Source organism: Achromobacter sp. SD115, from assembly GCF_017355315.1.
Lineage (GTDB): Bacteria > Pseudomonadota > Gammaproteobacteria > Burkholderiales > Burkholderiaceae_B > Achromobacter > Achromobacter xylosoxidans_B.
The window spans coordinates 1-56688 of the sequence record NZ_JADIJM010000026.1; the positions used below are offsets into that span (position 1 = coordinate 1).

The following is a 56688-nucleotide window of genomic DNA, read 5'->3' on the forward strand; positions in this document are numbered from 1 at the left end:
GGCACCCCGATCGCATCCAGCTGTATTCGCTGCCCACGCCCAATGGCGTGAAGGTGTCGATCCTGCTGGAGGAGACCGGGCTGCCCTACGAGGTCCACCGGGTCAGCTTCGACGCCCGGGACCAGTTTTCACCCGAGTTCCTGTCGCTCAGCCCGAACAACAAGATTCCGGCCATCCTCGATCCCAACGGCCCCGAAGGCAAGCCGCTGGGCCTGTTCGAGTCCGGCGCCATCCTGATCTACCTGGCCAGCAAGGCGGGCAAGTTCCTGCCGGCGGACACGGCGGGGCGCTACGAGACGCTGCAGTGGATCATGTTCCAGATGGGTGGCATCGGCCCGATGTTCGGCCAGTTGGGTTTCTTCCACAAATTCGCCGGCAAGGACTACGAGGACAAGCGTCCGCGCGACCGGTATGCGGAGGAGTCCAAGCGCCTGTTGAACGTGCTGGACCAACGGCTGGCGGGGCGCGACTGGGTAATGGGCGATGAATACACCATTGCCGATATCGCCATCCTGCCCTGGGTGCGCAACCTGGTGGGCTTCTATGGCGCGGGCGAGCTGGTGGAGTTCTCGCGCTTCAAGAATGTTGCCCGGGTGCTGGAGGCTTTCGTGGCCCGCCCGGCGGTGGCCCGGGGCCTGACGATACCCGCCTGAGTCGGGGGAGGCTGCGCGGCCGCTGCCTGAGCGGCCGCGTGCTTCCGGTTTCCCGTCGTCCGCTGCGGGCTTGCGGCAAATCAAACAAGCCCGCAAGTTATATGTTTTTCGGTCATTAACTTATTACTGAAAGGCGTAAGCTTCCTCCATAAGCTGGACAGACCGTACGAACACCCCGACGTGCACGCTGGCCAGCGTGCAACGGAGGGCAGTAATGAAGAGGATCGGGATCAAGGTCGCGGTGGGCCTGCTGGCGGCTGCGGGCCTGGCTATCGGCGGCGCGCAGCTGCTGACCGCGAATCGCAAGGCCGACGCGCCGGCGTCCGTCGACATCAACGACAGGCGGCTGGCCGAGGCCGGCGCCTACATCGCGCGCACGGGCGACTGCGTGGCCTGTCACAGCGTACCCAATGGCAAGCCCTTCGCGGGCGGCCTGGCGATGCAGACACCGGTCGGCACCATCTATTCGTCGAACATCACGCCCGACAAGCAGACGGGCATCGGCGGCTACAGCTACGCGGATTTCAAGAATGCGGTGCAGTACGGCATCCGCAAGGACGGCACGCCCCTGTATCCGGCCATGCCGTACCCGTCGTACGCCATCATGCCGGACGCGGACATCCAGGCGCTGTACGCCTACTTCATGTCGCAGGTCGAGCCCGTCAGCCAGCCCAGCGCGGATTCCACCATACCGTGGCCGCTGAACATGCGCTGGCCCATGGCCTGGTGGCAACTGCTGTTCGCGGGCAAGCGCGAGTTCGCGGCCCCGGCCGGCGCCGATGAAAAACTGGTGCGCGGCGCTTATCTGGTCGAAGGTCCTGGCCACTGCGGCGCTTGCCACACGCCGCGCGGCCTGGCTTATCAGGAGCAAGCGCTGTCCCTGGCGGACGGCGACGCCTTCCTGTCCGGCGCCGTGATCGACGGCTGGCGCGCCAAGAGTCTGCGCGGCGAGGCCCAGGGCCTGCAATCCTGGAGCGCGCAGGATATCGAACTGTTCCTGAAGACGGGCCGCACCGACAAGGTGGCGGCATTCGGCGCGATGGCCGACGTGGTCGAGCACAGCACGCGCTATTTCACCGATGGCGACCTTGCCAGCATCGCGGCCTACCTGAAGCAATTGCCTGCGGCCGGCGGCAAGCTCGCCGCCTTCCCGCCCAAGGCCGACGGCACCACCGCGTCCCTGCGTGACGGTCGCTACGACTCGCGCGGTGCGGTTATCTACGCGGAGCAATGCGTGGTGTGCCACCGTGCCGACGGGCAGGGCATGCCGCGCATTTTCCCGGCGCTGGCGGGCAACTCGGCGGTGTTTGCGCAGAACCCGCAGTCCATCATCCAGATCACGCTGGAAGGCGGCAGGATGCCGTCCAACGACACGGATGCCATGACGTTCGCGATGCCGGGCTTCAAGCACCTGAGCGATCGCGATATCACAGACGTGATCAATTTCATCCGCAAGGGATGGACCAACCAGGCGCCCGCGATCGGCGAGAAGGACGTCGCGCATATCCGCGAGTTCCTGGCCAGCAAGAAGCCGAACATCGGCGGAGGCAAGCATGAGTAAGCACATCAGGATCGCCGCGCTGCTGGCGGCTGCTGCGGTCGCCGTGGGCGGCTGGACGGCTGCCACGGCCGAACCCGAGGCCGCGGCGCCAGGCGCGCGCAGCACCTTCCCGGTGCTGGACAAGGACGGCAAGCGCCTGCCGGACTACACCATTCCATCGGACACCCAGATCGCCGCGCAGCCCAACGCCGAGCAGATCAACTACGGCAAGCGTCTCCTGACCGAGACGCGCCGCCTGCTGCCGCAGAACACGGGCGCCAGCCTGAACTGCAATAGCTGCCACGTGCAGGGCGGCAAGAAGCCGCTGGGTGCGCCCTACATCAACACGGTCAATTCGTTCCCGCAGTTCAATCCCCGCGCCAACCGGGTGGTGACGCTGGAGGATCGCATCAACGGCTGCTTCATGCGCTCGATGAACGGCAAACCGCTGGAGAAGGACTCGGCGGAAATGCAGGCCATGATCGCCTACATGAAGTGGCTGGCCCAGGACGTGCCGCACGGTGCCAAGGTGCAGATCGAGAACGCTTGGCCGATAGACACCAAGCTGGTGCCCGACGCGGTGCGCGGCAAGAGCCTGTATGCGGCCCAATGCGCGTCCTGCCACGGCGCCAATGGCGAGGGCAAGAAGGACCATTCGGGCGACATCGCCTTTCCGCCCTTGTGGGGCGACGAGTCCTTCAATATCGGCGCGGGCCTGGCGCGCACCTACAAGGCGGCAGCCTTCATCCGCAACAGCATGCCGATGGGCGTGAACACGCACGGCAGCTGGGGCGAGGGCGGCGTGCTGTCCGACCAGGACGCGGTGGACGTGGCTGAATACTTCACCCACATGCCGCGCCCGGATTTCGCGGGCAAGGACAAGGACTGGCCGCAGGGCAAGAAGCCGAAGGACGCGCGCTACTGAGGCGCCGCGGCCCAGCCTCTACAATCGGCCCTGTCATCCCTTATGGAAAGCCGGGGCCGCCCATGGAACTGCGCCAACTGCGTTACTTCGTCCGCGTCGTGGAGGCGGGCAGCATCGGCCGCGCCGCGCAGTCCATCGGCATGGTGACCTCGGCGCTCAGCCAGCAGATCAGCCGGCTGGAGGGCGAGTTGTCCACCCGGCTGCTGCGGCGCAGCGCCAGCGGCGTGGAGCCCACCGACGCGGGGCTGGCGTTCTTCCGCCAGGCGCAGCTGGCGCTGCGCCACGCCGACGATGCGGTGCACGCGGCGCAGCAGGCCAGGCTGGCGGGCCACGTCAGCGTGGGCCTGCCTTCCACCACCGCCGCCATCCTCGGCGCGCCCTTCGTGCAAGCCATGAATGAGCGCTATCCCGACATCCGCCTGCATCTGGTGGAAGCGCTGTCGGGACATCTCAGCGACATGCTCAACGGCCGCCTGCTGGACCTGGCCATCGTGTTCCAGGCCGAATCCGCGCGCCGCTGGAGCATTACGCCTTTGCTGGACGAGCCGCTGTTCCTGCTGGCCCATCCCGGCATGCCAGGTTTGCCGGCAGGCGACACCACCCGCATCGAAGCCATTGCGCATCTGCCGCTGGTCCTGCCCAGCGGACGCCACGGGCTGCGCGCGCTGGTCAACCACGCGTACCAGCAGTCGGGCCGCGCGCCCCTGGTGGCGGTGGAGGTGGATGGCCTGCCGGTACTGATGGACGTGGTGCAGCTGGGCCACGTCGCCACCATCCAGCCCAGTTCCGCCATGGCGCGGATCGCGCCGGGTCAGTTGCACATGGCGCGCATCGACGACGCCCACCTGTACCGTCCCAATCTGCTGGCCAGCCTGTCCGAGGACGAGCTGTCGCCCGCGGCCCTGGCTGCCCGCCTGGTGCTGGCCGACGTCTCGCGCACGCTGGCGCGCGCGGGCAAATGGCCGGTGGTGACTCTTCACGATTCATGAAGACCTGTTGACGCCTGGCTGATATCGGCGGGTGCGCTTGCTCGCTACAGTCCGTTCCTTGGAAGAGGAACGATGGCATGGTCGATGTCTTGGTGGTGGGAGGGGGCAACGCGGCGCTGTGCGCGGCCCTGATGGCGCGCGAGGCCGGTGCCAGCGTGCTGCTGCTGGAAGCGGCGCCGCGCGAGTGGCGCGGCGGCAACTCGCAGCACACGCGCAATCTGCGCTGCATGCACGATGCGCCGCAGGACGTGCTGATCGAGGCCTACCCCGAGGAAGAATACTGGCAGGACCTGCTCAAGGTGACGGGCGGGCTGACCAACGAACATCTGGCGCGCCTGGTCATCCGCGAATCCTCCACCTGTAGGGACTGGATGCGCCACCACGGCGTGAACTTCCAGCCGCCGCTGTCGGGCGCGCTGCACGTGGCGCGCACCAACGCTTTCTTCATGGGCGGCGGCAAGGCCCTGGTCAACGCCTACTACCGCAGCGCCGAGGCGCTGGGCGTGCAGATCCGCTACGACGCCCCGGTCGACTCGCTGGAGCTGGACGGCGGGCGCTTCGTGGCGGCGCGCATCGGCGATGAACGCATCGAGGCGCGCGCCTGTGTGCTGGCGGCCGGCGGTTTCGAGTCCAACCGCGAGTGGCTGCGCGAGGCCTGGGGCCAGAACGAGCGCGGCGAATGGCCGGCCGACAATTTCCTGATCCGCGGCACCCGCTACAACATGGGCGTGCTGTTGAAGTTCATGCTGGACGCGGGCGCGGACCGCATCGGCGATCCGTCGCAGTCGCATTGTGTGGCCATCGACGCGCGCGCGCCGCTGTACGACGGCGGCATCTGCACGCGCATCGACTGCGTGTCGCTGGGCGTTGTGGTCAACCGGGAGGCGCGCCGCTTCTATGACGAGGGCGAGGACTTCTGGCCCAAGCGCTACGCCATCTGGGGCCGCCTGACGGCCATGCAGCCGGGGCAGATCGCCTATTCCATCATCGACGCCAAGGCCGTCGGCCGCTTCATGCCGCCGGTATTCCCCGGCGTGCAGGCCGACACCTTGCCGGAACTGGCCGTGAAGCTGGGGCTGGATCCTGCCGTCTTCGAGCAGACCCTGCGCGACTACAACGCGGCCTGCCGCGTCGGCAAGTTCGACCACACCGCGTTGGACGATTGCCATACCGAGGGCCTGGCGCCGGCCAAGACGCACTGGGCGCGGCCCATCGATACCGCGCCGTTCTATGGCTATGCCTTGCGGCCCGGCATCACCTTCACCTACCTGGGCCTGAAGGTGGACGACACCGCCGCGGTCCGGTTCAACGACGTGCCCAGCGACAACCTGTTCGTCGCGGGCGAAATGATGGCCGGCAATGTGCTGGGCAAGGGCTATACGGCCGGGGTGGGCATGTCCATCGGCACGGCCTTTGGCCGCATCGCCGGCACCCGGGCCGCGGCAGCCGCGCGCGGCCGGCACCACGCGGAAGCACGACATGACGCAGCTTGAAGCCCTGGCGCGCGAGGCGCAGTCCTTTTCCACGCCGCATGCTGAGGCGGCGCCCGTCATGGTCGAGCAGCCGGTGCGCTGGCTAGGCAAACAGGCCAAGCCCCAGGCGGAGCTTCTGACCGGCGATGAAGCCGAAGTCGCCCGCGTCATGCAGATCTGCAACGCCTGCCGTTACTGCGAAGGATTCTGCGCGGTGTTTCCCGCCATGACCCGGCGCCTGGAATTCGGCAAAGCCGATCTGAACTACCTGGCCAACCTGTGTCACAACTGCGGCGCCTGTTTGCACGCTTGCCAGTACGCGCCGCCGCACGAGTTCGCGGTGAACGTGCCGCAGGCCATGGCCCGGGTCCGGGTGCAGACCTACACCGATTACGCCTGGCCCGCGGCGCTGGGCGCGCTGTACAAGCGCAATGGCCTGGTGGTGTCGCTGGCAACTGCCGCCGGGCTGGCGCTGTTCCTGACGCTGGCCGTGCTGATGGCGGGCGGCCTGTTCCACGAGCCGATGGCCGGCAACTTCTATGCCGTGTTCCCGCACAACACGCTGGCGCTGATGTTCGGCGTGGTGTTCGGATTCTCGATGCTGGCCTTGGGCGTGGGCGTCGCGCGCTTCTGGCGCAATGTCAGCCCGGGGGCGGCCACGGGCGCCGCGGTGGCGGAGGCGGCGCACGACGCGCTGCGGCTGCGCTATCTGGATGGGGGGCATGGCAAGGGCTGCAACAACGCGGACGACGCCTTCACCTTGTGGCGCCGCCGGTTCCATCACTTCACGTTCTATGGGTTCATGCTGTGCTTCGCCGCTACCTGTGTGGCGACGCTGTACCACTATCTGCTGGACCTGCAGGCGCCGTATCCGTTCTGGAGCGCGCCGGTGCTGCTGGGCACGGCGGGCGGAATCGGCCTGCTGATCGGGCCGGCGGGGCTGCTGTGGCTGAACTTCAAGCGCCATCCGCAGCAGGGCGACGCGGCGCAAAAGCCCATGGACCGCGGCTTCATCGCGCTGTTGTTCCTGACCAGCGCCACCGGCCTGGCCTTGCTGGCCGGCCGCGACGGCGGCGCGATGGCGCTGCTGCTGGCGATTCATCTGGGCGTGGTGATGGCGCTGTTCCTGACCCTGCCCTACGGCAAGTTCGCCCATGGCATCTACCGTTCTGCCGCGCTGCTGAAGTGGGCCATCGAGAAACGCCAGCCCAACAAGCTGCAGCTGGGCTCGGACTGAAGGGCCGCGTAGTCGCGGGAATTTGACGGCGCCCGCCGACGGCGCCGCGACCGATAACAAACCAGGAGATTTCAATGTTCCGTACTTCCTTGCTGGCGCGCACCGCGCTGGCCGTCTGTCTGCTGCCGGCCTTGCCGGCGGCGCAAGCCCAGTCCTTCCCCACGAAGCCGATTACGCTGGTGGTGCCGCATTCCGCGGGCGGCACCTCGGACATCCTGGCGCGAACCGTCGCGGCCGAGGCCGCCAAGACGCTTGGGCAGACCATCGTCATCGACAACAAGGGCGGCGCCAACGGCACCATCGCCGCCAAGCAGGTGGCGACATCCGCGCCCGACGGCTACACCCTGTTGCTGGCCACCGCCAGCACGCATGGCATCAACCCGTCCTTGTATTCGCGCATTTCCTACGACGCGGTGAAAGACTTCACGCCCGTCACGCTGCTGGCCACGGTGCCCAACGTGCTGGTGGTGGGCAAGCAGGTGCAGGCGGCGAATGTGCAGGAGCTGGTCGCCTATATCCGGTCGCAGGGTGACAAGATCAACATGGGCTCGGCCGGCGCGGGCACGCCCGGCCATCTGGCTGGCGAGATGTTCAAGAGCGCCGCCAAACTCCAGTTCACGCACATCCCCTACAAGGGCGGCAGCCCCGCCATCACCGACCTGATCGGCGGCCAGATCGACTTCATGTTCACCACCATCCCTGGCGTGCTGCCGCACGTGAAGGCGGGTACGCTGCGCGCGCTGGCGGTCACGTCGCCGCAGCGCTCGCCCGCCATGCCGGATATTCCTACCATGGCGGAATCGGGCCTGCCCGGTTTTCAGGCCGTGTCGTGGCACGGCATCGTCGCGCCGGCCGGCACGCCGGACGCGGTGGTTGCGACGCTGAACCAGGCCCTGAGCGACGCGCTGGCCGCGCCGGCCGTCAAGCAGCGTCTGATGGAAGAGGGCGCGCAGGCTTCCAGCCTGAACACCGCGGCGTTTGGCGCCTTCATCCAGAGCGAGATCGCGGCCTGGGCCAAGGCGGTCAAGGACTCGGGCGCGACCGCGAACTAGAACTTGTAGCGCAACTGCGCCAGCACGTTGCGCGGCGCGCCGTAGTAGACGGAGTTGTAGTTGCCGATGCCGGAGTAGTAGGTCTTGTCCAGCACATTGTTCAGGTTCACGGTCAAGCGCAGGTCCTTGTTGAAGTCATAGGCGGCCATCAGGCCGAGCACGCCATAGCTGTCTTGCGTGAAGCGGCGGCTTGCGCCGTTGACGGTCTGCGCGAAGTAGGTGCCTCCTTGCCAATGCACGTTGCCGCCCACCGTCAGGCGGTGCCAGTCTCCGGGCAGGCGATAGGTGGTGGCCAGCTTGAACAGCTGCTCCGGCTGGGTCGTGCTGACGCGCTCGCCGGCGCGGTCGCGCGAACGGCTGTAGGTATAACCAGCATGCAGTTGCCAGCCGGGCAGCAATTCTCCGGATACCTCCAGTTCGATTCCCCGGGTAGTCACGCCGGGCACGGCGATGTAGGCGACGCCGCCAGTGGGCAGCATGGCGCCGCTGGGATCCAGTTCGGCGACGTTGTCCTGCTTGAGCTGGAACAGCGCGATGCTGGTGTTCAGCCGGCCGTCCAGGTATTCGCCTTTGGCGCCCACTTCCACGCTCTTGCCCGTCATGGGATCCAGCTGGCGATTGGAGGCGTCGAAGTTGAAGGCCTGCGGCTTGAACACGTCGGTGTAGCTGGCATAGACGGTGTGATAGGCGTCTACATCGAATGTGACGCCGGCATACGGAATGAACTTGTTCTTGACGTCGGTGCCGTAGTTGCCCCGGAAGCCGCTGCTGAAAACGGAATTTTGTTCCCAGCGGTAATCGGTCAGCCGTCCGCCCAGGATGAGCGCGAACCGGTCAGTAGGGTGCAGGACAGTGGCGCCGTACAGGATCTTCTGGGATACCTCGATATCGTGGTCGAGCAGGCGTTTGTAGACCGTGGGCTTGAAGCTATTGTTGTCCCAGTTGAAGGCGTCCTTGATGATGGTGTCGCTCAGGCCGTCGTCGCGCCGCGATGTCGAGTGCGTACGTGCGGCGTTGTAGCCGAACACCAGGTCGTGGCGGCGACCCAGCAGGGAGTATGTGCCCGAGGCCTGCAGGTCGACGCTGTTCTCGCGCGAATCCGTATCGAACAGGCTGGCCTGGCCGAGGCTGTGGCTGATGCTGTGCGTTCTGGCGTCGATGAATGAACTGCCCATCCCCGCGATCAACTCGCTGGAGGAATAATTCCGATGCCCCGCGGCCAGCTTCAGTTGCCAGTCGTTGTCGAAGGTATGCGTGACGTCGGCGAAGTAGCGCGTGGTCTCGTGATTGCGCCAGGTCCATCTATCGGCGGGATTGGTCGAGCGTGAGAAGCTCGCCTGCCGGCCGTCCGAATAGAACGCGGGCAGGTGGATGTTGGACGAGGCGTCGTTCTTGTTTTTTTGATACTCGATGCCCAGCGTTGCCGTGGTGCGCGACGTGATGTCGGCCTCGACGATGCCATACAGCACGTCTTCGCGGGTTTTTGTGTACTCGATGAAGCTGGCGCTGTCGTTCACCGCGGCGATCATCCGGCCGCGGATCCTGCCGTTCTCGGCCAGCGAGCCGCCCAGGTCCAGTTCGCCCCGGTACTGGTCCCAGGACCCGGCGCCGGCGGTGACGCTGCCCTGGAACTCGCGGGTGGGCCGCTTGCGGATCAGGTTGATGACGCCCGAAGGATAGCCGGCGCCATTGACCAGGCCCGTGGCGCCCTTGAGGATCTCGACGCGGTCATAGATGACCGAGCTGCTGATGCTGTAGTTGTCGCGTACGTTGCCGCCGTCGCTGGACAGGCTGGGCAGTCCGTCGAACTGGAAATTCTGCAGCTGGAAACCGCGGGAATAGAAGCTGTAGCCTTCGGAGTTGCTGCGGCTGACGACCACGCCGGGCGCTTGCTCCAGTGCGTCGGCGATGGTGACGATGCCCTGGTCTTCCATCTGCTGGCGCGTGATGACCGTGACGGACTGTGGCGTTTCGCGCAATGACAGGCGCATACGCGTCGCCGAGCTGGATTCGGGCACCGTATACGAACCCGTACCCTCGCTGGGCGGGATGATGCTGCTGGCCGTGACCATGACTGGCTCCAGCGATGTCACCGCGCCGGCATGGGGCTGGAGGCGCACGCTCAGCACCTCCGCGGGGGTGACGACGAGTTCCAGACCCGTGCCTGCCAGGGCCTGCCGTGCCGCGGCTTCGGCGCTCAGCGCGCCGCGCACGGGCGCGGCTTGCCTGCCCGCGACGAGTTCGGCATTCGCGGATATGGTGCGGCCGCTATGCAGCGAGATCCGGCTCAGCGTGTCCGCCAAGGGGGCGGCGGGCAGGTCGTAGGACTGCGCGGCCTGGTGCGTGGGGGCGGCGTCCTGTGCGGTCGCGGACGGCGTCAACGCGCAGGCGCAGAGGGCGCCGGCGACGAGCGCTGCGCTGCGGCTCAAGGGAAAATTCATGATTCGGGATGTCCGGCAAGAAAGGGATTTCGGTTGCGTCACAGGTAATGACGGATAACCGACCTCAATCCCCTCATCGCCGCGCGGGGGCGTGCGTTTTTTTGTTATGCCGAGTCCACCAGCGTCAGCCAGGGACCGTAGCGACGGACTTGTATCGGCAGGGTTTCGCCCAGGGCCAGCAGGGTCTGGCGCGGGTCGTCCAGCGGGAACACGCCGAAAACGCGTAGCGCGCCAGCCTCTGGCGACAGGCGGATCACGCCGGCCTGATAGGCGCGCAACTGCTCGATGACCTCGGCCAGGCGGGCATCGCGCACGCTGAGGATGCCGCTGCGCCAGCTGGCTTGCGCGGCGTCTTCCCGTTGCCAGGCGCGGTCGCGGTCGAAGGCGGCCGTGCCGGCTTGCGCCAGTATCAGAGGACTGCCGCGTTCCGGCCGCAAGGTCAGCGTGCTTTCGAGAGCGCTGGCCACGGCATAGGTATCGAACTGGCTGACCGCCAGATGCGATGCGCCGCCATGCACGGCGCCGTACCGGGTCTGCACCACGAAGGGCCGGCTGTCGGCGCGGGCCTCGGCATAGAGCCCGCCCTGGCGCAGCTGGACAAGGCGCCGCGTATCGTCATAGCGCACATCGGCGGCCGAACGCGCGTTGAGCGTCAGCATGGAGCCGTCCTCCAGCGTGTAGGTCTGGCGTTCCCCGGTATGCGTGGAGTAGGTCGCGGACAGTCCGGCAAGCGGAATGTAGCGGTCTGCGATCAGGGCGCCGGCGGATACGCCGGACAGCAGCATGGTCAGTTTCAGCAGGCGACGCCGGTCCAGTCCGCTGTTTTGCAATAGGGCGGCGCGCGCGGCGCGGACGGGTCCGGGGGCGGTGTCCGCCGCGCCTCGCAGCCTGGCCAGCGGCTGCTGCATGATGCCGTCCACCTCGGCCCAGGCGCGAGCATGGTCCGGGTTGCTGTTCAGCCATTGGTCGAAGCGCCGGCGGTCGCCCTCGGTAGCCTGGCCTGACGTCAGCAGCACGATCCAGTCGACCGCCTGTTCCATCAGCGCGTCGCAGGCGGCGCGCGGCAAGGAGGCGCCGCTCATGCCGCTTGCGCGGCCCGACGCGCGGCGAGGCAGTGCAGGAAGGCGCGCTTCACGTGGCGCTCCACCGTTGCCAGCGACAGGCCCAGGGTTTGCGCAATGGCGGGATGGGTCATGCCATCCAGCCGGTTCAGCAGGAAGGCGTGCTTGACCGGCACCGGCAGTCCATCCAGCAGGTGGTCTATTTCCATGACCGCCTGCTTCAGCATGATCAGCGTCTCGGGCGATGCCGCTATAGGCTCCTGCTCCAGCGCAAGCGCTTGCAGATAGCGCGCCTCGACATCGCGCGCGCGCCACAGGTCGATGGTGAGCCGGCGAGCCAGTGTCAGGAGATAAGCCCGGGGTTCGGACAGGGCGGTGGCGTTGGCGGAGGTGAGGACGCGGACAAACGTGTCCTGCGTGAGGTCGGCGGCGTCGGCGCGGTTGTTGACGCGCCGGTTCAGCCAGCCGAGCAGCCAGTCATGGTGTTCCGCGTAAAGCCGGTGGACGTTCTTGTACGCGGGGGAATCCATGAAGGGCCGGGCCACAAATCAGTGCCAATAAGAATAACACTCATTTATAACTTGAATCGCCCGCCGGGACAATCTGCTGCTAGCCGGCCAGCAGCTTGCCCAGCGTCACCATGCCCTGTTCCATCTCCGGATTCCAGGGATGCCCGCCGTTCAACCGCAGGAAGTTGCCGAAGCCGCCGGACGCCGAAAACAGCGGACCCGGGGCGATGCTGATGCCGTGCCCGAGCGCCGCACGGTGCACCTTGAGCGTGTCGATGTGGGCCGGCAGCTCCACCCACACGAAATAGCCCCCCAGCGGCCGCGTGGCGCGCGTGCCCTTGGGAAAGTAGCGAGCGATGGCTTGCAGTAGTTCCCCTTGCTGCTGGGCCAGCGCCTGGCGGAATTGGCGCAGGTGGCGGTCGAAGCCGCCCTTTTCCAGATAGGCGGCGATGGCGGCCTGGGTGGGCGCCGCCGTCGCCAGGCTGGTGGTGAGCTTGTTGCGCATGATGCGCCGCGTGTAGCGGCCGGCGGCCACCCAGCCCACGCGGTAGCCCGGCGCCAGGGTCTTGGAGAACGAAGAGCAGTGCATCACGATGCCATCGCGATCGAAGGCCTTGGCCGGGCGCGGGCGGCTTTCGCCGAAGTACAGCTCGCCGTAGACGTCGTCCTCGATCAGCGCCACGTCGTGGCTGGCCAAGAGCCGCACCAGCGCTTCCTTCTTGTCATCGGGCATCAGGCTGCCCAGTGGATTCTGGAAGTTGGTCATGAGCCAGCAGGCCTTGGGGCGATGGCGCAGGATGGCTTGCTCCAGCGCTTGCAGGTCTATGCCTTCGCGCGGATGCGTGGCCACTTCGATGGCGTGCAGGTGATTGCGTTCCAGCGATTGCAGCGCGGCGTAGAAGGTGGGGGACTCGACGATGACCGCGTCGCCGGGGCTGGTGACCGCCGCCAGGCTCAGGTTCAGCGCGTCCAGCGCGCCGTTGGTGATGATGATGTCGTCCACCGGCACCGACATGCCGTCGGCCAGGTAGCGCAGCGCAATGGCGCGGCGCAGCGCGGCGTCGCCCGGGCTGAGGTCGTCGATCGAGCCCCAGGGATCCAGGCGCTGGACCGTGGACGCCATGAACTTCGCCAGGCGTCCGTAGGGCAGCAGCGACGGGTTGGGAAAGGCCGAGCCGAAAGGCAGCATGTCGCGGCGCAAGGTGGCGTTGAGCACCTGCAACACGTTGTCGCTGACGTCCACCGGATGGCGCCCGGCGTTGGCGCTGGACAGGCCGTCGAGTTCCGGCAGCGTGGCGTGCGGCGCGCGCAGCACGTAATAGCCGGAGCGGTCGCGGGCGCGGATCAGGCCGCGCGCCTCCAGCAGGTAATAGGCCTTGAACACCGTCGAGGGGCTGACCCCGCGGCTGGCGCTGGTCTGCCGCACCGAGGGCAGGCGGTCGCCCGCCTGTAGCAGGCCCGATCGGATCGATGCGGTGATTTCTTCTGTCAGCCGTTCATAGCGCTTCATGGGCAGGTCCGTTTGCGTGCTGCGGGTTCAGGTTGACATGCCGATGGTTCTCATCACCAGGCGCAGCGCATAGGCGGCCACGCCCAGCGCCGCGACGCTGCATGCCCAGATCATCGCCAGCCAGAGCAGGCGGCTGCGCCACGAGGGCAGGGAGGGTTGGGAGTGGTTCATCAGTGGAACTCCTCGCCGAGACGCACCTTGCCCCGGAACACGTAGTACGACCAGGCGGTGTACATGAGGATAATCGGAATGATCGCCAGCGCTCCCACCAGCGCGAAGCCCTGGCTTTGCGGCGGCGCGGATGCGGTCCAGATGGACACGTCGGGCGGGATGATGGCGGGCCAGATGCTGATGCCCAGGCCGCTGTAGCCCAGGAACAGCAGCGCCAGCGACAGCATGAACGGACCGGCGTTGGGCATGCCCTTGACGCGGCGGATGAGATCAAAGCCGGCCGCCGCGACCAGCAGTGGCACCGGCAGGAACCAGAACATGTTCGGCAGGCTGAACCAGCGCTGCGCGATCTGCGGCTGCGCCAGCGGCGTCCAGATGCTGAGCGCCGCGATCACGGCCAGCAGCGCCAGCGTCAGCGGCCGGGCGATGTCGCACATGTGGCGGTGCAGGCGGCCTTCGGTCTTCATGATGAGCCAGGTGCAGCCGAGCAGCGCGTAGGCCACCACCAGCCCGGCGCCGGTGAACAGCGAGAACGGGCTGATCCAGTCCCAGGCGCCGCCCTGGTAGGCGCGGTCCACCACCGGGATGCCTTCGATGTAGGCGCCCAGCGTTACGCCCTGGAAGAAGGTGGCGCACACGGAGCCGAGCACGAAGGCGCGGTCCCACAGCGGCCGGTGGTGTTCGTCCGCCTTGAAGCGGAATTCGAACGCCACGCCGCGGAAGATCAGGCCCAGCAGCATGAACACCAGCGGCAGGTGCAGCGCGCTCAGGATCACCGAGTAGGCCAGCGGGAACGCCGCCATCAGGCCGGCGCCGCCCAGCACCAGCCAGGTTTCGTTGCCGTCCCACACGGGCGCCACGGTGTTGACCATGACGTCGCGTTCCTCGCGATCATTGATCAGCGGAAAGAGGATGCCGATGCCCAGATCGAAGCCATCCATGATCACGTACATCATCACGCCGAACAGGATGATGACGGCCCATACCAGTGCAAGGTCGATGCCCATGGCCTCAGACTCCCGAATGCTTGCGTTGCGCGGGCTCGATGCCCGCCAGGGTGGAGGCGGCCGACAGCGGCCGCGACGGCTGGCGCGGTTCGCCCGGGCCGCCCGACAGCGGCGCGTGGCCGGGAGCGGGGCTGGGACCCATGCGGATCAGGCGCAGCATGTACGACACGCCGGCGCCAAACACCAGCAGGTACACCACCACGAACAGCGCCAGCGTCAGCGTCAGTTCGCCCAGCCCGTGCGGCGTGGCCGCGTCGGCGGTGCGCATGACGCCATACACCACCCAGGGCTGGCGGCCAATCTCCGTGACATACCAGCCCGCCAGGATGGCGATCAGTCCGGACGGCCCCATCCACAGCGCAAAGCGGTGCAGCCAGCGCGATTCGTACAGCTTGCCGCGCCAGCGCGACCACAACGCCCAGGCTGCCAAAGCAATCATCAGCATGCCCAGGCCCGCCATCACGCGGAACGACCAGAACACGGCCGTGGCGTTGGGGCGGTCTTCTGGCGGATACGACTTCAGGCCGGGGAACTGGCCGTCCCAGCTATGCGTGAGGATCAGGCTGCCCAGGCGCGGGATGTTCACCGCGTAGCGCGTTTCCTCGCGCTCCATGTCGGGGATGCCGAACAGCGTCAACGGCACGCCGGCGCCGGGCTCGTTTTCCCAATGGCCTTCGATGGCGGCGATCTTGGCGGGCTGGTGCTTCAGCGTGTTCAGGCCATGGAAGTCGCCGACCACGGCTTGCAGCGGCGCCACCAGCAGCAGCATGCCCATCGCCATCGCGAACATCTTCTTCACGGCGGGGCTGCGGTCGCCGCGCAGCAGGTGCCAGGCGCCGGAAGCGCCCACCATCAGCGCGGTCGCCAGGAACGCGGCGATGCCCATGTGAGCCAGGCGGTAGGGGAAGGACGGGTTGAAGATGACCGCCAGCCAGTCCGTGGGCACCACGCGGCCGTCCAGGATCTCGTAGCCGGCCGGCGTCTGCATCCAGCTGTTGGACGCCAGGATCCAGGTGGCCGACACCAGCGTGCCCAGGGCCACCATCACGGTCGAAAAGAAGTGCAGGCCCGGCCCCACGCGCGACCAGCCGAACAGCATCACGCCGAGGAAGCCGGCTTCCAGGAAGAAGGCGGTCAGCACTTCATAGGCCAACAGGGGCCCGGTCACGCTGCCGGCGAAATCGGAGAAGAAACTCCAGTTGGTGCCGAACTGATACGCCATCACCAGGCCGGACACCACGCCCATGCCGAAGTTGACGGCGAAGATCTTGGTCCAGAAATGGTAGAGGTCGCGGTAGACGGTGTTGCGCGTGCGCAGCCACAGTCCTTCCAGCACGGCGAGGTAGCTGGCCAGGCCGATGGTGATGGCGGGGAAGATGATGTGAAACGAGATGGTGAAGCCGAACTGTATTCGGGCAAGCAATAGCGCGTCGCTATCCATGGCGGTATTCCTGACTTCTACGCCAGCGCGCCTCAACCGCCACAAGACGGCGTGCACTGACGGGTGTTTGAACTACACCTTGAAGTTAGAGCCGCGGCCCTTATCAGTACAGATTCAGAGAAAGAAGAAAAAAGCGGATCAGTTTGGATGGATTCTGGGATCTGCATCCATTGTTCATAGGGAAAACATCTGTGCTGCGGTTGTTTTCCGGTTTGCGAAGTTACAAAAAAAGCAGCACAGAAAAGGCGGGTGCGTCCCCTGATACGCTGGTTTGGAGGCGTAGCCCGCCCGATCGGCGCATGGCCTCTACGAGCCGCAGGCGCGTGCCGCTTCGTCGATCAGGCCGGCCACCTCACCGGCGCGGGACGCGAGCGATGCATGGCTCGCGTCCAGGGTGATGGTTTTGCGCGGATTCATGCGCGCGGCCATGCGCGTCTGGTTCTCCGGGGCGATCATCCGGTCCTGGCTGGAGATCTGATACCAGGATGGTTTGCTGCGCCAGGCGGGGACGGATACCGTTTCGCCGAAGGCGCTGGCCAGTGGCGCCTTTTGCGTGACGGCCATGACCAGCCCTTCGTCGGCGGGCAGGTCCTGGCAGAAGCTCTCGTGGAACTTGTCGGCGCGCAGCCACAGGTAGCCGTCGCTGTCGGGCGCAAGATTGGGCGCGGCCGCCGGCAGGAGTTCCTGCGTGATGCCGCCGGGGCTTTCTCCCGCGTCCGGCGCGAAAGCGGCGATGTACACCAGGCCGGCCACGTTGGGCTGGTTGCCGGCCTCGGTGATGACCGCGCCGCCATACGAATGGCCCACCAGCAACACCGGGCCTTGCTGCTGCGCGATCATCTTGCGGGTGCGTTCGGCGTCGCCGGCCAGGGAGGCCAGCGGCATGTCGACGGCATGCAGGTCTTGGTAGCCCTTGCGCGCCAGTTCCAGGATGACTCGGCTCCAGTGGGCGGCGCCGCCCCAGAAACCGTGGACAAGAATGATGCAGGGTTTGCTGCTCATGGTGCGGCTCCTTCCTCGGGATGGAGCAACGATCATGCGCGTGCCACGCCGGCGTCGCTACTGCTTTTGCGTGCCGGCGTGTTACAGCGGGCGAGGTGCGGGCGCGATGGCGGCCGGGCGCTGTGCGCGCTGGCTCAGCCACACGCTGGCGACCACGATCGCCATGCCGGCGATCTGCGCGGCGCTCAGGTGCTGGCCCAAGAGGCCCCAGCCCAGCAGCACCGCCGTGATCGGGCTGAGAAAGCCCAGCGAGGACACCACCGCGGGTTCCAGTCGCGCCACGCCGCGGAACCAGAGCACATAGGTCAGCGCCGCGCCGATCAGGCCCAGGTAGGCGATGCCGGCCACGTTCAGGGCAGTGAGCGGCGGCAGAGCGGGTTCCGCGGCGAAAGCCAGCGGCACCAGCAGGATGCCGCCCGCCGTCAGCTGCCAGGACGTGAAAGTGAGCGCCGACACCGGCGGCTGCCAGCGGCGGCTGAGCACCGTGCCCAGGGCCATCGAGGCCGCGCTGATCAGCCCGGCCACGATGCCCACGGGGTCCAACGCGGCCTTGGGCGTCAGCACCAGCAGCGCCACGCCGCCCAGGCCGCCCAGCGCCGCCAGCACCGACAGGCCGCGCACGGGCGTGCCCAGCAGGCTGCGCGCCAGCAGGATCACCACCAGCGGCTGGATCGCGCCCAGCGTGGCGGCCACGCCGCCCGGCAGGCGGTAGGCCGCCACGAACAGCAGGGCCCAGAAGACGGAGAAGTTCAGCGCGCCCAGGATGAACGTGCGTAGCCACCAAATGCCGTGGGGCAGTTGGCGCACCGCGAGCAGCAGCAGGAGGCCGGCCGGCAGGGCGCGCAGCATGGCGACCGTCAGCGGGTAGTCCTGCGGCAGCATCAGGGTGGTGACGACATAGGTGCTGCCCCAGATGGCGGGTGCCAGGGCAGTCAACAGCAGATCGGAACCGCGGTTCATGGTCATGCTCCGAAGGGCTCAGGCGAGTTCGAGTACGTCGTTGACGGGGCGGCGCGGCTTCTGCGGCCAATTGCCTTCCTGCGCGTAGCCCATGGCGACCAGCATGACCGGCACCTCTTCCTGGCGCAAGCCGAAGGCTTCGGTCACGCCGGCGGCGTCGAAACCGGTCATCGGGCTGGCCGCCAGGCCCTGGGCCTGTCCCGCCAGCATCAGGGTGGAAGCGCCGAAGGTGGCGCTGCGCACCGCCTCGTCGCGGCGGGTCTGCGGCGAGTCGGTATAGAGGCGGCTGGCGGCGGCTTCCCACGACGGCACCATGGCCGCCGGCATGAAGCCTGCGTCCACCGAGCCTTGCAGGCGCTCGGCCATCCAGGCGGCCTGGGGCAGCACGCCCAGCACGATGAAGGTCACCGCCGCTTCGCTCACCTTGGGTTGGTTCCAGGCCAGCTCGCGCAGGCGGCGCTTGCCGTCCTGGCTGCGCACGGCGATGAAGCGCCAATTCTGCAGATTGAAGGCGGTGGGGGCGCGGGTGGCCCAGGAGATCAGGGTGTGGATGTTGTCGTCGTCCACGCCGCGGGCGGGATCGAAGAAATTGGCGGAATTGCGTTGTGCGATTGCGTCGGTCAGGGCGTGGTTCATGGCTGCCATCCTTGGGATTTACTGAGATTGCCGGCGCATCACATGCACGCCGATTCCATGACCACAGACTAATTGAATCGTAGATTGGCGATAATATCCAAATCGATGGCAATATCATTCACTAATGGTGAATAATCAATGGATCATCTGACGGCGCTGAAGGTCTTCAGGCAAGTGGTGGAGCGGGGCGGCTTCGCGGCCGCGTCGCGGCAGATGGGCTTGTCGCCGGCTGCGGTCAGCAAGAACATCGCCGAACTGGAGGCCCACCTGGCGGCGCGGCTGCTCAACCGCACCACCCGCCGCATGAGCCTGACCGAAGCCGGCGCGCGCTACTACGAGCAGGTGGCGCGCATCCTGGACGACCTGGGTGAAGCCGAGCAATCGCTGGGGCCGCTGCAGCATGCGCCGTCGGGCACCTTGCGGGTCAGCGCGCCCATGTCGCTGAGCCTGGTCCGGCTGTCCGCCGCCATGCCGCGCTTCCTGGAACGCTATCCGCAGGTATCGCTGGACCTCAATCTGGAGGACCGCCGCATCGACATCGTCAAGGAAGGCTACGACGTGGCGATCCGCGGCACCGACAGGCTGGAGGATTCCAGCCTGGTGGCGCGCAAGCTGATGACGCTGGACCACGTGCTTTGCGGCGCGCCGGCTTACTTCGAGCGGCACGGCGTGCCGGCCTCGCCCCTGGCGCTGCGCGGCATGGAGCGCGTGCAGTTCACCTTGTCGGGACATGCGGACGAATGGACCTTCAAGCGGGCGGGCGAGACCGAACGCGTGCCGGTGCGGGGGCGCTACAGAGTGAGTTCCAGCCTGGCGGTGCGCGATGCGTTGCGCGCGGGCTTCGGCGTCAGCCTGGTGCCGCGCATATACGTACAGCAGGACCTGGACAGCGGCGCGCTGCAGGCGGTGCTGCAGGACTGGCAGCCGGACGAGACCTACGTTTATGCGGTGTATCCGTCGCGCCGCCACATGGTGGCCAAGGTGCGCGCCTTCGTCGACTTCCTGCTGGAAGAACTGGGCGCGCCGCAGGAATGAGCCGCGGCGGCCCGGCGCCGCATCAGTACATGTGCTGGCCGCCGTTCATGGCGACATTGCTGCCTGTCATGAATCCGGCGGCGTCGCTGCAGATGAAGGCGACCAGCGCGCCGATCTCTTCCGGACGGCCCAGCCGGCCCAGCGGGATCTGCGGCAGGATCTTCTCCTTCAATACTTCTTCGGGCACCGCCTCGACCATGCGCGTCGCCAGGTAGCCGGGCGACACTGTGTTCACGGTCACGCCCTTCCTGGCCAGCTCCAGTGCCAGGGACTTGGTGAAGCCGTGGATGCCGGCCTTGGAGGCCGCGTAGTTGGTCTGGCCGAACGAACCCTTGCTGCCGTTGACGGACGAGATGTTGACGATGCGGCCCCAGCCCCGGTCGGCCATGGCGCCGCACAGTGGCTGCGTCATGTTGAACATCGAATCCAGGTTGCCGCGCAGGACTTCCGTCCAATTGTCGTAGCTCATCTTGCGCAGGCTGGCATCGCGGGTGAGGCCGGCGTTGTTGATCAGGATGTCGATCTGGTGGCCGTCTTCCTCCAGGCGCCGCGCCAGCGCCTGGCATGAGTCATGGTCGGCCACGTCCACCTTGTACATGGCGTAGCGGCGGCCCTGGGCCGCTTCCGCGTCGACCCAGGCCCGCGCCGCGCTTTCGCTGGAGTGATAGGTGATGATGACCTTGTGGCCGGCAGCGTGCAGGGCCTGTGCAATGGCCTGTCCCAGGCAGCCGGCCCCGCCGGTGACGAGCGCTGTGCGTTCAGCCGTCATGGTGGGCTCCCGGCTTGCTCGCGTCGCGCATGGCCGAGCATGCGGACGCCATCTGGTTGGACAGGGTCGTCCAGATCTGGGCCATGGGCGTAGCATCCAGGCCCATGGCGCCGCCGCTGGCCTGCTTCAGCCACCCCGTCATGGCTTCGCTGATGCCGGAGGCCAGGGTGGCCTGCTCTTCCAGCAGCGCGTGGGTGATGGCCTGACTGGCTTCAAGCTGGCTTTGCCATTGCTTGCGGGTGATCTCGCCCAGCGCGGGAGCGATCTCCTGCCAGTTGCCGGACTGCTGCAGCGGCGCCAGCGTGGCGAGGTATTGTTCGGCATTGCCGCCGGCCAGGCGGCGGCCCAGTTCCAGCCAGCGCTGCTGGCTTTCCTGCGCCAGCTGGGCCATGCGCTGGCAGTAGGCGGCATTGGCGCTGGCGAGGCCCTGAGGCATGGAGGCAGTTGTCTTCTTCATCATCCGTCCTTTTAAGAGAGTGGTAAGGGGTAACGAATACACAGGCCTCACGCCATCTGGCTGAGGGTCTTGCGAAAGCGCGCCAGCGAGAACGCGAACAGGACCGAGCCTATCAGCGCCAGCGCCAGGAAGGGTTGCCACACGACGCTCAAGCCCGCGCCGCGGTAGAGAATGGCCTGGCCGAGTTCCACGAAGTGGGTGGTGGGGGCGGCCAGCATGATGTCCTGCACGAACTGCGGCATGCTTTCGCGCGGCGTGGTGCCGCCCGACAGCATTTGCAGGGGCAGCAGCACTAGTACCAGAAGCATGCCGAACTGCGGCATGCTGCGCGCAAGCGTGGCCATGAATATGCCCATAGAGGTCGTCGCGAACAGGTGCAGCGCCGCCCCGACCAGGAACAGCGCCACCGATCCTTCGATCGGCACTTGCAGCAAGCCGCGTACCACGAACGTCAACGATAGCCCAGCGGACGCCAAAACCACCAGCCCCATCGACCAGACCTTGGCGACCATGATTTCGGTCGGCGTCACCGGCATGACCAGCAAATGCTCGATGGTGCCGTGTTCGCGCTCGCGGATCAGCGCCGCGCCGGTCAGGATGATGGACAGCATGGTGACGTTGTTGATGATTTCCATCAGCGCGCCGAACCAGGCCTGGGTCAAATTGGGGTTGAAGCGCATGCGCACGGCCAGCTCCACCGGCAGCTCGGTGGGTGCGCGGTAGCGCTTGACGAATTCGTTGATCTCGTCGGTGATGATCTGCTGGATGTAGCTGCTGCCCGTGAACGCCTGGCTCATGCGGGTCGCGTCCACGTTCAGCTGGATTTCCGCGGGCCTGCCGGCCAGCACGTCGCGCTGGAAGTTCGGCGGGATGTTGACCGAGAAGGTGTAGCGTCCCGCGTCCATGCCGGCATCGGCCTCGGCCGAGGTCGTCACTTCCGGCGGCGTGAAGTGGGGCGGATAGAAGGCCGAGGTGATGCGCGCGGACAGGGGCGAGACGTCCTCGTCCACCACGGCGATGGGGGCGTTGTGCAGCGTTTCCGGCACGGCCGTGGCCGCCGTGTAGATCATCAGCGTGAACGACACGAGGATCAGGACCAGCATCATCGGGTCGCGCGCCAGGCTCCACAGTTCCTTCACGCCCAGGCGGTAGATATTGGCCAGGTGCCGCATCTCAGGTCTCCTGTTTCTTCAGCAGTAGCGCCGAGGCGCCCAGGATGACGGGAATGGCGATCAGCAGCGGCCAGAACGAGCTTTGCAGGTTGGAAAAATCCAGGGCCTTGCTGAAGACGCCGCGGCTGATGGTCAGCATGTGCGTGGCGGGGTAGATCTGCCCGATCAGGCGACCCGCGCCTTCCAGCGACGACACCGGGTTGAGCAGGCCGGCGAACTGCACCGCGGGTACCAGCGTGCCTATCATGGTGAAGAACAGCGCCGCGATCTGGCTGCGCGTGAAGGTGGAGGCCAAGAGGCCGATGGCGGTGGCCACCACGTTGTAGATCAGGGCGGCCACCAGCAGCGTCAGGAAGCTTCCAGTGATCGGCACCCCGAACAGCGTCACCGCCAGCAGCGTCATGAGCAGGAAATTCAGCATGGCCAGCGCCACGTAGGGCGCCTGTTTGCCCAGCAGGAATTCCAGCCGCGTGACGGGCGTCACGTACAGATTGATGATGGAGCCCAGTTCCTTTTCGCGCACCACCGCCAGCGCGGTCAGCATCGCCGGCATCATCAGAAGCAGCAGCGGGATCACCGCAGGCACCATGGCGGGCAGGCTGCGCACGTCCGGGTTGTAGCGGAAGCGCGTCTCTATGCTGACGGGCAGGGTGGCCCCCGCGCCCAGGCGTTCGCGCGCCTGCTGCATCAGCCAGCCCTGGTGCATGCCCAGCACGTAGCCGCGTATGGTCTCGGCGCGCTGCGGCATGGCGCCGTCGATCCAGACGCCGATCTGCGCGCCGTTGCCGCGTTCCGCGTCGCGGGCGAAGCCTTGCGGTATCTCGATGGCCAGCGACAATTCGCCGCTGCGCATGCGTGCGTCCATCTCCTCGTAGCTGGTGATGGGCGCGTGCTCGATGAAGTAGCGCGAGCCCGCCAGGTTCAGGCTGTAGTTGTGGCTCAGGCCGGTCTGGTCGCGGTCCATGACCGCGTAGCGCAGGTCCTCCACGTCCATGCTGATGCCGAAGCCCATCACGAACATCAGCAGCAGCGAGCCGGCCAGGGCCAGCGTGGCGCGCACCGGGTCGCGGCGCAGCTCCAGCGATTCGCGCCACATGTAGCTCAGCATGCGCTGCAGGCTGAATCCGCGGTGTTCCGGCGCCTCGGCGGGCGCGGGTTCCATGGCTGGCGCGGCTGCGTCGGGCGAGCCTTCCGGCTGGGTGCCGGCGCCCGCATCGATCAAGTAGGCGATGAATGCTTCTTCCAGCGTCTTGGCGCCGCGCATCCGCGTGATCTCATCCGGCGATGCGCTCACCAGCACCTTGCCCGCATGCATCAGCGACATGCGGTCGCAGCGCTGCGCCTCGTTCATGAAGTGGGTGGAAATGAAGATGGTGACCTGGTCGTGGCGCGCCAGCGCGATCAGCAGCCGCCAGAAATTGTCGCGCGCGACCGGGTCCACGCCCGAGGTCGGCTCGTCCAGGATCAGCAGTTCGGGCTTGTGCACCATGGCCACCGCCAGCGACAGCCGCTGGCGCACGCCCATGGGCAGGTTCTCGGGCAGGGTGTCCAGCACTTCACCCAGGTCGAAGCGTCGCGCCATCTCGTCCACGCGCGCCGGGATTTCGGACTCCGGCACGTGGAACAGGCGCGCATGCAGCACCAGGTTCTGCTTCACGGTCAGTTCCCCATACAGCGAGAACGCCTGCGACATATAGCCCACGCGGCGGCGCGTATCGATGTTGCGGGGATCGACCTCGGCGCCGAACAGCCAGGCCTGGCCCTCGCTGGCGGGCAGCAGGCCCGTCAGCATTTTCATGGTGGTGGACTTGCCGCAGCCGTTGGAGCCCAGGAAGCCGAAGATCTCGCCCTTGCGGATGCGGAAGTTGACGTGATCCACCGCGACGAAGTCGCCAAAGCGCATGGTCAGGTCGCGCGCTTCGATGGCGATCTCGGCGTCGTCGTCGATGGCCAGCGGCATGATCTCCACCGGCTTGTGGCCGCGGCGCTTTTCCTCGGGCAGCAGCGCGATGAAGGCAGCTTCCAGCGAATCCGCGCCGGTGCGTTGTTGCAGTTCGGCGGGCGTGCCGGTGGCCAGCACCCGGCCCTCGTCCATGGCGATCAGCCAGTCGAAGCGTTGCGCCTCGTCCATGTAGGCCGTGGCCACGATCACGCTCATGCCGCTGCGTTCGCGGCGGATCTGGTTGATCAGGTCCCAGAACTGCGCGCGCGCCAGCGGGTCCACGCCGGTGGTGGGTTCGTCCAGGATCAGCAGGTCGGGGTCGTGGATCAGGGCGCAGCACAGGCCCAGCTTCTGCTTCATGCCGCCCGACAGCTTGCCGGCGGGACGCGACAGGAAGGCCGACATGCCGGTGCTGCGGGTCAGACTGTCGATGCGCCGGCGGCGCTCGGCTTCGTCATGGCCGAACAGGCGGCCGAAGAACTGCAGGTTCTCTTCGACAGACAGCGTGGGATACAGGTTCTTGCCCAGGCCCTGCGGCATATAGGCGATGCGCGGGCAGACGGCGTCGCGGTGGCGGCGGCTGGCCATGTCGCCATCCAGCACGTCCACGCGACCTTCCTGCACGGCGCGCGAACCGGCGATCAAGGCCAGCAGGCTGGACTTGCCCACGCCGTCCGGGCCGATCAGCCCGACCATGCGTCCCGCAGGAATGTCCAGCGTGATGCCGTCCAGCGCCACCGTCTTGCCGTAGCGCAGGCTGACGCCGGACAGCGTCACCACGGGGGCGGTGTCCGGGGCGGCCATCAGGGCACCTGGACTTCAAGGTTGGCGGGCCATTTCGCATCGGCGTCGAGCTTCAGCCAGGCCACGCCCGGCAGGCCGGTCTTGACCTGCTTCAGGTGGCGCTGCAGCAGCTCGGGGCTGATCTGGGCCTTGACGCGGAACATCAGCTTCTGCCGTTCGCTGGCGGTCTCCACCGTCTTGGGCGTGAATTGCGCGGTGCTGGCCACGAAGGACACCTTGGCGGGAATGACGTATTGCGGCGCGGCGTCGAGGATGATGCGCACGTCCTGACCCAACGCCACGCGGCCGGCCGCCTGCTCGGGCAGGAAGAACGTCATGTAGACGTCGGACAGGTCCACCATGTTCAGCACCTTGCCGCCCGCGCCCAGCACTTCGCCGGGCTGCGCCACGCGGTATTGCACGCGGCCGTCGCGCGGCGCGCGCAGCTCGCTGTCGGCGATGTCGGCTTCGATGCGGGCGATGGTGGCCAGCGCTGCGGTGACGGCGGATTGCGCACCGATCTCGGCGGCGCGCGCGGCGTCGATGGCGGCTTGCGCGGCCTTGACCTGCGCGCGGGCGGCATGCACCGAGGCTTGCGCGCTGCGCACGCGGGCGCGGTCATCGTCCAGTTCCTGGATGGACGAGGCGCCTTCCTTGGACAGCGTCTCGGAGCGCGCCAGGCGGCGGCGCGCGGCGTCCAGCTCGCTTTCGCGCTGCACCACCACGGCCTCGGCGGCCAGCTTGTCGCTCTCGCGCTGCGCCACTTGCGCGCTGGCGCTGGCCGCGCCGTTGACGGCCTGCTGGTGCTGGGCGCGGGCTTCCTCGCGCTGCGCCTGCAAGGTGTCGATCTGCATGCGCGCCAGCGGCTGCCCGGCCGTGACGAAGTCGCCCTCGACCGCCAGCACCTCCTGCACGCGGCCGGCCAGCTTGGCGGCCACGTCGATTTCGGTGGCTTCGATGCGGCCGTTGCCGCTGATGAAGCCCTCGCCCGGGCCGCTGTCGGACAGCAGCCGCCAGCCGTAGTAGCCGCCGGCGGCGACCGCCAGGGCGATCAGGACAGGGACCAGTTTTTTTGTAGGCAGGCGCATTTGGGATCCTTGGTTCTTGGTTTATCGGGGGCTGGCGTCTTGCGCGGCGGCGGCTGCGGTCTGGGGCGCGGCGGGCGCTTGCGTGCCTCCGCCCAGTGCCGCATACAGCCGGACCCGGCTGGACAGCAGCGCACGGCGTGTCTGCGCGAGCTTCTGCTGGGCCGCCAACAGGTCGCGCTGCGCGTCCAGCACCTCCAGGTAGGGCGAGGCGCCATGGTCGTAGCGCAGCTGCGCCAGGCGGGCGCGCTCGCTCTGCGCCGCCACGGTGGCGCGCAGCACGTCGACCTGCTCAGCCAGCCAGTAACGGGCGGACAGTGCGTCGGACACGTCCTTGAAGGCGGTCTGTATGGTTTGTTCGTAGGCGGCCACGGCCTGGTCGCGGCGCGCTTCGGTCAGGTCCAGGTTGGAAGAACGGCGGCCGGCGTCGAAGATCGGCAGGCTGATGCTGGGCGCGAAATTCCAGGCGCGGCTGCCGCCCGAGAACAGGCCGTCCAGCTCGCTGCTGGCGGTGCCGAAGGCGCCGGTCAGGGTGATGGTGGGCAGGAACGCGGCGCGGGCCGCGCCGATATTGGCGTTGGCCGCCTTGAGTTGATGCTCGGCGGCGACGATGTCGGGGCGGTTGACCAGCAGGTCCGAAGGCAGGCCGGCCGGCAGTTCGCGCATGACGGAATCATCGTCCAGGCGCGTGGGCAACCTGGGCAGGTTCAGGGGCGCGCCCACCAGCAGTTCCAGCGCGTTGGCTTGAGCAGCGCGGGTCTGTTCCAGGTCCGCGCCCAGCGCCTTGGCCTGCTGCCATAGCGTCTCGACCTGGGTCAGGTCCAGCTTGGAGATCGCGCCTTCTTCGAAACGGCGGCGGAAGATGCGCAGCGACTCTGCGCGCGAGGCGATGGTCTCGCGCGTCAGCGCCAGGCGTTCGTCCAGTTCGCGCAGGGACAGGTAGCTGTCCGCCACTTCCGCGATCAGGCTCAGCGTGGCGGCCCGCGCGGCGGCGTCGGAGGCCAGGTAGTTCTGTAATGCGGCGTCCTTCAGGCTGCGCACGCGGCCCCAGAAGTCCAGCTCCCAGCTGGCCATGCCCAGGCCCACCTGATATTGGCTGGAAACCTGCGGCTGCCCCGTCAGGTTCAGGTCGCCCGGCACGCGGGCTCGGGACCCGTCCGCCTGCACGCCTATGGTGGGGAACTGGTCGGCGCGCTGTATGCCATACAGCGCGCGCGCTTCTTCCACGCGCAGCAGGGCGCGGCGCAGGTCGCGGTTGTTGGCCAGGGCGCTGGATATCAGCGTCTGCAGCGCCGGGTCCGGGAAGTAGGTGCGCCAGCCGGTCTCGGCCGCCGCGGCGGCGCTGGCGGCCGTCGCTTCGGAGCCCGGGGCCGCATAGGCGGCGGGCACGGGCAGGGCGGGGCGGTTGTAATCGGGCGCCATGGAAACGCAGCCGCTGGCCAGCAGCGTCAGTAAGGCTGCGGGAACGAAGCGCGCGGCGATCGTGGCCGGAAACGGTCGGCGTGTCATGCGGGGTCTCTCCAGCGCGTGGGCCGGGCGCGTCCCTGGGCAGGCAGGCTTGTGGCGCCGCCTTCGGGGCGGACCCGGCACCGGGTTCATGCTTGCAGCAATTGTGCAGCGCGGCGGCTGCGCATTCCTTGACCAGGATCAAAGTAACGACTGACTGGTCGGTTTTTAATAAACCGCACATGCACAGGGAGCAGAGTGATGGTCATGCAGCGCCGTCGTCTTCCTCCGGCGGTGCGGGTCGGGCAGATTCTCGACGCCGCGCTCCAGGAGTTCTCGCAAGCGGGCTATGCCGGCGCCAGGATGGATGACATCGCGCTGCGGGCAGGACTGTCCAAGGGCGGGCTCTATGCGCATTTCGACAGCAAGGAAGCCGTCTTCGAGGCCCTGCTGGCGCGTCACCTCAGCCCCTCGCGGCTCGACGTGGACGCGGTGGTGGACGGCGCCGAGTCGCCGCGCCATCTGGCCGAACGCATCGTCAATCATCTCTACGTCAGCCTGGGCAATCCGGCCATGATCAGCACCATGCGGCTGCTGCTGGCCGAAAGCGGCCGCGTGCCGCACCTGGCCGCGCGTTGGCGGCAGGAGACCGCGGAGGCGCACCAGACCGACATTGCGCGGCTGCTGGAGCGCGCGCGGGCCCGCGGCCTGTGCGCGGACTGCGTGGCGCTCGAGCATCCCTGGCTGCTGTTGTCACCCATCGTGCACACCCTGGTCATGTCCGTGCTGATGGGGCCGGGCGAGCGCATCGACCTGCCCGAGCGGCGCCAGGCGCATGTGGCGCTGATCTGCGAACTTCTGCGGCGGGGATCGGCATGATGGACGGGCGCGGAGTTTCTTGACGCTGCGCCCCGCTTGGTGTCCTATCCAGACTGGTCGCGCGGCGGCCATGCACGACCTATCCGGCGAGGTGACATGGCGACATCGGGAGTGACAAGCGACACCCCATCCTGGCGTTATCTGCCGGCGGCCCTGGCATTGATTCTGCCCATCCTGGCCTGCGTCGGCTGGACCTGGCTGCTGGCCCACAGCGCGCAGCGGCTCGAAGGCGAGACCGCGGCGCGCATCGTGCGCGCCCAGGCCGAGAGCATCCTCGCGCAGTCCCAGGACATGCTGGGGCGGGTGACGGAGCTTGCGGGCAAGCCCTGCGCCGAGGTCTTGCCGGTGCTGCAGCGCTGGGGCACCTTGAACCCGTACTTCCGTTCCCTGGTCCTGGTCCGGGACAAGCGCGTGTATTGCTCATCGGCCGTGGGAGCCGTGGACGCATCGCTCGACGATTTCAGCAAATGGAAGGTCGACGTGTCGTCGCCGCAATGGCAGACGTCCGTGGCCGGCACGCCGCTGGCGCCCGACCGTCCGGCCATTCTGTTGGGCAAGTCCAGCGCGGACGGCGCCAGCAGCGGCATCGTGGTGGTGGACGGCCGCTATGCGCAGGACCTGGTGAACGCGGTCGCCACCATGGACGACCTGCAATTGGAACTGGTCGTCGGCAAACATGGCGCGCCGATCCGCAGCGACTCTTGGGGCGGCGCGGCGGCGCGCGCAGTGCCGTTGCGCGAGGAGGATGCGCGCGAGGACAGCGCGGCCGGCCTGAGAGTCAGCGTGCTGGCCCCGCCCGAAACCCTGGTGCGCGCATGGTCGCGCTCGATGGCGACGTATCTGCCGGTGGCGCTGCTGATCGGGCTGGGATTGGCGTTGGGCACGCACCGCCTGCAAGCCAGCAGGCGGTCGTTCAAGGAGCAGTTGCGCCGCGCGATGCGGGCCAACGAGTTCCAGGTGCATTACCAGCCGGTCTATGGCCAGGCCACGGGCCGCTGCGAGGGCGTGGAGGCTCTGATGCGCTGGGAGCGGCCGGGCATCGGGCCGGTACGTCCGGATGTCTTCATCGCCGAGGCCGAGGCCGAGGGCATGATCATTCCCCTGACCCAACACCTGCTCAAGTTGATCGAACGCGACATGGGCACATGGCCCACGCCGCCAGATTTCCATATTGGCGTGAACATCGCGGCCGAGCACTTGTCCAGTGCGGAACTGTTGCCTGACGTCCAGGCTTTCGTGGCCAAGGTCGCGGCGCGGCAGCCGCTGGTGGTGCTGGAGATCACCGAACGCAGCCTGATCGCGGACAACGGCCAGGCCCGGCGCAACATCGACGCCCTGCGCGCCCAGGGCGTGCGCGTGGCGATCGACGACTTCGGCACCGGACACTGTTCGCTGTCGTACCTGCAGAAGTTTCCGGTGGACTACCTGAAAGTCGACCAGGGCTTCGTGCAGGCCATCGGACCCGCGGGCGAAGAGGCGCCGGTGCTGGACGCCATCATCACGCTGGCGCATCGCCTGGGGCTGTCGGTGGTGGCGGAGGGTGTGGAAACGCCGTATCAGTTCGACTACCTGAAGGCGCGCGGCGTGGCGTTCATCCAGGGCTATCTGTTTGCGCGGCCCATGCCGTCGGCCGAGTTGGTGCGCTGGTATGCCGGGCATGAACAGCCCGGCGTCGCCTAGCCCTCAGACGGTTTTGCCGTTCGGGGCGGCCTTGGCGAAGAACAGGTCGGTGATGCTCTGGCTGTCCATGGGCTCGCCATTGATGGCGCGGGTCAGCAGCTCGGCGCCCAGCAGTTGCACGGAGAACACCAGGTCGGGATTCACCCGGCGGATCTTCTCCAGGTGCTTGCTGGTGTTGACGAGCGCCACCGTCTTGGCGCCGTTCTCGCCGCATGCTTCCTTGGCGGCCAGCACGATGAACGCGTTTTCGGCATCGTCGTCGCGCAGCGCCAGCACGTAGCGCGCGCGCGTCACGCCCGCATTGTGCAGCACGTCCACGCTGGAAGGATCGCCTTCGATCAGGTCCGTGGCCGCCGGGTATTCCTGCGGCACGCCGGGAGGCACGATGACGGTGACTTCGTCGCCGCGGCGCCGCAGGCCGTCATAGACGCTCATGGCGATGGGCGTCGCGCCCGCGATGATGATGTGATTTTTGCGCATGGCGGTGGAGAACCTGCCTTTGACCAGCCGTTTCAGATTGCCGCCGATCACCGGCCCGGCGATCGCGCTGATCGAGGTGGCGAAGATGGTGATGCCCAGGATGATAATCGACGCAGTGAACAGCCGCGCGGTGCCGCTGTGCGGGGTGATGTCGCCATAGCCCACGGTGGACATGGACACGATGGAAAAATAGAGCGCGGTGGTGGCGTCCGTGATGGGCGGGTTGAATTCGTTGCCAAGGTAGAGCGTGCCGAAGACCGCGTAGATCAGCAGCGACAGCATGCTGACCAGGGCGAACAGCGAACCCGCCGTGACGCTGGCCCGGTCGAAGCGGCGCCAGTAGGCGATCAGCGCGATGACCAGCACCAGCGTATAGATCCCCAGGCCGGCGCGGCCGCCGTCGCCCATGATGGCGAAGGTGCCGACGCCAATCAGCAGCACCAGGGAAAACGCCCAGGCGATGCGGGCTTTGAGGATCAGCCCCAACGCAATCACCTGCAGCCCCACCCCCAGCACCAGGCGCGGTATTTCCAGCAGGCCGACCACGCGCATGACCTCATGCCAGTTGTCGATGGCGAGCCAGAAACCATACTCCCGTGCGCGCACCTCGCGCAGTACGGGATGCATGAAGGCATAGCCGTCCAGCGCCACCAGGATGGCCAGGCACCAGTTGGGCGGAAACAGCGCCAATAGCTTGCGCAGGCGATGCTTGAGGGGAACGGGCAGTATGGGCATGGGGTTGGGCGGGAACGGGTCCAGGTCCTTTGCCGGCATTGTAGGGGGCATGCCACCCTATATCAGATATGTATGGAAGGCTATCAACAAAGAATTACTGCAAACCTGCCCGAGGTCCTAAACTGCCTCCATCACGCGGCTATCCGAGAGGAACGCCGCTGATAAGGGCGGGACGTGCGCTGTTTTGGCTGGCGGACGAATCGTCTGGCGTTGATCACGTTGCAGCTTGTGCCGGGACTAGAGACCCGGCCCGGGCTCACGGTCTGACCGTACGTGAGCAGTATGAGGCACGAATGTTGGAATCGCGTGATCCAGGTAGTAGGCATCAGTGCCGGCTGATGACTCCAGGCTCACGTGTTGTTTTAGCGCGGCGTCTTAACCTTTCGAGGCAGCGCCGCGTTTTTTTCGTCCAGGCCCCTTGCGGGCCGGGCTTCAAGTGGACGCGTTCGCGTCAGCCGTTTCGCGGCGCCAGTCGTCCTGGGCCTCCAGCCGGCTCTCTTCCCCCACCACCCGAAAATCCAGGTCCAGCGCGATGTCCGCTGCGAACATGTAGCCCCAGCCATGCACGGCGCGGATCGGCAGCGTCATCTGGTTGGCCGTCGCCTTGCGCCGCAAGCGGCTGATCATGACGTCGACGAAGCGGCGCCGCGTGATGCCGTTGTCCGCCTCGTCCGCGCCATCCGCGTAGAAGGCGTCGCGGCTGACCTTGCGGTCGGGGGCGTTCACCAGCCGTGACAGGAAGTCGCGCTCGCCGGTGGTCAGTCCCAGGGTCCGGCCCGTGGGGCTGATCAGGGTCCAGCCCTTGTTCGCCAGGCGCCAGGTTTCGTGCATGGGCTCATCCGGCCCGTGTCCGTCGGAGGCCGTATCCGCGCCGTCCAGCCCGACCGCGCGGCGCACCAGTGCCTGCAGTGCCGCCGCCAGTTCCAGGCCCGATACGTCCGGCGGCAAGCAGGCGTCCGCGCCGCATAACAGCGTACGGATGCGGCTTTCGGCGTCGGCGAAAGTGGCGATGGCGACGATGCCCAGGCCGCGGTCGATTGCGCGCAGCCGGACCGCGGCATTGTGGATGTCGGGCAGCGGCGCTTTCAGGACCACCAGCGGGCTGGGGCGGCGCGAGTATCTGTCGTAGACGTCGGCCAGGTCGTGGCAGCGGCGGACGTTGAAGCCCAGGTGGGCAAGGGCTTCGATGAGTCCGGCGTGCCTGGCATCGTCGTGACCCAGAAAGATGACATCCAGCGTGTTGTTCATTGAGGCTTCCAATGAGGAAACGGGGCGTGGCTGCTGTGCCTGATGCCTGGGCGTGGCGCTGCGAATCAATCCCGTCTCCCTGTGCTGCGCGCCGGGGCGCGAGAGCGCCGGGCGGTGTTGTTCGGATGGGCGCGAGGCCGGGGGAATTGCCCCTGGTTTCGTGCTTTCGCCGCTGGCCGCCCATGCTTCGATGCTGCTTGGAAGTCACGCCCGTGTTTCATTTAAACACGGGTGTGTTTTTTTGTGAAGATACGTTTCTGTAGTTTCTGACAGTAACAGAAAGCGCGGGTGGCGCGCCATGGAAACGCTTGAAATTGTGCTTTGGTCGGGGAGTCCGCTGTTAACTCATTATGTATCGCCGATACATTATTTTCCATTTTGAATACTGGAAACGCCATAAACTCGCGCAGGTTTTTCCCTGGCAAGGCGCCGCCGTGCAGGCCGCGGCCGCTGCGCGGCGATGCCGATGTGGCGATGCAAGCCAATGATAGATATGGTTTTTTTGAGGGCGGGTGAAAGCTCTGCCACGCGCCTGGCGTGCTCGCAGGCAGCTGGCTGGCGCGATTTACGGATTAGCCCCGCAATTGGGGTTTAATCCGTTTGTTTGGCGCCGGTGCCGCGATGTTTTAATCAAATAAATAAATTCTTATTAATGTCTCGGGTTGATCGAGTGGACACGTTTAGCCATCGTCTGCGCAACGCAAGAATGCTACAGGGATGGACTCAAAAGGACTTGGCGGCCGCGAGCAGCCTGTCGCAAAGCGCCATCGGCAACTACGAAAGCGGGCAGCGCCGGCGGCCGTCGAGCGACGCCCTGATCAAGCTGACCCGCGCGCTGTGCGTCCATCCCATGTGGCTCAGCACCGGCGAAGGGCCGATGTCGAATCCGGATGCCGGTGCCAGCCTGGCGGACGGGGAGCGTGTGGCGCTGCCCGCCGCCTGGCCGTTCGAAACCATCTCCTATGCCACCTATGCGCGCCTGAGTTCCCACGAAAAGCGGCAGATCGAACAGGTGCTGGCCGCCTACATCAAGGCACGCGGCGAATAGACCCGAGGGGCTGCGCGGGCGCGCTGGCGGGACGCCGCCGGGAGCCGGCCGCCGGCGTCTGCGCATCGTCGTCGGTGCGCAGGCGGCTGCGCAGGCGTTCCACGGGATCCGCAATCACGCTGTTGAGCAGGGCCGAGAAGGCAATGGTGCTGGTGATCACCAGGGCCGAGAACAGCAGCGGCTGATCCAGATGCGCCTCTTCAAGCATCCACTTGAAGAACATGATCACCAGCGAATGGCAGATGTAGATCGGGTAGCTCAGCTCGCCTATGGCTTTGTCCAGCCTGTGGCGCGACTGGAACAGGAAGGCCAGCGGCAACAGCGCCACGAACAGCAGCACGGCCAGGCCGTCGCGCACGTTGTGGTTCATGGCGATCGAGAAGTGCAGCACACAGTAGGCCGCCAGCACGGCAGTGCCGATCTCGGGCAGGCGCTTTACGCGCTGCGTCCAAGCTTTGTAGCGCGGCAACAGCACCTGGTGCGACAGCGAACCGAGCAGGAACAGCGCCAGCTCCGTCGGAAAGAACCGGTAGGTCCAGGGGTCGCTCAAGCCTATGCCGGTGGCGATAAGCACGCCGCGCAGCGCCAATGATGCAGCCAGCAACGCCAGCAGCCGCCGCGGCGAATGCAGGATGAAGGGAGCGACCAGGTAGAAGCTCATCTCCACGCCCAGCGTCCAGGCCTGCGGCACCAGCAATCCTTCGTAGAGCGGCACTTCGCTGTGCGCGAAGCTGCCGGTGAACGCCAGCGCGGAATGCTCGATGCCGAAGAACATGAGCCAGTCCTGGCCCATGATGAAAATGTTGGAAAGCACCAGGAACAGCTCGGCGCTGAAGGGCAGGGCGTCGTAGATGCGGAAGAATGCGCCGCCGCTCATCACATGTGCCGCAAGCGTCAGCGCGGCGACCGCAAGATAGATCGGGAACAGGCGCAGGAAACGGTTTGCATAGAACTTGCCCACCGCGCCTTGATAGTGATCGGTGGCGGTGAGTACATAGGAAATCAGAAAGCCAGAAATGACGTAGAACAGCTGTACCGCGAGACGGCCGCCTACCAGGTGGTCGGTGGCACCTGCGCCCAGATGGTCCAGCACCACTGACAATGCCAACAAGGTTCTCAAAAAGCCCATCGCCGTGTCTCCCCGGATTGATCTTATTTTTGGCTCCCTTGAGGAGCCGGACACCTGCGCCTGCGGTCGTTGCGATCGGCGTCCGTACCCTTGCGTGCCGGCCTGGCCCGGATGGCGATCTGTACTGATTCTGCGCGTCGACATGCGCCGCCGCCATGGGGCGTTCGATGCAGCAAGGCCATGCAATTGGAGCGTGGCGCCAGCTCGCCGTGCTGCTTTTGGATACCGCTTATGGGCTGAGGACGCGCGTGCTAGGCCACAAGGCCGGTTACAGTCGGGGTATGTGAAATTGATGGAGTTCCGTACATGCCTAAGCTCTTGTCCACGCGCTGCCGCTTGCTTGGTCCGGCTCTGCTGGCCGCGGCCCTGGCCGGCTGCGCAGGAACGACCGGAGGCGCGCGCCCGCAAGGCGCCGCCGCGGCCAATGCCGCCAGCAGCGCGGATTCTCTGGCCCAGACCAGTTGGGAACTGGTGCGCTGGACGCAGGTGGGTGGCGCACTGCGCGACATTCCGCACGGCGACAACGGCGAACCCGTGCGCCTGACGTTCCTGGCGCAGGGCAAGCAATACCGCGTCAATGGTTTTGCCGGCTGCAACCGCTACATGGGCACTTACAAGCTCGAAGGCGGCAAGCTCTACATCGACGCCCCGGCCGCCACGCGCATGGCCTGCCCCGCGCCTGAACGCGCCCGCCTGGAGGCGGACTATCTGCGCGGCCTGAGTGCCATCGACACGTTCACGTTGGACAACGGCGGGGCGCCGCGGCATCTGACCTTCAACCTGCGCGGCGGCGACGTGCTGGAATTCGTGCGCCGGCAAGATCCGCCCACGCCCTGACGTGGCCGGCGCAGCGCGTATCAAAGAGTGTTAAGCCGTGAAAAGCGGTGCCGGAGCCAGCCTACAATGGCGTGGACCGGCCCGCCGCCACGCGCGGGCCTGGCATTCCTCGTTTTTCCGGGAGATTCTCATGCCCTTTGCCGCGTCCCTGCGCTGGCTTGCGCCTTGCCTGTTGTCCATTGGACTGGCCGCCTGCTCGTCGCCGCCCCAGCGCGCCGCGGATGGACAGGATCCCCGTTTCCAGCCGGCCTCCGCCTCTGACATGCTGGCGCAGACCAACTGGGACCTGGCGCGCTGGACTTTGCCGGGCGGCGGCTTGCGGCAGATTCCCCATCCGTCTTCCAATTCGCGTCCGCTCACGGCCAGCTTCATCCATGACCAGGGCTCGCCGCGTATCTCCGGTTTTTCTGGCTGCAACCAGTACAACGGTTCCTATACCGTCGCCAACGGTCTTCTGATCGTGCAGGGACGTCCGGTGTCGACCATGATGGCCTGCGCGCCGCAGAACATGAAACTGGAGCAGGACTTCCTGGCCGCGCTGACCAGCATCACCGCCACGTCGGTGGACAACGCCAATAATCCGCAGCGCATGACCTGGGTGCTCAGCTCGGGCGACAGGCTGGACTTCGGGCGTCGCACCGATCCCATCGCGGGCGGTCAGCAGGGGCCGACCAAACTGGTCTACGTGAACTCGGAACGGGTGCCCTGCACCGCTGGCGCGGGCCGCGCCATGTGCTACCAAGTGCGCGACGGCGCGGGGCAGCCCTGGCAGCTCTGGTACGGTGAAATCACGGGTTTCAACTTCCAGCCTGGCGTGCGCTACCGCTTGCGCGTGGTCGAGGTCCGTAACCCGAATCCGCCGGCCGACGCGTCGACGCTGAACTGGGTGCTGGACGCCGTGGTCGAGCAGGAAATCGTCAATCGTTGAGCGGGATCAAGTGGGGCGGCGGGCGGGGAAAACCGCCCAGCGTTTACTATTACGCCTTTCGCCGCCCGCTTTTTTCCGCTTTTCCATGACTGCCGTCGTCAATATCGCCGCTTACAAATTCGTTTCGCTGGATGCCCTGCCGGCGTTGCGCGCCCGCCTTCTGGATGAGGCCGGCGTGGCCGGGCTCAAGGGCACCATCCTGTTGGCCGAAGAGGGCATCAATCTGTTCCTGGCGGGGGCGGCGGACGGCATCGACGCCTTCCTGCGCACGCTGCGCGCCGATCCGCGCTTTGCCGATCTGGAAGTGAAGTTCAGCCACAGCGACACCGTGCCGTTCCGCAAGCTGCTGGTGAAGATCAAGCGCGAGATCATCCGCATGGACCACCCGGCGATCCGCCCCGAGGCAGGCCGCGCGCCCGGCGTGGACGCGCGCACGCTGGCGCGCTGGCTGGAAGCCGGCGTGGACGACGCCGGACGGCCCGTGGTCATGCTGGACACGCGCAACGCCTTCGAGGTCGACGAAGGCACCTTCAAGAATGCCATCGACTGGCGCATCGAGCGCTTTACGCAGTTTCCCGCGGCGGTGCAGGCGCACCGGGCGGAATTCGAGGGCAAGACGGTGGTCAGTTTCTGCACCGGCGGAATCCGCTGCGAGAAGGCCGCCATCTACATGAACGAAGTCGGCATTCAGAACGTCTACCAGCTAGACGGCGGCATTCTCAAGTACTTCGAGGAAACCGGCGGCCCGGGCTATGACGGCAAGTGCTTCGTCTTCGACGAGCGCATTTCGCTGGATCCGGCGCTGGCGCCCAGCAAGGCGTAAACGCAGAACTCCAATGACAAAGAGCCCGCATCAGCGGGCTCTTTGCATTCAGCGCGGCGTTGCGGGTTCAGCGCACGCGCATGCCGGGCTTGGCGCCGGGGAACGGCTCCAGCACGTAGATGCCGGCGTCCACCGATTCATCCGCGTGGCTGGCGGCCAGCACCATGCCTTCGGACACGCCGAACTTCATCTTGCGCGGGGCCAGGTTGGCCACCAGCACGGTCAGCTTGCCGATCAGGTCTTCGGGCTTGTAGGCCGACTTGATGCCCGAGAACACGTTGCGGTGGCGGCCTTCGCCGGCATCCAGGGTCAGGCGCAGCAGCTTGGTCGAGCCTTCCACGTGTTCGCAGTTGACGATCTGCGCGATGCGCAGGTCGACGCGGGCGAAGTCGTCGATCGAGATGGTCTCGGCGATGGGCTCGCCGCCGGGCACCACCACGGGGGCGGCGGGCGGCTCGAACAGGTCTTCCAGCATCTGCGGTTCGACGCGCTGCATCAGGTGCTTGAACGGCGCCACGCGCTGCGGCAGCACGGCGGCGTCGGCCCAGGTGAACGGCGCCTGCGCGCCGAACAGTTCCAGGGCCACGCGTTCAGCCAGCTCGGGCAGCACCGGCGCCAGCATCACGGACAGCGCCTTGAAGCCCGCCAGCGAGCGCGAGCAGATGTCCTGCAGGGCGGCCTTCTGCGCGTCATCGGCCGTGGCGATGCCCTTGGCCAGGACCCAGGGCTGGGCCGTGTCGAACGCCTGGTTGAGGCGATCGGCGTAGGCCATGATTTCGCGGATGGCGCGGTTGTATTCGCGGGCTTCCAACGCGGCGCGGATGGACTCCGCCTGTTCGGCGTACTCCGCGGCCAGCGCCGAGGTGTCGCCCGAATAGCCGAGGACTCCATCGAAATGCTTGGTGATGAAGCTGGCGGCGCGGCTGGCGATGTTGACGTACTTGCCGATCAGATCGCTGTTGACGCGGGCGATGAAGTCCTCGGGGTTGAAGTCCATGTCTTCGACCCGTGCGTTCAGCTTGGCGGCGATGTAGTAGCGCATCCATTCGGCGTTCATGCCGAGTTCCAGGTAGCGCAGCGGCGAAATGCCGGTGCCGCGGCTCTTGGACATCTTCTCGCCGCTGACGGTGATGAAGCCGTGTACGTTCACGGCATCCGGCGTCTTGCGGCCGGCGAACTTCAGCATCGCGGGCCAGAACAGCGCGTGGAAATACACGATGTCCTTGCCGATGAAATGGACCTGCTCGGTGGGGCCGGCCGGATCGAGCAGCTTGTCGAAGTCCAGGCCCTTGACCGCGCAATACGACTTCAGCGAGGCCAGGTAGCCCACGGGGGCGTCCAGCCAGACGTAGAAATACTTGCCTGGCGCGTCCGGGATCTCGATGCCGAAGTAGGGCGCGTCGCGCGAGATGTCCCAGTCGCCCAGCTTGGCCTCGCCATCGTCCGAGCCCAGCCATTCGCGCGTCTTGGCCAGCATTTCAGGCTGCAGGTGCTTGCCGCCGGCGGCGTTGGAGCCGGTGGTCCATTGCTGCAGGAATTCCACGCAACGCGGATCGGACAACTTGAAGAAGAAGTGGTCCGAGGACTTCAGCACCGGCGTGGCGCCGGTCAGCGCCGAGTACGGGTTGATCAGCTCGGTGGGCGCGTAGACCGCGCCACAGACCTCGCAGGAATCGCCGTACTGGTCCTTGGCGTGGCACTTGGGGCACTCGCCCTTGATGTAGCGGTCGGCCAGGAACATGCCCTTGACCGGATCGTAGAACTGCTCGATGGAGCGGGTTTCGATCAGGTCCTGGGCCTTGAGCGCGCGATAGATGTCTTGCGACAGGACGACGTTTTCGGCCGAATCGGTGGAGTGCCAGTGGTCGAAACGGATGTGAAAGCCGTTCAGGTACTGCGGGCGCTCGGCAGCGTAGCGCGCCACCAGGGCCTGCGGCGTGATGCCTTCCTTTTCCGCCTTCAGCATGATGGGCGCGCCGTGCGCGTCATCCGCACCCACGAAGTGCACCGTGTGGCCCGCCATTCGCATCGAACGAACCCAGATATCGGCCTGGATGTACTCCATGATGTGGCCGATGTGGAAAGATCCGTTGGCGTAGGGCAGCGCAGTGGTGACAAAAAGGGTGCGAGACATGGTTGTCTTTGGAGGTTGAGGGAAAAAGGGGGTAGACCGGCCATTTTAGGGCAAGCGCGGGGACTTGCCCGGCAGCGCCCCATCAATGGCTCAACCCGCCCTTCGCGGCAAGCGAATCAGGCGGGTTGCGTAAGAATGCGGGAACCAACGCAGATGCGGGGCCGGGCGTCCGGGGGGCGGCCGGCCGGCAATTCAGCCGTATGGACGCACAGGCCCGCGGCCCGCTTGCGCCGCGGGCGGCGCAGGCACGCTGGAAAGCCGCCGTCAGCGGATTTCGCGGGCTTCGACGTCGATCACGTCGCCGCGCGGCTGCGTGGCGAAGGGGGCGGTGGCGGACTGGAACGGTCCCGGGCGGGCGCCCTGGCGCTGGCTCCAATAGGCGCGAACGCCGAAAGGTTTGCCGCGCACCTTGGCGACCACGTACAGGATCGCCACGGCGATTGCCGTGGAAAGCATGAACACCAGCGCCATCGCCATGCCGATCAAGGCCAGGGCGGCGAATAGGACGGCACGAAAGAAGCGGATAAGTGTGTTGGTCATGAAGATCGGATGCAAAACGCAGCGAAAGGTTCCCGGGTATCCGCTATCCTTTAGGGGATGGCGGGCCGCAGAAGCCGCGCTGCCTACGGAACCATAGTGACATGAGTATAACGATAGAACAAATTCGCGCCGCGCTGCGCGCCGCGCAGGACCCGAATACCGGTATGGATTTGGGTGTTTCTGTAAAAGATCGTGACATCAAGCTGGAAGGCGGACGCGTTTCGCTGGCGCTGGAGCTGGGCTATCCCGCCGACGCCGCGCGAGCGCAGATCCGGGACATCGCCGTGGCGGCGCTGGCCGCCGCCGGCGTGGCCGATGCCCAGGTCGAGGTGACCTGGAAGGTCGCCGCCCACGCGGTGCAGAAGGGCCTGAAGCCGCTGCCCAACGTGCGCAACATTATTGCGGTGGCCTCCGGCAAGGGCGGCGTGGGCAAGAGCACCACGGCCGTGAACCTGGCCCTGGCCCTGGCGGCCGAAGGCGCCAAGGTGGGCGTGCTGGACGCGGACATCTACGGGCCCAGCGTGCCGACCATGCTGGGCATCTCGGGCCGCCCCGAAAGCCTGGACAACAAGAGCATGGAGCCCCTTACGGGCCACGGCCTGCAGGCCAACTCCATCGGCTTCCTGATCGACGCCGATTCGCCCGCCATCTGGCGCGGCCCCATGGTGACGCAGGCGCTGGAGCAGCTGCTGCGCCAGACCAACTGGCGCGACCTCGACTACCTGATCGTCGACATGCCCCCGGGCACGGGCGACGTGGCCCTGACCCTGGCGCAGAAAGTGCCGGTGGTGGGCGCAGTCATCGTCACCACGCCGCAGGACGTGGCGCTGCTGGACGCGCGCAAGGGCTTGCGCATGTTCCAGAAGGTCGACGTGCCGATCCTGGGCGTGGTCGAGAACATGGCCATCCATATCTGCTCGCAATGCGGGCACGCCGAACATATCTTCGGCGAGGGCGGCGGCCAGCGCATGGCCGAGCAGTACCACACGCCCTGGCTGGGCAGCCTGCCGCTGACCCTGGCGATCCGCGTGCAGACCGATGCCGGCTCGCCGACCGTGGTGTCGGATCCGGGCAGCGAAGCCGCTGCCCTGTACCGCGGCATTGCCCGCAAGCTGGCGGCTGGCGTGGCAGCGCTGCCACGCGACATGGCCGGGAAATTCCCGTCCATCGTCGTGCAGCAACCGACCTGACGCATGCGGTGGGCAGCACGCGCCTTCTTGGCGGGACTGGTGGTGATGACGGGCGAGGCATGGGCCAAGCGTCCGGAAATCATCGTGGACCCCGGCGGCGTGCCGCCGGCCGCCCTGCAGGCGATCACCGAGGCGGTCGACGCGATCGCACGGCTGGCGGAAGACCAGGACGGCGGTGAAATCAACCGTCTGCGCCGGCGCGCGCGCGACGCGACGCTGGCGGCCCTGGCCACCCAGGGTTATTTCTCGCCCACGGTGAAGCTCGAGGCCGGCACCGACATCGGCGGAGAAACCTGGGACATCAGCATCGTCTCGGGCAAGCGCACCACGGTCACGTCCGTGGATCTTGATTTCACCGGCCGCATCACGCGGCCCGAGTTCGCCTCGCGGGTACAGAAGCTGCGCGACGATTGGCAGCTCAAGACGGGCCAGCCTTTCATCAACAGCGACTGGAACAAGGCCAAGTCCAGCCTGCTGGACGAGGTGTCTTCGCGCGACTTCATGCTGGCGCGCATGACCGCGTCGCAGGCGGAAATCGAGGCCGATACGGCCTCGGCCGCCTTGCGCGTCACGATAGACAGCGGCCCCCAGGTGCGCATGGGCGAGCTCACCACCGAGGGCCTGAAACGGGTGCCCGAGAAGCTGGTCGAGCGCTATGTACGCTATTCGCCGGGCGCCGCCTATGACCAGAACAAGCTGGACACCTGGCAGCAGGATCTGCAATCCACCGCGTTCTTCCGCGGCGCGTTCGTGTCGCTGGAGCAGCCCGGCACGGCGCAACCGACGCCCGCGCCGAACGCGGACCGCGCGCGCGCGCCTGGGTCGACCGACCTGGCTGCCTCGACGCCTGCGGGCGATCCCGCCGTGTCCGGCGCCATGCCGCCGCCGCCGCCCGCCTATGACTCGAACGGCGAGGTGACTTTGCCGGTGCAGGTGCGGGTGGTGGAAGCGCCGCCCAAGCGCTTCACCGGGTCGATCGGCCTGGACGACGAGGCCGGCGTGCGCGTGGAGTCGCTGTACCGGCAGAACGTGGTCTTCGGCCAGCCGCTCACCATGGAGACGGGCTTCAGCGTGGACCGTCTGCAGCAGCGCGCCTACGCGGACTTCCTGTTGCCGCCGAACGAGCGCGGCTACAAGGATTCCTTCGGCGTGCTGTACGACCACTCCGACATCCAGGGGTTGGACGTGACCCGCTACGCCCTGGGCGCGACGCGCCTGCAAGAGCGCAAGGGCGCGGGCAACAGCCGGGTGGAATACGAGACCCGCTGGGGCCTGCTGCTGGCGCAGGATCACGTGAAGATCGACGGCGGCGACCAATACACGCTGCCGACATTGACCGCCACGGCCGAGTGGCTGCGCCGCGACGTGGACAACAAGTACGACCCGCGCGAAGGCAACCTGATCGCGGTCGGCGGCGGCGTGGGCGTGACGCTGGACACCGGCGAACCCTATACCCGCGCCCGGCTGCGGGCCCAGAAATGGTGGCCCATCGGCAAGCTGGACGTGCTGACCGTACGCGGCGAAGTCGGCCGGGTGTGGTCCAACAGCAAGGTGCGCGTACCGGACGATTTCGGTTTCCGCACGGGCGGCGCGCGTTCGATCCGCGGCTACAAGTATCAGAGCATCGGCGTGAAGCAGGACGATGCCGTGGTGGGCGCGCCCACGCTGCTGGTCGGCAGCATCGAGTACGACCACTATTTCAATGAGCGCTGGGGCATGGGCGTGTTCGTGGACGCAGGCGACGCCGCGGAATCGTTCGGCGATATGTCGATGGCGGTGGGCTACGGCGTCGGCGCGCGGGTGCGCACCCCGGCCGGCCCGCTATTCCTCGACCTGGCCTACGGCCAGCGCGATCGCGACCTGCGCCTGCATTTTTCCTTGGGGATCGCGTTTTGAAGGGCTTGCGCAAATTCCTGCGCCATGTGCTGGTGTGGTGGTTGCCTGGCCTGGCCATGCTGGCGGTGCTGGCGGGCGGCTTTCTGTTCTGGCTGGTCGGCTCGCAGAACGGCACGCGGCTGCTCCTGACCACGGCCGCCCAGCAATTGAACGGCCAGGCGCTGGACGTGAACGGCTCGCTGCTGCGCGGCGTGTCCGTGGGCAAGCTGGACCTGGACGCGGGCGGCACCCGCGTCGACATCACCGACCTGCATCTGGACGTGAACTGGCGCGCCCTGGGCGATCGCCTGCTGCATGTGCGCGAGGTCTCGGCGGGCTCGGTGTACATCGGCCTGGCCTCATCGCCCGAGACGGCGCCTGCGGAGGACGACGGCGAGCCGTTCACGCTGCCGGAACTGCCGGTGGACATTGCCGTGGACCGGGTGGCGTTGGGCGACTTCCAGCTCGAGCAGGACGGCCAGCCGCTGCCCGTGACGCTGGGCAATCTGGACGCCACCTTCGCCGCAGGCAAGCAGGGCGCGCAACTGCGCATCGCCAGCCTGCGCGTGGGCCACGAGGCCGCCCAGGCGGACATCTCCGGCCAGGCCGAGCTGCAGGGCATGGCCGATCCCTGGCCGTTCGCAGCGCGGCTGGACGTGACCGCGCGCGGAACCGGCCCTGATTCTCCGCTGTGCGAGGCCGACAAGCTGAGCGGCGTGTATGAACGCCAGGCGGGCGCTGCAAAAAAAACTGATCCCAAGGCTGGCGCCAAGGCCGATCCCAAAGCCGAGGCCAAGGCTGATCCCAAGCATGAAGCCAAGGGCGCGCCCGCCGCGCCGTCCGAGCCACCCCGGCCCGCCTGCCAGGTGGTGTTGCGCGCCGACGCCGCCGGTTCGCTGGATGGTATCCAGGCCAAGCTGGACGGCGAAGGGTCCGGCCTGCTGCTGGACCTGACCGCCGACCTGGCGCCGCGCACGGCGCTGGTGCTGCGCAGCGCCCGGGCGCACGCGCAACTGCCCGACAAATCGACCTTGGCCGCACAGCTCGACCTGCAATCCGATACCGCGCGGGGCGCGGGCCGCGAACGCATCGCAGGCACGATCAGCGCCCAGCGCCTGGATCTGTCGCCCTGGCTGGGCAAGGACATTCCGCCTGCCTTGCTGACCGTGCGTGGCGACGTCCAAGCCGACATCGAGAACCTGAGCCAGCTGCGCCATGCCGCGGTGGACCTGCGCTTCGAAGAGGGCACGCGCTGGAACAAGCAACCCTTGACCGGCGCGCTCAAGGCCCAGGTGGATATCGCTGCGGCGGCCGATGCTGCGGCGGCCGATGCCGCGGCGGCCGGGACCGCCGCAGCCCCGCCGACCGCTACCGCTACCGCCGCCGGCGCGGCGCCTGCCGCTGCCGACGCCGATCCGCTCGCCGGGCTGCGCATCCACGGTCTGGACGTGGACTTGAAGCTGGGTCGCAACCGGATTCAGGCCTCGGGCGAACTGGATGCCAAGGACGGCGCGTTGACCCTGGACGCCAAGGCGCCCCAGCTCGACGCGTTCTGGCCTGGCATCCCCGGCGGCGCGGAAGTGAAGGGCAAGCTGGCGGGTACGCTGGCTGCGCACCGCGGCGAGCTTGCCGCGGGCTACACGCCGGCCAAGCCGCGCCCGGGCATTCTGGGCGAGGCTTCCGCCAAGGCCAACATCGTTTTTGCCGGTTCCTGGGGCAAGGGTCCGGCCGGCACGCCGGATGCGGCCCTGCCGGGATGGCGCGGCACGTTCTCGCGGCTGACGGCCGAGACGGCCGGCTTCACCGTGGCGGTGGACCGGCCGGTTACGCTGGCCTTCCTGCCTGCCGCCGTGGAACCGCAATGGCAGTGGCAGGTGGGGCAGACGGCGTTGAGCCTGACCCTGCCCGGCAAGGAGCGCGTGGTGCTGGCGCACCAGGGTTCGCGGGGTGGCGGCAAACGCTGGGAAACCGCCGGCCAGGCCGACAACCTGGTGATCACGGCCGCCATGGCGCGCCAGGTGATCGGCGCGGTTGATCCCGAGGCCGCGGCCAAGCTGGGCAAGCGGCCCAGCCGCGTCAACGCGATGGTGCCGGAGGGCCAGCGCCGCATCGCGCTGGACGTGCTGTGGGACCTGAAGTTCGACGGCCGGCTGGGCGGCAAGGCGCGCATTGCGCGCCGCGAGGGCGACCTGCTGATACCGGGCGATCCTCCCATCCCGCTGGGCTTGAGGGCGCTGGTGCTGGACCTGACCGCCACGCCGACGTCCGCCAATACCAGCCGCCTGGACGCCAAGGTCAATCTGGCGACCGACAAGATGGGCGTCATCAACGGCACCGGCACCGCCGTGCTGGCGGTGGATGCCAAGGGCGGCATGGCGCTGGACCCGCGCCAGCCGCTGCGGGCCAAGCTGGACGCCGATATCGCCGACCTGGCCTGGGTCAGCCTGTTCGTGGGCGATTCGATGGAAGTCGGCGGCTCGGTCAAGGCCAATCTGGAAGCCCAGGGCACCCTGGCGGGCAAATGGTCGGCCAACGGCAATATCCGCGGCGACAAGCTGCGCGTGGTGCGCATCGACGATGGCGTGCGGCTGATCGACGGCACCTTGTCCGCGCGCCTGGACGGCGACCGGGTAGTGCTGGACAGCCTGCGTTTCCCGGCCTCGCTGCGGGTGATGCCGGCCGAATGGCGCACCAAGGAATGGATCACCACCAACCCGGAGGCCAAGGGCGGCTATGCCGAGGCCAAGGGGCAGTGGAATTTCATCGACGGCGGCGGCGACATCCGGCTGACCCTGTACCGCTTCCCGGCGCTGCAGCGCTCGGACCGCTACGCCATGGTGTCCGGCGTCATCGACCTGAAGGCGGCCATGCCGCGCATCGACATCGTGGGCGACCTGAAGGCGGACGCGGGCTGGTTCAGCCTGGAAATCCTGCAGGGCGTGCCTTCGCTGGACGACGACGTCAAGGTGCGCCGGCCGGGCGACGATCCCGGAACCGTCTCCACGCCGCTGCAGACCAGCATGAACCTGAAGTTCGACATGGGGCCGCGCTTCTACATCACCGGCATGGGATTGGACGCTGGCCTGCTCGGCTCGATCCAGATCCTGCTGCAGGACGGGCGCCTGACCGGCGTGGGCGCGCTGCGTACCCGGGGCGGCGGCATCGAGGCCTACGGCCAGAAGCTGCGCCTGAGCCGCGGCACGCTGACCTTCCAGGGGCGCCTGGACAACCCCTTGCTGGACATCGAGGCGCTGCGCACGGGCGAACAGGTCGAGGCGGGCGTCAAGGTGGTCGGCACCGCCCAGCGGCCGCGCATCGACCTGGTGTCCTATCCGGATGTCAGCGACGTGGAAAAGCTGTCCTGGTTGCTGCTGGGCCGGGGTCCCGACGAAAGCGGCGGCGACGCCGCGCTGCTGATGTCGGTGGGCACGGCGCTGCTGGGCGGCGGGCAGCCGTTCTACAAGCAGTTTGGCCTGGACGACGTCAGCATCAAGACGGGCAACATCGGCAGTTCGGGCAGCATCCTGCCGGACCGCACGGTGGCCGGCGACGTCAACCGGGACAGCGACAGCCAGCTGGCCACGCAATTCCTGGTGGCCAGCAAGACCTTCGCCAACGGCATCACCCTGAGCGTGGAGCAGGCGCTGGCGGGCAGCGATACCGTCGGCCGGGCCAGCTACCGGCTGGCGCGCGGCCTGTCGGTGGACCTGAAGGGCGGGGCGGTCAACGGCATCGCGCTGGTCTACCGGACCTTCTGGGGGAACTGAGGCAAAGCCGGGCGGGATCGCGCCGCCCGGCCCCTGCCGGCGGGGGGATCCGCACTCGGGATAAAATGGCGTCCATTCCATTCCCTAGCACCATTCCCACCATGAGCATCAAAAGCGACCGCTGGATCCGCCGCCAGGCCGAAGCCGGCATGATCGAACCCTTCGAAGCAGGGCAGGTCCGCACGGCCAATGGCGGGCGCATCGTCAGCTACGGCACCAGCAGCTACGGCTACGACGTGCGCTGCGCCGACGAATTCAAGATCTTCACGAACATCAATTCCACCATCGTCGATCCCAAGAACTTCGACGAAGGCTCGTTCGTGGATTTCAAGGGCGACGTCTGCATCATCCCGCCCAATTCCTTCGCGCTGGCCCGCACGGTCGAGTATTTCCGCATCCCGCGCAGCGTCCTGACGGTCTGCCTGGGCAAGAGCACCTATGCGCGCTGCGGCATCATCGTCAATGTCACGCCGCTGGAACCCGAATGGGAAGGCCACGTCACGCTGGAGTTCTCGAACACCACGCCGCTGCCGGCCAAGATCTACGCGGGCGAAGGCTGCGCGCAGATGCTGTTCCTGGAAAGCGACGAAGTGTGCGAGACCTCCTATCGTGACCGCGGCGGCAAGTATCAGGGCCAGCGCGGCGTGACCCTGCCGCGCACCTGAAGTCTCAGTCCGCGCGCCCGGGTGCCGGACGCAGGTAGTCGATATCCCATTCGCTTTCGCCGGTCTGGACGAACCCGTGCCGGCGGTAGAAGCGGTTCGAAGCGCTGTCGCGCAGCGCGCCCAGGCTTACCGGCAGCCCCAGCCGGTCGGCCTCCTGCAGGATCTTCCGCATGACCTGTCCGCCCAGCCCTGTCCCCTGGACGGCAGGCCGGATGTACAGGTGATCCAGGCGCAGGCCGTCGCCCTCCGGGCGCAACGCGTAAAACCCTATCCGTTGGCCGTCCAGCTCGATGGACCAGGTATGTTCCGGCTGGAACGTGCTGCGCAGGCGTGAACGCGCGCGCTGGGGGTCGAAGCGCCCCAGGCGCTCCAGGCTCTCGCGCATGGCTTCGATGCGCAGCGCCAGCAGGTCCTCGAAATCGGCTTCCGAAACCGGCGAGTACTGCAACTGCGGCGTGGCGACTTCGTCATAGCCGCGGCCCAGGAACTCCAGGATGCAGATGCCGTGTCCGTAGGGATCGCTCAGATGGGCGATGCGGCCCCAACTATGCGAGACGGCCGGGTCTTCCAGGCGCGCGCCGGCGGCCACCGCCTGCTGGACCGCGCGGTCCGCGTCCTCCACCACCACGTCCAGGTGCACGGGCGTCCAGTGCCGCGCGTAGTCGCGAGGCTGGCGCGTGGCGCCGGCCGCGGGCGTGCCGGCGGCCTTTTCCAGCAGGTAGATGGGCGCCTCGGCCCCTGCCATCTCGGCCACTTTCGGCCCCAGCCGGCGTCGCAGCGTCAGGCCGAAAGCGCGGTGATAGAAGTCGATGGCGTGTTCGAGATCGGGCACGTCGATGTTGACCAGGATGCGCATGGGATTTCGTCCACAGGGTAAGGGCGAAAAACATATCATGGCCGCCGCGCCCGGTGTTACTTGCCAATGTGCTAAAGAACATCGTCGCCGCGTCCGTAAAAGACAGTACATGTGTTTGCCGATTTGGCGACGTCATTTCCGCAAGCGTTAGAAAAGCCCCGATCCGTGCGTTACCCCCATATCCCCTGGCTGCCTCTGTTGTTCTATCCCGCGCTGCCGGTGGCCGCCGCGGTGGGGCTGCTGTTGTGGCGCGAATGGCCGCCCGCCCTGACGCAGATCGTGCCGTTCGTGCCTTGGGTGATGGCGCTGATCGGCGTCGCCGTGTGCCTGATGTACCAGCGCGCGCAGCCCATGGTGCTGATGCTCAGCGTACTGGCCGCCACCGCAGGCTGGCCGGCGCTAGCCAGCGAGGCGCCCTGGGCCGTCGGGCCGGCGCTGGCGTGGTGGTCGCTGGCCTACACCATCAACGCCCTGTGGTCCGAACGTTCCAGCATGCTGCTGGATCTGGCCGCCCGCATCGGCCTGATCGCCGCCGGCGCGGCCGCGATTGCGCTGACGGGCAAGGAAGGCGTGAGCGATCTGCTTGGCATGTTGTCCGTGCAGGGCCGGCTGGCGCACCTGAGCGTGCCGATCGAAGGGCTGATCGCGTTGCTGGCCACCGGTCTGACGTTGACGCTGCTGCTCTTGCGCTATGGCCGTCCGCAGCAGGCGGGGCAGTGGCTGGGCTTCGTGTGCATGGCCTGGGCCTTGCCGCGCGGGGCGGAGCACCCTATCGAACTGGCGCTGATGTCCACCGCGGCGCTGACGGCGCTGTGCATTTCGCTGGCGCACGAAGGCTTCCATATGGCGTTCCGCGATGAGCTGACCGGGCTGCCGGGCCGGCGCGCGCTGAACGAGCGGCTGCAGCGCATGGGTCGCGTCTACACGCTGGCGATGGCCGATGTGGACAACTTCAAGGCCTTCAACGACACCCACGGCCACGACGTGGGCGACCAGGTGCTGCGCATGGTGGCGGCACAGTTGCGGCGCGTACCCGGCGGCGGCCATGCCTACCGCTACGGCGGCGAGGAGTTCACGCTGGTGTTTCCCGGCAAGACCGCGGCGGAAAGCATGCCGCACCTGGAAAGCGTCAGGCGCGCCATCGAGGCCTACCAGATGCGGCTGCGCGACAAGCCGGCGCGCCCCAAGGCCGACCAGATCGGTCTGCGTCGCCGCAGCGGACGCGATGCGCGCACTGCGCGGCCGCTTCGGGTAACGGTCAGCATCGGCGTGGCCGAACGCAGCGACGCCCTGCGCGCGCCCGAGTCGGTGATCAAGGCGGCGGACCAGGCGCTCTACAAGGCCAAGGACGAAGGCCGCAATCAGGTGCGAGCCTACAGCACGCGGCGGCGGGCGGGCGCGGCCTGACGCGGCCCGGCCTGACGCGGCCCGGCCTGACGCGGCCCGGCTACTTGCCGGCCAGCGGCAGCGCCATCAGCGCTTCGTCGTAGAGTTCGCCGTTCACGCACAGCGCTTCGCGCTCGCGCCCATACTCGGTGAAGCCCAGGCTGAGGTACAACGCGGTCGCGGCCCGGTTGTTGGCGGTCACGCTCAGCTGCACCTGGCGGATGCCGCGCATGCCCTCGGCGTGGGCGATCGCCGCTTGCATCAGCTGCCGGGCCAAGCCCTGGCCACGCTGCGCTGGCGTGACGTACATGCTCCAGATATGCGCCTTGTGGCGCATCTTCAGTTTGCGCTGCCGGCCCACGCCGATAATGCCCGCCAGGGCCTCGCCGCAAAACGCGCCGAACATCGCGCTGTCGTCCGAAGGCTGGATCCAGCCGCGGATATCCTCCAATGTCAGCGTGTGTTCCTCTTCGTAACTCGATCCGAACGATTCAGGGGTTTCCACCAGGGCGTCCAGGCGTAATTGGCGCAACGGCGCGGCATCGGCGGGAACAAGGCGTCGGACAATGGCAGGGGGCATGGGCGGCAAGTGTTGGGAATAGGGAACGTTTGGCTGTGGTTTGGGCAGTATAGGGGGGCACGCTGCCTATAATGGTCCTAACGCCGCTTGCGGTTTTCACAAAGGAGCCAATGATGTTCGGTTTCCTCAAGATAAACCAGGACGCCAAGCGCGACGAAGTCCAGGAAGAGTTCGTGGCGCGTGTGGCGGATGCCGCGCAGGAATTTGTCCAGGCAGCCGGTTCTACCGGCGCCGTGCTGGACTACACACCGTCCAGCGTCCATGCGCTGGACGAAGCGCTGGAGGCCGCCCACCTCGGGACCCTGCCTCTCACCCCCATGCAGACTGTCGGCGCTGCCGCCTACCTCTACGAGGTGGGACGCCGCGCGCATGGCGGCCTGTACGAAGTGTGCGACGACGAGGATCCGGTGGTGCTGGTCTGCGGCGAACCCGGAACCGAGGTCTGCTTCGGCGCCATCGCCAAGGTCGAGCGGCGCATCCGCTACGGGTCCGCCGAGGCCATCCCGCCCTATTTCGAACAGTTCCTGACGGCCTTGCAGGCGGGCGAGGCGAGCACCATCCGTTAGCGTTCCGCAACGCTACGGGCGCCGGTTTGCTCCCCGGCGCGGCCCGGGTTTCTGTGCTGAAAGCGTCCGCTTTTGGCGCGATGACAACGGCCGTCCGGGCCTTTCCGGGATTTCCCTTAGGACTGTAAGAAAAACAGCCCTACAATTCGGCCATTCCCGCCGCCCTGGCGGGTGCTCGCGCCGTCTGTCATCAGGCGGATTTTTACTAGAAGTACACTCGCGCCGCGATAAGCGTCCGAACCCGCCTTGCCCCCAGGAGCGCCTGCATGAAATTCCGCTTCCCCATTTTCATCATCGACGAAGACTACCGTTCCGAGAACGCGTCCGGTCTGGGTATCCGCGCCCTGTCCGCGGCGATCGAGGCCGAGGGCGTCGAGGTGATCGGGGTGACCAGTTACGGCGACCTGAGTTCGTTCGCCCAGCAGCAGAGCCGGGCCAGCGCCTTCATCCTGTCGATCGACGACGAAGAGTTCGACGTGGATTCGCCCGAGGACGTGGCCAGCGCCATCAAGAACCTGCGCGCCTTCATCGGCGAGCTGCGTTTCCGCAACGCCGACATCCCCATCTACCTGTACGGCGAGACGCGCACTTCCGAGCACATCCCGAACGACATCCTGCGCGAGCTGCACGGCTTCATCCACATGTTCGAGGACACCCCCGAATTCGTGGCGCGCCACATCATCCGTGAAGCCCGCAGCTACGTCGACAGCCTGCCGCCGCCGTTCTTCCGCGAACTGGTCAAGTACGCGCAGGACGGCTCGTATTCCTGGCACTGCCCCGGCCACTCCGGCGGCGTGGCGTTCCTGAAGAGCCCGGTGGGCCAGATGTTCCACCAGTTCTTCGGCGAGAACATGCTGCGCGCCGACGTCTGCAACGCCGTGGACGAACTGGGCCAGTTGCTGGACCACACCGGTCCGGTGGCCGAGTCGGAACTGAATGCCGCGCGCATCTTCCACGCTGACCACTGCTTCTTCGTGACCAACGGCACCTCCACCTCCAACAAGGTGGTGTGGCATGCCAACGTCGCCGCGGGCGACGTGGTGGTGGTGGACCGCAACTGCCACAAGTCGATCCTGCACGCCATCACGATGACGGGCGCGATCCCGGTGTTCCTGCGTCCCACGCGCAACCACCTGGGCATCATCGGCCCGATCCCGCTGGAAGAGTTCCACCCGGACAACATCCGCAAGAAGATCGAGGCCAACCCCTTCGCGCGCGAAGCGGTAAACAAGAATCCGCGCATCCTGACGCTGACGCAGAGCACCTACGACGGCGTCATCTATAACGTCGAAATGATCAAGAAGCAGCTGGGCAGCTATGTCGACACGCTGCACTTCGACGAAGCCTGGCTGCCGCATGCGTCGTTCCACGAGTACTACCAGGACATGCACGCCATCGGCGTGGACCGCCCGCGCAGCCAGGACGCGATGGTGTTCGCCACCCACTCCACGCACAAGCTGCTGGCCGGCATCTCGCAGGCCTCGCAGATCATCGTGCAGGAGTCCGAGACCCGCAAGCTGGACCGCAACGTCTTCAACGAAGCCTACTTGATGCACACGTCCACCTCGCCCCAGTACGCGATCATCGCGTCCTGCGACGTGGCTGCCGCCATGATGGAACCGCCCGGAGGCACCGCGCTGGTCGAGGAGAGCATCCGCGAAGCCCTGGACTTCCGCCGCGCCATGCGCAAGGTGGAATCCGAGTTTGGCAAGAACGACTGGTGGTTCAAGGTCTGGGGCCCGAACCGCCTGGTTTCCGAAGGCATCGGCAACCGCGACGAATGGATCCTGGAATCCAACGACCACTGGCATGGTTTCGGCGAAATGGCCGAAGGCTTCAACATGCTGGACCCGATCAAGGCCACCATCATCACCCCGGGCCTGGACATGTCGGGCAGCTTCGGCGAAACCGGCATCCCGGCCGCGCTGGTGTCCAAGTACCTGACCGAGCACGGCGTGGTGGTCGAGAAGACCGGGCTGTATTCGTTCTTCATCCTGTTCACCATCGGCATCACCAAGGGCCGCTGGAACACGCTGCTGACCGCCTTGCAGCAGTTCAAGGACGACTACGACCGCAACCAGCCGCTGTGGCGCATCCTGCCGGAATTCTGCCGCGACCATCGCCGCTACGAGCGCATGGGCCTGCGTGACCTGTGCCAGGAGATCCACGAAGCCTACCGCGCGCGCGACGTGGCCCGCCTGACCACCGAGATGTACCTGAGCGACATGGTGCCGGCGCTGAAGCCGTCGGACGCCTTTGCCCGCATGGCGCACCGCGAGGTCGAGCGCGTCGACATTGACAAGCTGGAAGGCCGCGTCACCGGCGTGCTGCTGACGCCGTATCCTCCGGGCATCCCGCTCTTGATCCCGGGCGAACGCTTCAACCGCACCATCGTCCAGTACCTGCAGTTCGCGCGCGAGTTCAACCAGCGCTTCCCGGGCTTCGAAACCTACATCCACGGCCTGGCCGACGAAGTGGGTCCGGACGGCGAAAAGCGTTACTACGTCGACTGCCTGATCGAAGACTGATGTTCGATGTAGCAGTACTGGGCGCCGGCGCCGCGGGCATGATGTGTGCCGCGGTCGCCGGCCAGCGCGGCTTGCGCGTGGTGCTGGTCGACCACGCCGAGCGCCTGGCGGAGAAAATCCGCATCTCTGGCGGCGGCCGCTGCAATTTCACCAATATTGGCGCCGGCCCCGCCAACTTCCTGTCTGAAAATCCGCATTTTTGCCGTTCGGCCCTGTCGGGCTACACGCCGCAGGATTTCCTGGCGTTGATGAAGCGCCACCACATCGCCTGGCACGAGAAACATCGCGGCCAGCTGTTCTGCGACGATTCCAGCGAATCCGTCATCGAGATGCTGCGCGCCGAATGCGATGCGGGCAGGGTGCAGTGGCGCATGGGATGTTCGGTGGCCGAGATCGCCCATGGCGAACAGGGTTACGAGTTGCGCACCAGCCAGGGCCCGATCCGCGCCGCGAAACTGGTGGTGGCCACGGGCGGCATGGCCATTCCCCAGCTGGGTGCCACCGATTTCGGCCTGAAGATCGCGCGGCAGTTCGGCCTGAAAGTGGTGGAGCCGCGGCCCGCCCTGGTGCCGCTGACCTTCGACGCTGCGCAGTGGCAGCCCTTGGCGGAATTGTCCGGTGTGGCATTGGAAGTCAATCTGCACACGGGGCAGGGCAAAGCCCGCGGTGAATTCCTCGAGGATCTGCTGTTCACCCACCGTGGCCTGTCCGGCCCGGCCATCCTGCAGATCTCCAGCTACTGGAAACCCGGCGAGCCCATCGTGATCGATCTGGCGCCCGGCCGCGACCTGGCCGAGGAATTGCTGGCATCGAAGTCGGGCAACCGGCAGCAGCTGCATACCGTGCTGGCGGGCCTCTGGCCCAAGCGCCTGGCCGACCGTTGGCTGCACCTGGCGGAGCAGGGCGGCAAGCCTGGCCTGGCGGCGCTGCGTCTGGCGGACGCGCCGGACAAGACCCTGCGCGCCTTGGCCCAGGACATCCATCAATGGACCTTGGTGCCCAGCGGCACGGCCGGCTACAAAAAGGCCGAAGTGATGCGCGGCGGCGTGGACACGCGCGGCCTGGACCAGAAGTCCATGCAGGCCAAGACCGCCGCCGGCCTCTATTTCATCGGCGAGGCCGTGGACGTCACGGGCTGGCTGGGCGGCTACAACTTCCAGTGGGCCTGGGCCTCCGGTGTCGCCTGCGGCAAGGCGCTCTAGTTTTTCCGACAGGTGAGGGCGCCGATAGGCCGGCGCTATGGCAGGAATTGGAAGCCTGCCGTTGTGATATTAAATAAAAATACTTATCATTTATGTTTCTGATAATGATCTAAACCCTGAACAGGGGGCGGATCCCACGGAGACATGCATGGCCTACACCCTTCCGCCCCTGCCTTACGCCTACGACGCTCTGGAGCCTCACATCGACGCGATGACGATGGAGATCCACTACAGCAAGCACCATCAGACCTACGTCAACAGCCTGAACGCGGCGCTGGAGGGCGCGGGCATCGCCACTGACGAGCCGGTTGAATCCCTGGTGGCGCGGCTGGAGCAATTGCCCGAAGCCGTCCGCGGCGCGGTGCGCAACCATGGCGGCGGCCATGCGAACCACAGCCTGTTCTGGGCGGTCATGTCGCCCGAGGGCGGAGGCGAGCCGGATGGCGCCCTGGCGGCGGCCATCGAAGCCGAGCTTGGCGGTTTGGCCGCTTTCCGCGACGCTTTCACCAAGGCCGCGCTGACCCGCTTCGGCAGCGGCTGGGCCTGGCTCTCGGTCACGCCGGCCGGCAAGCTCATGGTGGAAAGCAGCGCCAACCAGGACAGCCCCCTGATGCAGGGCAACACGCCCATCCTGGGGCTGGACGTGTGGGAACACGCCTACTACCTGAAGTACCAGAACCGCCGGCCCGAGTACATCGGCGCCTTTTACAATGTCGTGAACTGGCCTGAAGTGGCGCGCCGCTACGCGGCGGCCCAGCGCTAAGCGCATTCCTGGCAAGGAGGGCAGCGGCACATGAATACTTTCAGCCGTCATCGCGTGCGGCCGGCGGCCACCAGCATCAGCGTGTGGACCCTGGCCGTATTGGTGGCCTGCCTGGGCCTGCACCAGCTGTGGGCCTATCTGGACGTGCGCGCGCCGCACGTCGCCGACGCCCTGCTGGGCGGTCTGGTGGCCGCCGCCGCCACGGCGCTGGGTACCCTGCCCATCCTGTTCGCCCGCAGCATTCCGCAAAAAGTGCAGGACAGCATGTTCGGCTTCGGCGCCGGCGTGATGCTGGCGGCCAGCGCCTTTTCGCTGGTGGCGCCCGGTATCGCGGCGGGTCGCGACCTGGGCTATGGCCCTTGGGGCGCCGGGCTGACGGTGGGCGCCGCGCTGCTGCTGGGGGCGGCGGTGCTGCTGCTCATGGACCGCACGCTGCCGCATGAGCATTTCATCAAGGGCAGGGAAGGGATAGAGGCGCACCGCCTGCGCCGCACCTGGCTGTTCGTCTTCGCCATTACCTTGCACAACCTGCCCGAGGGCCTGGCGATCGGCGTGGGCTATGCAGGCAACGACGCCATGCGCGGCACCGCGCTGGCCACCGGCATCGCGATCCAGGACATTCCCGAAGGCCTGGTGGTGGCCGTGGCGCTGCTGGCGGCGGGCTATCAGCGCGCGTTCGCCGTGGCGCTGGGCATGCTGTCCGGGCTGGTCGAGCCGCTGGGGGCAGTATTGGGCGCCGCCGTGGTCGGCTGGTCCGAGCCGCTCTTGCCCTGGGGCCTGGGCTTTGCCGCCGGCGCCATGCTGTTCGTGATCAGCCACGAGATCATCCCGGAATCGCACCGCAAGGGGCATGAGGTCTATGCGACCTGCGGGCTGATGCTGGGCTTCGTGCTGATGATGCTGCTGGATACGGCGCTGGGTTGAGGCCGGCGCGGGCATTCCCTGGCCGCGGCTTTCGTTGTATGCTTGCGCCGCTGTCACGCATGTTGCGGGAGAGAGCGGCCTGTACGTCCGGCCGCCGCCGAAGGCGCAATTCGCCCGGAATCGCTCAGGTAACCCATACCGCCCATGCTTGCCCCGTCCCGGTTTTCTCACCGTGTGGACCCGGCAAAACAGTACTCTGGAGAGACCTGGCGCCGCCCCTGAACTAGGGACATAGCGAGCAGCCCAGGCGCCGAAGGTGCAAACCCGTCATGCGGGGCAACTCTCAGGCAAAAGGACAGAGGGGCGGAAGATTCAGCCGTAGTGCAGGCGCAGGCCGCCGTGCACCACCGGCATTCCGTAACCCTGGCAACACTGCCGTCCCGGAGTTTCCGCGCATGTCCGCAACCCTCAAACGCACCCCGCTGGCCGAAGAACACGTCGCCTCTGGCGCCCGCATGGTCGACTTCGGCGGCTGGGACATGCCGCTGGCCTACGGTTCGCAGCTGGAAGAGCACCATGCCGTGCGCCAGGACGCCGGCATGTTCGACGTGTCGCACATGCTGAACGTCGACGTCATCGGCCCCGACGCCTATGCCTTCCTGCAGCGCCTGGTTGCCAACGACGTGGCCA

Annotated in this window: 48 protein-coding genes and 2 riboswitches (1 of these 50 only partly in view); of the genes, 25 read left to right on the plus strand and 23 right to left on the minus strand. The window is 66.9% G+C overall.

Annotated features, from left to right (window positions below; genetic code table 11):
* From IPU70_RS27460 to IPU70_RS27490, 7 genes are all read left to right on the plus strand, one after another.
* Positions 1-653 (plus strand): glutathione S-transferase N-terminal domain-containing protein (locus tag IPU70_RS27460; protein WP_207472431.1); only part of this gene is annotated, 653 nt, incomplete at its 5' end.
* Between the two features lie 214 nt (positions 654-867).
* Positions 868-2214: a cytochrome c gene (locus IPU70_RS27465; RefSeq protein WP_207472432.1), complete on the plus strand. Its 1347-nt coding sequence runs from the start codon at positions 868-870 to the stop codon at positions 2212-2214.
* The gene (locus tag IPU70_RS27470) at positions 2207-3118 is read left to right on the plus strand and encodes a c-type cytochrome (RefSeq protein ID WP_207472433.1); all 912 of its coding nucleotides are present in this window, start codon (positions 2207-2209) and stop codon (positions 3116-3118) included. The genes IPU70_RS27465 and IPU70_RS27470 overlap by 8 nt, the downstream gene beginning before the upstream one ends.
* Before the next feature lie 62 nt (positions 3119-3180).
* Positions 3181-4107, plus strand: a complete 927-nt coding sequence (locus IPU70_RS27475) for a LysR family transcriptional regulator (protein ID WP_013396277.1) — start codon at positions 3181-3183, stop codon at positions 4105-4107.
* Positions 4108-4184: 77 nt separating this feature from the next.
* Positions 4185-5600: an FAD-dependent tricarballylate dehydrogenase TcuA gene (gene tcuA / locus IPU70_RS27480; RefSeq protein WP_207472434.1), complete on the plus strand. Its 1416-nt coding sequence runs from the start codon at positions 4185-4187 to the stop codon at positions 5598-5600.
* Complete coding sequence (gene tcuB, locus IPU70_RS27485) at positions 5587-6816, plus strand: tricarballylate utilization 4Fe-4S protein TcuB (protein ID WP_305827223.1); 1230 nt, start codon at positions 5587-5589, stop codon at positions 6814-6816. The genes tcuA and tcuB overlap by 14 nt, the downstream gene beginning before the upstream one ends.
* 74 nt (positions 6817-6890) lie before the next feature.
* Positions 6891-7868: a tripartite tricarboxylate transporter substrate binding protein gene (locus tag IPU70_RS27490; RefSeq protein WP_207472435.1), complete on the plus strand. Its 978-nt coding sequence runs from the start codon at positions 6891-6893 to the stop codon at positions 7866-7868.
* Here IPU70_RS27490 and IPU70_RS27495 read toward each other — a convergent pair.
* The 10 genes from IPU70_RS27495 to IPU70_RS27540 all read right to left on the minus strand — a co-directional run bounded on the left by IPU70_RS27495 (position 7865) and on the right by IPU70_RS27540 (position 18606).
* Positions 7865-10309, minus strand: a complete 2445-nt coding sequence (locus tag IPU70_RS27495) for a TonB-dependent siderophore receptor (RefSeq protein ID WP_207472436.1) — start codon at positions 10307-10309, stop codon at positions 7865-7867. The two genes, IPU70_RS27490 and IPU70_RS27495, sit on opposite strands and share 4 nt — an antisense overlap.
* 104 nt (positions 10310-10413) lie before the next feature.
* On the minus strand, positions 10414-11391 hold the full coding sequence (locus tag IPU70_RS27500) for a DUF4880 domain-containing protein (protein ID WP_207472437.1): 978 nt from the start codon (positions 11389-11391) through the stop codon (positions 10414-10416).
* The gene (locus IPU70_RS27505) at positions 11388-11900 is read right to left on the minus strand and encodes a sigma-70 family RNA polymerase sigma factor (RefSeq protein ID WP_207472438.1); all 513 of its coding nucleotides are present in this window, start codon (positions 11898-11900) and stop codon (positions 11388-11390) included. The genes IPU70_RS27500 and IPU70_RS27505 overlap by 4 nt, the downstream gene beginning before the upstream one ends.
* Before the next feature lie 79 nt (positions 11901-11979).
* Positions 11980-13389 carry a PLP-dependent aminotransferase family protein gene (locus tag IPU70_RS27510; RefSeq protein ID WP_207472439.1) on the minus strand — a complete coding sequence of 470 codons (1410 nt, stop codon included), beginning with the start codon at positions 13387-13389 and terminating at the stop codon, positions 11980-11982.
* A 27-nt stretch (positions 13390-13416) separates the two neighbouring features.
* Positions 13417-13560: a DUF2474 domain-containing protein gene (locus IPU70_RS27515; protein ID WP_207472440.1), complete on the minus strand. Its 144-nt coding sequence runs from the start codon at positions 13558-13560 to the stop codon at positions 13417-13419.
* Entirely contained in the window at positions 13560-14567 is a 1008-nt protein-coding gene (gene cydB / locus IPU70_RS27520) for a cytochrome d ubiquinol oxidase subunit II (RefSeq protein ID WP_207472441.1), read from the minus strand. The genes IPU70_RS27515 and cydB overlap by 1 nt, the downstream gene beginning before the upstream one ends.
* Positions 14568-14571: 4 nt before the next feature.
* On the minus strand, positions 14572-16008 hold the full coding sequence (locus IPU70_RS27525; protein ID WP_013396267.1) for a cytochrome ubiquinol oxidase subunit I: 1437 nt from the start codon (positions 16006-16008) through the stop codon (positions 14572-14574).
* A 306-nt stretch (positions 16009-16314) separates the two neighbouring features.
* The gene (locus IPU70_RS27530; RefSeq protein ID WP_207472442.1) at positions 16315-17010 is read right to left on the minus strand and encodes an alpha/beta hydrolase; all 696 of its coding nucleotides are present in this window, start codon (positions 17008-17010) and stop codon (positions 16315-16317) included.
* 81 nt (positions 17011-17091) lie between these two features.
* Entirely contained in the window at positions 17092-17970 is an 879-nt protein-coding gene (locus IPU70_RS27535; RefSeq protein WP_371819114.1) for an EamA family transporter, read from the minus strand.
* Between the two features lie 18 nt (positions 17971-17988).
* Positions 17989-18606, minus strand: coding sequence for a nitroreductase family protein (locus IPU70_RS27540; RefSeq protein WP_013396265.1), 618 nt, complete (start codon positions 18604-18606; stop codon positions 17989-17991).
* Between the two features lie 138 nt (positions 18607-18744).
* Between IPU70_RS27540 and IPU70_RS27545 the strand changes: the two genes are divergently transcribed.
* Positions 18745-19641 carry a LysR family transcriptional regulator gene (locus IPU70_RS27545; RefSeq protein ID WP_207472444.1) on the plus strand — a complete coding sequence of 299 codons (897 nt, stop codon included), beginning with the start codon at positions 18745-18747 and terminating at the stop codon, positions 19639-19641.
* Between the two features lie 22 nt (positions 19642-19663).
* On the opposite strand, the gene phbB is transcribed toward IPU70_RS27545, so the two are convergent.
* The 6 genes from phbB to IPU70_RS27575 are packed head-to-tail and all read right to left on the minus strand — an operon-like array spanning position 19664 to position 27358.
* Entirely contained in the window at positions 19664-20410 is a 747-nt protein-coding gene (gene phbB / locus IPU70_RS27550; RefSeq protein WP_013396263.1) for an acetoacetyl-CoA reductase, read from the minus strand.
* Positions 20400-20867, minus strand: coding sequence for a hypothetical protein (locus IPU70_RS27555; protein ID WP_013396262.1), 468 nt, complete (start codon positions 20865-20867; stop codon positions 20400-20402). The genes phbB and IPU70_RS27555 overlap by 11 nt, the downstream gene beginning before the upstream one ends.
* 47 nt (positions 20868-20914) lie before the next feature.
* A complete protein-coding gene (locus IPU70_RS27560; RefSeq protein ID WP_207472445.1) occupies positions 20915-22039 on the minus strand; it encodes an ABC transporter permease in 1125 nt (374 codons plus the stop codon).
* A 1-nt stretch (position 22040) separates the two neighbouring features.
* The gene (gene rbbA, locus IPU70_RS27565; protein ID WP_207472446.1) at positions 22041-24785 is read right to left on the minus strand and encodes a ribosome-associated ATPase/putative transporter RbbA; all 2745 of its coding nucleotides are present in this window, start codon (positions 24783-24785) and stop codon (positions 22041-22043) included.
* On the minus strand, positions 24785-25852 hold the full coding sequence (locus IPU70_RS27570) for an HlyD family secretion protein (RefSeq protein WP_207472447.1): 1068 nt from the start codon (positions 25850-25852) through the stop codon (positions 24785-24787). The genes rbbA and IPU70_RS27570 overlap by 1 nt, the downstream gene beginning before the upstream one ends.
* A gap of 21 nt (positions 25853-25873) precedes the next feature.
* The gene (locus IPU70_RS27575) at positions 25874-27358 is read right to left on the minus strand and encodes an efflux transporter outer membrane subunit (RefSeq protein ID WP_207472448.1); all 1485 of its coding nucleotides are present in this window, start codon (positions 27356-27358) and stop codon (positions 25874-25876) included.
* Positions 27359-27556: 198 nt separating this feature from the next.
* Here IPU70_RS27575 and IPU70_RS27580 point away from each other — a divergent pair, with 198 nt between their 5' ends.
* On the plus strand, positions 27557-28174 hold the full coding sequence (locus IPU70_RS27580) for a TetR/AcrR family transcriptional regulator (protein WP_207472449.1): 618 nt from the start codon (positions 27557-27559) through the stop codon (positions 28172-28174).
* Between the two features lie 96 nt (positions 28175-28270).
* Positions 28271-29854 (plus strand): EAL domain-containing protein, encoded by a 1584-nt coding sequence (locus tag IPU70_RS27585; protein WP_207472450.1) that lies wholly within the window; start codon positions 28271-28273, stop codon positions 29852-29854.
* Between the two features lie 3 nt (positions 29855-29857).
* Here the strand turns inward: IPU70_RS27585 and kch are convergent, their stop codons facing one another.
* Together kch and IPU70_RS27595 are read right to left on the minus strand one after the other, a co-directional pair.
* Positions 29858-31069 (minus strand): voltage-gated potassium channel protein, encoded by a 1212-nt coding sequence (gene kch, locus IPU70_RS27590; protein ID WP_207472498.1) that lies wholly within the window; start codon positions 31067-31069, stop codon positions 29858-29860.
* Between the two features lie 432 nt (positions 31070-31501).
* Positions 31502-32317, minus strand: coding sequence for a winged helix-turn-helix domain-containing protein (locus IPU70_RS27595; protein ID WP_207472451.1), 816 nt, complete (start codon positions 32315-32317; stop codon positions 31502-31504).
* A gap of 652 nt (positions 32318-32969) precedes the next feature.
* On the opposite strand from IPU70_RS27595, the gene IPU70_RS27600 reads away from it, so the two are divergent.
* A complete protein-coding gene (locus IPU70_RS27600) occupies positions 32970-33365 on the plus strand; it encodes a helix-turn-helix domain-containing protein (protein WP_207472452.1) in 396 nt (131 codons plus the stop codon).
* On the opposite strand, the gene IPU70_RS27605 is transcribed toward IPU70_RS27600, so the two are convergent.
* Complete coding sequence (locus IPU70_RS27605) at positions 33346-34494, minus strand: acyltransferase (protein WP_207472453.1); 1149 nt, start codon at positions 34492-34494, stop codon at positions 33346-33348. The two genes, IPU70_RS27600 and IPU70_RS27605, sit on opposite strands and share 20 nt — an antisense overlap.
* A 306-nt stretch (positions 34495-34800) precedes the next feature.
* Between IPU70_RS27605 and IPU70_RS27610 the strand changes: the two genes are divergently transcribed.
* From IPU70_RS27610 to IPU70_RS27620, 3 genes are all read left to right on the plus strand, one after another.
* On the plus strand, positions 34801-35331 hold the full coding sequence (locus IPU70_RS27610) for an META domain-containing protein (protein ID WP_207472454.1): 531 nt from the start codon (positions 34801-34803) through the stop codon (positions 35329-35331).
* 130 nt (positions 35332-35461) lie between these two features.
* Positions 35462-36259, plus strand: a complete 798-nt coding sequence (locus IPU70_RS27615) for an META and DUF4377 domain-containing protein (RefSeq protein WP_207472455.1) — start codon at positions 35462-35464, stop codon at positions 36257-36259.
* 85 nt (positions 36260-36344) lie between these two features.
* Positions 36345-37082, plus strand: coding sequence for a sulfurtransferase (locus IPU70_RS27620; RefSeq protein WP_013396249.1), 738 nt, complete (start codon positions 36345-36347; stop codon positions 37080-37082).
* 67 nt (positions 37083-37149) lie between these two features.
* Here IPU70_RS27620 and metG read toward each other — a convergent pair whose 3' ends face one another.
* Positions 37150-39216 carry a methionine--tRNA ligase gene (gene metG / locus IPU70_RS27625; protein WP_207472456.1) on the minus strand — a complete coding sequence of 689 codons (2067 nt, stop codon included), beginning with the start codon at positions 39214-39216 and terminating at the stop codon, positions 37150-37152.
* Positions 39217-39480: 264 nt separating this feature from the next.
* On the minus strand, positions 39481-39756 hold the full coding sequence (locus IPU70_RS27630; protein WP_006226181.1) for a hypothetical protein: 276 nt from the start codon (positions 39754-39756) through the stop codon (positions 39481-39483).
* A 101-nt stretch (positions 39757-39857) separates the two neighbouring features.
* On the opposite strand from IPU70_RS27630, the gene apbC reads away from it, so the two are divergent.
* The 4 genes from apbC to dcd all read left to right on the plus strand — a co-directional run bounded on the left by apbC (position 39858) and on the right by dcd (position 47253).
* Positions 39858-40946: an iron-sulfur cluster carrier protein ApbC gene (gene apbC / locus IPU70_RS27635; RefSeq protein ID WP_207472457.1), complete on the plus strand. Its 1089-nt coding sequence runs from the start codon at positions 39858-39860 to the stop codon at positions 40944-40946.
* A gap of 3 nt (positions 40947-40949) precedes the next feature.
* Positions 40950-42842, plus strand: a complete 1893-nt coding sequence (locus tag IPU70_RS27640) for an autotransporter assembly complex family protein (protein ID WP_207472458.1) — start codon at positions 40950-40952, stop codon at positions 42840-42842.
* A gap of 56 nt (positions 42843-42898) precedes the next feature.
* Entirely contained in the window at positions 42899-46588 is a 3690-nt protein-coding gene (locus IPU70_RS27645; protein WP_207472499.1) for a translocation/assembly module TamB domain-containing protein, read from the plus strand.
* 101 nt (positions 46589-46689) lie between these two features.
* A complete protein-coding gene (gene dcd / locus IPU70_RS27650) occupies positions 46690-47253 on the plus strand; it encodes a dCTP deaminase (RefSeq protein ID WP_041654363.1) in 564 nt (187 codons plus the stop codon).
* Between the two features lie 4 nt (positions 47254-47257).
* On the opposite strand, the gene IPU70_RS27655 is transcribed toward dcd, so the two are convergent.
* On the minus strand, positions 47258-48109 hold the full coding sequence (locus tag IPU70_RS27655; RefSeq protein WP_207472459.1) for a GNAT family N-acetyltransferase: 852 nt from the start codon (positions 48107-48109) through the stop codon (positions 47258-47260).
* Between the two features lie 165 nt (positions 48110-48274).
* Here IPU70_RS27655 and IPU70_RS27660 point away from each other — a divergent pair, with 165 nt between their 5' ends.
* The gene (locus IPU70_RS27660) at positions 48275-49516 is read left to right on the plus strand and encodes a GGDEF domain-containing protein (protein WP_207472460.1); all 1242 of its coding nucleotides are present in this window, start codon (positions 48275-48277) and stop codon (positions 49514-49516) included.
* Between the two features lie 40 nt (positions 49517-49556).
* Here IPU70_RS27660 and IPU70_RS27665 read toward each other — a convergent pair whose 3' ends face one another.
* Positions 49557-50075, minus strand: coding sequence for a GNAT family N-acetyltransferase (locus tag IPU70_RS27665; protein ID WP_207472461.1), 519 nt, complete (start codon positions 50073-50075; stop codon positions 49557-49559).
* Positions 50076-50188: 113 nt separating this feature from the next.
* Between IPU70_RS27665 and IPU70_RS27670 the strand changes: the two genes are divergently transcribed.
* The 6 genes from IPU70_RS27670 to gcvT all read left to right on the plus strand — a co-directional run.
* Positions 50189-50641: a hypothetical protein gene (locus IPU70_RS27670; RefSeq protein WP_207472500.1), complete on the plus strand. Its 453-nt coding sequence runs from the start codon at positions 50189-50191 to the stop codon at positions 50639-50641.
* Between the two features lie 266 nt (positions 50642-50907).
* The gene (locus tag IPU70_RS27675) at positions 50908-53169 is read left to right on the plus strand and encodes an arginine/lysine/ornithine decarboxylase (RefSeq protein ID WP_013396238.1); all 2262 of its coding nucleotides are present in this window, start codon (positions 50908-50910) and stop codon (positions 53167-53169) included.
* Positions 53169-54371 carry an NAD(P)/FAD-dependent oxidoreductase gene (locus IPU70_RS27680; RefSeq protein ID WP_207472462.1) on the plus strand — a complete coding sequence of 401 codons (1203 nt, stop codon included), beginning with the start codon at positions 53169-53171 and terminating at the stop codon, positions 54369-54371. The genes IPU70_RS27675 and IPU70_RS27680 overlap by 1 nt, the downstream gene beginning before the upstream one ends.
* 148 nt (positions 54372-54519) lie before the next feature.
* On the plus strand, positions 54520-55134 hold the full coding sequence (locus tag IPU70_RS27685) for a superoxide dismutase (RefSeq protein ID WP_207472463.1): 615 nt from the start codon (positions 54520-54522) through the stop codon (positions 55132-55134).
* 30 nt (positions 55135-55164) lie between these two features.
* Positions 55165-56058, plus strand: a complete 894-nt coding sequence (locus tag IPU70_RS27690) for a ZIP family metal transporter (RefSeq protein ID WP_013396235.1) — start codon at positions 55165-55167, stop codon at positions 56056-56058.
* Between the two features lie 55 nt (positions 56059-56113).
* Positions 56114-56209: riboswitch (glycine riboswitch) on the plus strand.
* Positions 56210-56244: 35 nt separating this feature from the next.
* Positions 56245-56367, plus strand: a riboswitch (glycine riboswitch).
* Between the two features lie 86 nt (positions 56368-56453).
* On the plus strand, positions 56454-56688 hold the 5' portion of the coding sequence (gcvT, locus tag IPU70_RS27695) for a glycine cleavage system aminomethyltransferase GcvT (RefSeq protein WP_207472464.1). Its footprint extends 866 nt past the window's final position; only the first 235 of its 1101 coding nucleotides appear in the window; its start codon is at positions 56454-56456; its stop codon lies beyond the right edge, outside the window.

What these genes read in the sequence shown, in the direction of transcription:
- IPU70_RS27500 (WP_207472437.1), bottom strand. Translation starts at nt 11,391, where the DNA reads ATGAGCGGCGCCTCCTTGCCGCGCGCCGCCTGCGACGCGCTGATGGAA.
- IPU70_RS27470 (WP_207472433.1), top strand. Translation starts at nt 2,207, where the DNA reads ATGAGTAAGCACATCAGGATCGCCGCGCTGCTGGCGGCTGCTGCGGTC.
- IPU70_RS27630 (WP_006226181.1), bottom strand. Translation starts at nt 39,756, where the DNA reads ATGACCAACACACTTATCCGCTTCTTTCGTGCCGTCCTATTCGCCGCC.
- IPU70_RS27585 (WP_207472450.1), top strand. Translation starts at nt 28,271, where the DNA reads ATGGCGACATCGGGAGTGACAAGCGACACCCCATCCTGGCGTTATCTG.
- IPU70_RS27505 (WP_207472438.1), bottom strand. Translation starts at nt 11,900, where the DNA reads ATGGATTCCCCCGCGTACAAGAACGTCCACCGGCTTTACGCGGAACAC.
- cydB (WP_207472441.1), bottom strand. Translation starts at nt 14,567, where the DNA reads ATGGGCATCGACCTTGCACTGGTATGGGCCGTCATCATCCTGTTCGGC.
- IPU70_RS27675 (WP_013396238.1), top strand. Translation starts at nt 50,908, where the DNA reads ATGAAATTCCGCTTCCCCATTTTCATCATCGACGAAGACTACCGTTCC.
- IPU70_RS27665 (WP_207472461.1), bottom strand. Translation starts at nt 50,075, where the DNA reads ATGCCCCCTGCCATTGTCCGACGCCTTGTTCCCGCCGATGCCGCGCCG.
- IPU70_RS27595 (WP_207472451.1), bottom strand. Translation starts at nt 32,317, where the DNA reads ATGAACAACACGCTGGATGTCATCTTTCTGGGTCACGACGATGCCAGG.
- IPU70_RS27540 (WP_013396265.1), bottom strand. Translation starts at nt 18,606, where the DNA reads ATGAACCACGCCCTGACCGACGCAATCGCACAACGCAATTCCGCCAAT.
- tcuA (WP_207472434.1), top strand. Translation starts at nt 4,185, where the DNA reads ATGGTCGATGTCTTGGTGGTGGGAGGGGGCAACGCGGCGCTGTGCGCG.
- IPU70_RS27465 (WP_207472432.1), top strand. Translation starts at nt 868, where the DNA reads ATGAAGAGGATCGGGATCAAGGTCGCGGTGGGCCTGCTGGCGGCTGCG.
- IPU70_RS27515 (WP_207472440.1), bottom strand. Translation starts at nt 13,560, where the DNA reads ATGAACCACTCCCAACCCTCCCTGCCCTCGTGGCGCAGCCGCCTGCTC.
- IPU70_RS27560 (WP_207472445.1), bottom strand. Translation starts at nt 22,039, where the DNA reads ATGCGGCACCTGGCCAATATCTACCGCCTGGGCGTGAAGGAACTGTGG.
- IPU70_RS27545 (WP_207472444.1), top strand. Translation starts at nt 18,745, where the DNA reads ATGGATCATCTGACGGCGCTGAAGGTCTTCAGGCAAGTGGTGGAGCGG.
- IPU70_RS27600 (WP_207472452.1), top strand. Translation starts at nt 32,970, where the DNA reads ATGTCTCGGGTTGATCGAGTGGACACGTTTAGCCATCGTCTGCGCAAC.
- IPU70_RS27490 (WP_207472435.1), top strand. Translation starts at nt 6,891, where the DNA reads ATGTTCCGTACTTCCTTGCTGGCGCGCACCGCGCTGGCCGTCTGTCTG.
- IPU70_RS27555 (WP_013396262.1), bottom strand. Translation starts at nt 20,867, where the DNA reads ATGAAGAAGACAACTGCCTCCATGCCTCAGGGCCTCGCCAGCGCCAAT.
- IPU70_RS27580 (WP_207472449.1), top strand. Translation starts at nt 27,557, where the DNA reads ATGGTCATGCAGCGCCGTCGTCTTCCTCCGGCGGTGCGGGTCGGGCAG.
- IPU70_RS27570 (WP_207472447.1), bottom strand. Translation starts at nt 25,852, where the DNA reads ATGCGCCTGCCTACAAAAAAACTGGTCCCTGTCCTGATCGCCCTGGCG.
- IPU70_RS27495 (WP_207472436.1), bottom strand. Translation starts at nt 10,309, where the DNA reads ATGAATTTTCCCTTGAGCCGCAGCGCAGCGCTCGTCGCCGGCGCCCTC.
- kch (WP_207472498.1), bottom strand. Translation starts at nt 31,069, where the DNA reads ATGCCCATACTGCCCGTTCCCCTCAAGCATCGCCTGCGCAAGCTATTG.
- dcd (WP_041654363.1), top strand. Translation starts at nt 46,690, where the DNA reads ATGAGCATCAAAAGCGACCGCTGGATCCGCCGCCAGGCCGAAGCCGGC.
- phbB (WP_013396263.1), bottom strand. Translation starts at nt 20,410, where the DNA reads ATGACGGCTGAACGCACAGCGCTCGTCACCGGCGGGGCCGGCTGCCTG.
- tcuB (WP_305827223.1), top strand. Translation starts at nt 5,587, where the DNA reads ATGACGCAGCTTGAAGCCCTGGCGCGCGAGGCGCAGTCCTTTTCCACG.
- IPU70_RS27640 (WP_207472458.1), top strand. Translation starts at nt 40,950, where the DNA reads ATGCGGTGGGCAGCACGCGCCTTCTTGGCGGGACTGGTGGTGATGACG.
- IPU70_RS27610 (WP_207472454.1), top strand. Translation starts at nt 34,801, where the DNA reads ATGCCTAAGCTCTTGTCCACGCGCTGCCGCTTGCTTGGTCCGGCTCTG.
- IPU70_RS27475 (WP_013396277.1), top strand. Translation starts at nt 3,181, where the DNA reads ATGGAACTGCGCCAACTGCGTTACTTCGTCCGCGTCGTGGAGGCGGGC.
- IPU70_RS27685 (WP_207472463.1), top strand. Translation starts at nt 54,520, where the DNA reads ATGGCCTACACCCTTCCGCCCCTGCCTTACGCCTACGACGCTCTGGAG.
- IPU70_RS27670 (WP_207472500.1), top strand. Translation starts at nt 50,189, where the DNA reads ATGTTCGGTTTCCTCAAGATAAACCAGGACGCCAAGCGCGACGAAGTC.
- IPU70_RS27530 (WP_207472442.1), bottom strand. Translation starts at nt 17,010, where the DNA reads ATGAGCAGCAAACCCTGCATCATTCTTGTCCACGGTTTCTGGGGCGGC.
- IPU70_RS27605 (WP_207472453.1), bottom strand. Translation starts at nt 34,494, where the DNA reads ATGGGCTTTTTGAGAACCTTGTTGGCATTGTCAGTGGTGCTGGACCAT.
- apbC (WP_207472457.1), top strand. Translation starts at nt 39,858, where the DNA reads ATGAGTATAACGATAGAACAAATTCGCGCCGCGCTGCGCGCCGCGCAG.
- IPU70_RS27655 (WP_207472459.1), bottom strand. Translation starts at nt 48,109, where the DNA reads ATGCGCATCCTGGTCAACATCGACGTGCCCGATCTCGAACACGCCATC.
- IPU70_RS27575 (WP_207472448.1), bottom strand. Translation starts at nt 27,358, where the DNA reads ATGACACGCCGACCGTTTCCGGCCACGATCGCCGCGCGCTTCGTTCCC.
- IPU70_RS27510 (WP_207472439.1), bottom strand. Translation starts at nt 13,389, where the DNA reads ATGAAGCGCTATGAACGGCTGACAGAAGAAATCACCGCATCGATCCGA.
- IPU70_RS27620 (WP_013396249.1), top strand. Translation starts at nt 36,345, where the DNA reads ATGACTGCCGTCGTCAATATCGCCGCTTACAAATTCGTTTCGCTGGAT.
- IPU70_RS27680 (WP_207472462.1), top strand. Translation starts at nt 53,169, where the DNA reads ATGTTCGATGTAGCAGTACTGGGCGCCGGCGCCGCGGGCATGATGTGT.
- IPU70_RS27525 (WP_013396267.1), bottom strand. Translation starts at nt 16,008, where the DNA reads ATGGATAGCGACGCGCTATTGCTTGCCCGAATACAGTTCGGCTTCACC.
- IPU70_RS27645 (WP_207472499.1), top strand. Translation starts at nt 42,899, where the DNA reads ATGCTGGCGGTGCTGGCGGGCGGCTTTCTGTTCTGGCTGGTCGGCTCG.
- IPU70_RS27690 (WP_013396235.1), top strand. Translation starts at nt 55,165, where the DNA reads ATGAATACTTTCAGCCGTCATCGCGTGCGGCCGGCGGCCACCAGCATC.
- metG (WP_207472456.1), bottom strand. Translation starts at nt 39,216, where the DNA reads ATGTCTCGCACCCTTTTTGTCACCACTGCGCTGCCCTACGCCAACGGA.
- IPU70_RS27535 (WP_371819114.1), bottom strand. Translation starts at nt 17,970, where the DNA reads ATGAACCGCGGTTCCGATCTGCTGTTGACTGCCCTGGCACCCGCCATC.
- rbbA (WP_207472446.1), bottom strand. Translation starts at nt 24,785, where the DNA reads ATGGCCGCCCCGGACACCGCCCCCGTGGTGACGCTGTCCGGCGTCAGC.
- IPU70_RS27615 (WP_207472455.1), top strand. Translation starts at nt 35,462, where the DNA reads ATGCCCTTTGCCGCGTCCCTGCGCTGGCTTGCGCCTTGCCTGTTGTCC.